Here is a 55,937-nt window from a genome sequence, read left to right as displayed (position 1 = left end):
TGAGCGTGATCTTGTCGGTGAACATCCGTACGAGCTGGTACAGGAGCTTGCCGACGCCGGATTCGGCAAGCTGCGGGTGCCCCGTGAATACGGCGGATTCGACGTTGACCTACCCACCTTGTTCGCCTTGCTCGCGGAGGCAGGCCAAGCCGATTCCAACGTGCCGCAGATCTGGCGCGGGCATTTCACCACTACGGAGATCCTGCGGTCGGAAACCGATTCCGATGTGCGTCGGCAGTGGTTGGCCGCCGTCGCCGGCGGCGCGGTATTCGGCAACGCACAGTCGGAGCCGGCCGATCGTGTGGCAGGTCTGGATACAGGCTCGGGTTGGGGCACGATCACCACGCGGGTCAGGAAGAGTGACGCTGGCGAGCGAGTAGTCTCCGGCACCAAGTTCTACTCGACCGGCTCTCGCTTCGCCGATTACATTCGGGCCGCGGTTGTCGACGGCGACGGACACCGGGAGTTCGTGGTGCTGCCCGCCCGGCACCCGGGCGTGGACCACGTTGACGACTGGGACGGCGTTGGGCAACGTCAGACTGGCAGTGGTACAACCGTTTTCACCGATGTTCCGGTGGAGTCCCACGGTGAGATCGGCCGCCACACCGAATCTCTGCGCGGACTGGACTCGTTCGTTCAGATCGTGCATCTGGCGAATCTGGTCGGGATTGCGCGCAGTGTGCTTGCCGAGACCGTCGACATCGTCCGGAATCGAACCCGCACCAGCCGACATGCGCTGACTCAGGACGCGGCAACCGATCCGGACGTGCTCGGTGTTGTCGGAACGCTCTACTCCCGCACGCTCACCGCCGAGACCTTGCTGGCTCACGCCGCGCGGCGACTCGAAGACGCGCATGGCACTGGCGACGAGGCCGACTACGCCGATGCCTATATCCAGTCCTCTGCAGCGCAGGTGGCGGTCATCGACGCCGTCCTTGCCAGTGCCACTGATGCCTTCAATGCCGGTGGTTCGTCAACGGCTCGCGCGCGAGTGCATCTCGATCGGCACTGGCGGAACGCGCGGACTCTCGCGTCGCACAACCCGGTCATCTACAAGCCGAGGGTCATCGGCGACTACTACGTCAACGGAAACGCGCCGGTGTCAGGCTATTACGCGGATCGACCGTCCGCCGCCGATGCCGACGGGGACATCGAAAGGGCTCAGTCGTGAGCAGGCAACTGCACCTGAACGTCAACATCCTCAATGCCGGTGTGTTCGGAGGTTCCTGGCGGTTCCCGGATACCGACGCACTGGCGAGTTACACGATCGACCACTACACCTCGATCGCCAAGAAGGCCGAGGCTGCCAAGCTCGACGCGGTCTTCCTCGCCGACGGTCCATCGCTGGACCCGAGTATCAGGCACCGACCCGGCAACAACCTGGAGCCGACAACGGTGTTGGCACGTGTGGCCGCACAGACCGACAAGATCGGATTGATCGGGACATTGTCGAGTTCGTACAACGATCCGGAAGAAATCGCCAGGCGGCTGGGCGACCTCGACTACGTCAGCGGCGGCCGATTCGGGTGGAACGTGGTGACAACGGCAGGTCCGGTCGCAGCACGCAACTTCGGCCACATCGGCGAGCCGGAGCACGGTCTCCGGTATCGCCGTGCCGCGAGTGTCGTCGAGCAGGTAGTGACCAGGTGGGGCGCGCGAACCGAACTCGTATCACCGCAGGGGCGGCCGGTCATAGTGCAGGCGGGAGGTTCCAGTGACGGTAAGCGATTGGCCTCGCAGATAGGCGAGGTGATCTTCTCCGCTGAACAGGACTTGGACAGGGCACGAGCATTTCGCACCGAGATCCGGGAAGGTGCAAGGAAGTTCGGTCGTTCCCCGGACGAGGTAGTTGTTCTGCCGGGGCTGTCGACGGTGTTGGGCAGCACCGAGGCGGAGGCCATCGCGCGGCGGGAACTGCTCGACGAACTGTTGCCCGACGCCTACGCGCGCGATCGTCTGGCCGGACAACTCGGGTTTTCCCTTGACGGGCTCGACGACGATCAGCCCATTCCAGCTGAGCTGCTGGGAAATCCAGACCACGCCGGCGGATCTCAGACGTTCTACCGGGTCGTGCTCGGCATCATCGAGCGTGAGAATCCGACCCTGCGTCAGCTGTTGAAGAAGCTCTCCGGAGGTGGCGGTCACCGCATTGTCGTGGGTACACCCGAACAGATCGCCGACGACATCGAGCGCTGGTACCGGTACGGCGCGGCGGACGGATTCAACGTGATGCCGGATGTGTTGCCTTCCGGGTTCGACGATTTTGCCGATCATCTTGTGCCCGAACTGCGCCGGCGAGGGCTGTTCCGCACCGAATACGAGGGGACAACCCTGCGCGATCATCTCGGGCTCGGCGTTCCGGGCGTTCCCCACAGCACCATCACAGACGAGTACCCGCTCGTGAGCGCGGAATGAGGAGAAACAGATGACTGTGTTCGTGGAGTTGGCGGTGGGTGATTCGGAGGGACAGGTGTCCGTCGCCGCCGCAGATGCAATCGCACGAGTTGCCCAGAGCGTGAACGCGAGTGGGATCAGACTTGTCGACGCCGTCGACGGTCGGCCCACGATCGATCCTTCGATCGTCGGCAGTTACCTCGCCGGTCGGTACGGCCATCTCGGATACCTGATCGATGCGCGGACAACGCACAATGCGCCGTACAACCTGGCGCGGCGAGTGCTCTCGCTCGATCGCGCGACCGACGGCCGTGTGGGTGTTGTCCTTCAACCGGGAGACAGTGACAAGGTCAGCGCTGCGACAACGCCGGATCCGCCGGCGTCGGACCCCAGCGAGCGGTGGGTTGAATATGCGGAGATCGTCTCGCGGCTGTGGGAGTCGTTTCCACGGGAAGCGCTGCTCGGAGACCAGGAGCGTGCCACCTTTGTCGACGACACGTTGATAGCTCCGATCAATCACGAGGGCCGGTTCTATCGCGTGGCCGGACCGTTGGACGGACCGGCGTCGGTGCAAGGCCGGCCCGTGGTCGTCGCCGCAGCCCCTGCCGCTCTGGGATGGTCGCAGGTTGCGGTGGTCGCCGACGTCGTCATCGTCGAGCGCGACAACATCGAGGGCGCGGACGCTGCCCTGTCGGCAGCCCTCGATTCCGCCGGGCGTCGGCGAACAGATGTCGCACTGCTGGCCAGACTGACCGGTGCCGTCGATGCGGTAGAACTCAAGAAGTGGGCGCCGGACAACGGTGTCGACGGTTTCGTTGTCGCAACAACCGGCCGTGACGATGCTGCCGTTCTGGACTTGGTGAGGGACGTGGTTCCTCAACTTGCGGGGCCGATCGGGCGCACGCTGCGTTCGACGCTTGCCTTGCGTGAGAGCGCGGAGGTGTTCGCGTGACGGCCGTGGATGTGTCTCCGGCATCTGCACCGGAACACGCTGGAGAACGTCAGGCGGAAAAGCTGACCGTCGCCGGAATCCGCGCAGCCGCCGCTCCGGTGTTGGCCCGCCTCGGTGCCACTGTCCGGGTTCGTGAAGAGTCACGTGACTATGCGTTCGACGATGTTCGTGAACTTGCGGACCGCGGAATAGCGCTGACCGGTATTGCCACCGTCGACGGCGGCGGCGGTGGCACCGTCCGGGATGTCGTGGAACTTGTCATCGATATCGCGTGCGCCGATTCCAATGTCGCACAGGCGCTTCGGCCGACATTTCTTGCCGCGAACCAGGTTGCCAGTCGTGAGGACGTTCCACTTCGGGAGATCAATCTGGAGCGTCTACGCCAGCGGGCGCTGTTCGTAGGGACCGGTAACGAGCGCAACGGCGGGGCGAGCGGCAGCGTGTCCACCACAGCCCGCCGTGACGGCGACGGTTATGTCGTGAACGGACGAAAGTTCTACTCGACCGGTGGTTTGTACGCGACGTATTTCTCTTCGCAAGCCGTCACCGAGGACGGAACCACCATCCGATTCACCGTGCCGGTTGATCGCGCGGGAGTCGACCGGCGTGATGACTTCGACGCTATCGGCCAGCGGCTGACGCAGAGCGGTTCCACATGGTTCGACGACGTGCGGGTGAGTGATGACGAGGTTGTCGTCGCGGGGGAGTCGCTCCCGGACAATCCGTGGCAGGGCTCTTTTGCGCAGCTCTATCTCGCTGCCGTACAGGCAGGTATCGCGGCGCGCGCACTCGATGATGCGGTGTGGTTCGTTCGGGAGCAGGCTCGCCCGATCAAGCACAGCTCGGCGACACGGAGTGTCGACGATCCGTATGTGCGTGCGACCGTCGGCGAACTCGGCGCGCGGGTACGGGCAGCACGTGCGGTGGTGTTGTCGGCCGCCGAGGAGCTCCAGAATCTGCGAGGGTTGACGGGCGAGGACGCACGGCGGGCCGGTGCGAATGCGGCAGTTGCTGTTGCCGAATCAGGCGTCATAGCCATTGAATCCGCGCTTCGTGCTGCGGAATTGCTCTTCGACGTCGGTGGAGGCTCGATCACCAACCGGGAGTGGGGTTTCGACCGTCACTGGCGCAATGCCCGTACGGCCGCGAACCACAATCCGCGTCAATGGAAAGCGGCGGTTGCCGGTGCCTACCACCTCACGGGCGAAGAGCCCCCGACCACGGGGCTGTTCTGAACACATGCGTGCACAGCACTATCGAAGGAGAAAGGGAACCAATGACCATCGAGGTTGACCGCGTGCTTGGACGAACCGGGGTCCGGATCACTCCACTGACACTCGGGACGATGAACTTCGGACGCTGGCAGGAAGAAGGCGAGAGCCTTCGGATCATCTCGTCCGCTCTGGATTTGGGTGTCTCGGCGATCGATACGGCAGACGTGTATGCCCAGGGCGTGTCGGAGGAGATTGTCGGGAAAGCGATCGAAGGTCGGCGCGACGACGTGTTCCTCGCGACCAAGTTTCACGGCCAGATCGGGACCGACCCTCGCCACGCCGGAAATTCGCGCCGCTGGATCACCCGGGCGGTCGAGGACAGCTTGCGCAGGCTGAGGACAGACTACATCGACCTCTATCAGGCGCATCGCCCAGATCCGGATACGAGCCTGCTCGAGACGTTGCACTCGCTCAACGATCTGATCCGTCAGGGCAAGATCCGCTACTACGGAACGTCCGCTTTTCCGGCGCACCTGCAGGTCGAAGCTCATTGGCTTGCAGAGAAATACGGCCTCGTCGCGCCGCACACCGAGCAGCTTCCCTACTCACTGCTGGTGCGGGGCGCCGAGCGCGAGGTGTTCCCGGTGGTGCGGAAGTACGGAGTTGGCGTCCTTTCGTACGGTCCGCTGGCTGCCGGATGGTTGTCGGGCAAGTATCGCGTGGGTGCGCAGCAACCTGAATCGGCACGAGCCGACCTGATCCCGGGTCGCTTCGACGTGAGCAACCAACGCAACCAGCGCAAGCTCGCGGCGGCTGACGCGCTTGCTCAACTGGCGGAGGACAACGGACTTACGCTTGTCGATCTGTCGATCGGATTTGCCCTCAATCATCCGGCGATCAGCAGCGTCATCATCGGGCCACGAACGCAGGAACATCTCGAAGCGTATGTGAAGGCAGCGACCGTGCAGTTGAGCGATCAGATCCTGGACCAGATCGATGAGATCGTCGATCCGGGTACGCAATTCTCCGAGCGAGACACCGGCCGGGACACTCCTTCGTTGACACCGGCCGAGCTTCGCCGCAATCATCGCTGACTTGTCGAAAACTACCGAAAGACAATAAAACTCATGAGTTATGGCACCTTCGAAACTACCTACACCGCTGACGCCGACCGCTACACCAAGATCCCGTACCGCAGAAGCGGTGCGTCCGGGCTCGATCTTCCGGCGTTCTCTTTCGGATTGTGGCAGAAGTTCGGTACCGATTACGCGTACGAGACGCAGCGGGAGATCATCCTGCACGCTTTTGATCTCGGGATCACCCACTTCGACAATGCGGACCGCTACGGCCCACCGCACCGCGCTGCGCAGAAGAACTTCGGGAGGGTTCTCGCCAAGGACTTGGCGTCCTACCGGGACGAGATCATCCTGTCGACCAAGGCGGGGAACGCGATAGGACCCAGCCCGTACCTCAAGGGCGGCTCTCGCAAGTCCCTTCTGGCCTCGCTCGATCACAGCCTGCGTGACTTCGGCACGGACTACGTGGATATCTTCTACAGCCACAGCCCGGATCTGTCGACTCCCCTCGAAGAGACTGTCGGAGCACTTGTGTCGGCTGTGCAGCAGGGTAAGGCCCTGTACGTGGGACTCTCGAACTATCTCCCCGAACGTGCGCACGAGGCCGCAGTGTTACTGCGCGAGGCTGGTGTTCCACTGCTCATTCACCAGCCGCGGTACTCGATCTTCGATCGGCGCATCGAACAGAACGGATTGCTCGAGCTGGCGCAAGAGGACGGCTTCGGTCTGGTCGTGTATTCGCCGCTGGCTCAAGGCTTGCTCACGAACAAGTACCTGGAGACCATCCCCGCTGATGCCCGGGCAGTCAACAGCACGTTCCTGAGCCCTGATGTCCTCACCGACACCTACCGGCAGCGTGCGTCCGAGCTCAACAAACTGGCTGAATCGCGTGGACAGTCGTTGGCGCAGTTGGCGCTTCAATGGGTTTTGCGGCAGCCCGCGGTCACGTCGGCGCTGGTGGGAGCCAGCTCGACGTGGCAGCTCGACCACAATCTGCAGGCTCTGAGCTTCCCGGACTTGACGGATGAGGAACTCGCAATCATCGAAGAGCACGGTGTCCATGGCACCGGGCTGAACCTCTGAGATGACCGGCGTCGCAGCGCCGATCGGCGCCGGTGTTGCAGCGCCGATCGGCGCGGGCATCGAGGATGGACGACCGTTCCGGCTTAATTTCCTGCTCCACCTGGACCGGGATCTGTCACCAGCGGAGGCCTACCGCGAGGCGATCGAATTGTTCGTTGCCGCTGAGGAATTGGGCTACGACTCCGGGTGGGTGATCCAGCGGCATTTCCGTCAGGGCAATGAACACATCTCGGCCCCGCTGGTGACACTGGCGGCGATCGCCCAGCACACAAGCAGGATTCGTTTGGGCACAGGGGTATTGGTGCTTCCGCTCGAGGATCCGCTGAAGGTTGCCGAAGACGCTGCGACGCTTGATGTGATCAGTAATGGGCGGTTGGAGTTGGGCTTGGGTTCAGGGCCATTCCCGGGGGCATGGGAAGCGTTCGGGAGGGATCTCGCCGGCAAACCGCGGTTGGTTGACGAGTCGATCGACCGACTGCACAGCGTGCTGGAGGGGAAGTCCCTCAACAGCATCGGGGAGGTCCTGTATCCACCCGGCCAGGGTGTGCGGGATCGACTGTGGCAGGCAACGACGAGTGACCCCGAGCGCGCTCATGCGGCGGCCGAAGCCGCGGCTCGGGCCGGCGACGGCTTGCAGTTGTCCAGGGCCAACACCTGGCGGGGCGGAAGTTCACGGGAGGCGCAGGAGCGGCAGGCGACGTGGATCGAGACCTACCGCGCGGCCTGGAACGACCCGGTGCGCTCACCGCGGGTGCAGGTATCGCGTGCGGTGTATCCACACCCGGACCGCGCAGCGGCGGTCCGGCTGGTGGCTCCGGGGGTGCGGCGCTGGCAGAGCTGGAACACGTCGGGCGAACCGACCCGTAGCCAGAGCGTCGAGGACTATCTCGCCGCAGACCGGGCGTTGATCGGACCCAGCGAGACGTTGGCAACCGAACTCGCAGCCGACCCGGCGCTGCGCGACATCACAGACTTGCTGGTGAGCTTTGTGCCCGGCGTACCGGACCGGGATGAACATCTCCGGTTGCTCGAAACCAGTGCCCGGGAGCTGGCCCCGTTGTTGGGCTGGCGACCGGCAGCTGTGCCCGTTCCTTCATAACCTGATTGTGAGATTTTTGCGATGACTGGATTGCACCTGAATTTGTCCCTCATGACGCCCGGACATTTCCGGCACGCGTGGCGGCTACCTCACGCTGATCCGGTGGCCTATCTGGACGTCGATCATTTTGCGCGGCTTGCTCGGATCTCTGAAGCGGCCAAGATCGACGCCGTTTTTCTCGGTGACGGTCCGGCGTTGCGGGGAGAGATCGAGGAAGCACCAGGCACCGGAATTGACCCGCTGGTGCTGCTGGGTCACCTGGCAGCGATCACCGAGAACCTTGGCGTGGTGATCACCAGTTCGACGACATATAACTCGCCGTACAACCTGGCCCGCCGATTTCAAGCACTCGACCATGTCACCAAGGGCCGAGCCGCCGTCAACATCGTGACCACCGGGACGCCGGCTGCAGCCGCGAACTTCGGATTGTCCGAGCACCCGGACAAAGCGACTCGCTATCGTAGGGCCTGGGAGTTTCTCGAGGTCGTGACCAGCCTGTGGGACAGCTGGAAACCGGATTGGCTTGTCGCGGACAAGAAGTCGGGGCACTACGCAGATGTCTCCAAAATTCGCGCCAGCGATCATGTCGGGGAGTTCTTTTCGGTAGCCGGTCCGCTTCCGGTCCCACCTGGGCCACAGGGGCGTCCGGTGTTGGTGCAAGCCGGCGGATCAGAGGGTGGGTTGAAGCTGGCCGGAGATTTTGCCGATGTCGTGTTCACGGTGGCACAGACGAAGTCGAAAGCGGTGGAGTTTCGCGATGACATCCGCCGTCGGGCCGCCCTTGCCGGTCGTCGCGAAGACGACGTGAAGATCTCACTCGGAGTGGTTGTGCTGGTTTCGGCAACGGAGGCGCAGGCGCGGGCACGAGAGAAGGAACTGTATGCGACATTGCCGATCGAACGACTGACTGCGGTGCTGCTTGCCAATCTGGGCTTACCCGAGGGCTCGTTCGGCCCCGATGACGTGATCTCCGAAGCCGATCTGCCGGAAGAGATTCCGACCGGCGCATTCTCGACCGGATTCAGTGTGTCGACGCGCGCCCTGATTCACGAGCGTCCACTCACCCCGCGTGAACTGGTCGCGCGCGGGGCGGGCGGATCGGGGCATCGCCTCGTGGTGGGTTCGGCGGAGCAAGTTGCCGACGATCTTCAGGCCTGGTTCGAGGCTGGAACAGCCGATGGTTTCACCATCATGCCTGCGGATACCGCCGTCGACCTCGAGAACTTCGCAACCCTGGTCGTGCCCATTCTGCAATCGCGTGGTCTGTTCCAGCGTGACTACACAGCACCAACGCTGCGAGAGAGATTGGGCCTGTCCTTCGGGACTCGTGAAAGCCCCGGCCCTCAGCGGTCTAGTGCAGAGTTTTCCGATGGATCGACTCGAGTCGCGGCACCGCTCCCGGTGTAAACCTCGATTCAGGGTGAAAACTGTTGTGGAGGTGCCGGACTACCGGGCGGCTACCGCGGCGTGCTCCGAACGCGTCAACACGAGTGGAGCACTGTCGGTGACGGCGATGGTGTGCTCACTGTGGGCGGTACGAGATCCGTCGGCGGAGCGGATGGTCCACCCGTCATCGTCGTAGATGATCTTGTCGGTGCTGGTGGCGAACCAGGGTTCGAGTGCAAGAGTCAATCCAGGCATCAACTCGAGGCCGCGTCCGGCACGTCCCCTGTTGGAGACGTGTGGGTCTTCGTGCATGGTGCGACCGATTCCGTGGCCACCGAACTCGGTGTTGACCAAGTATCCGTATTCGGCGGCCACGGCGCCGATCGCCGCGGAGATATCGCCCAAGCGGTTGCCAGGCAGCGCAGCGGCGATCCCTGCTGCCAACGCACGTTCGGTGGCTTCGATGAGGCGCACGTCCTGCGCTCGGGGGACGCCGACGATGACACTCCGAGCCGAATCGGCGGCCCAACCGTCAATCGACACTGCGATATCCATGGTCAGCAGGTCCGCATCGCGCAGTGCATAATCATGTGGCATCCCGTGCAGCACTGCGTCGTTGACTGCCAAGCAGGTGACGTTGCGGAACGGACCTCGCCCGAACGACGGTGCGTAGTCCCAGTAACACGACTGAGCGCCGCGCTTGTCGATCAGATGGCGGGCACGATGTTCCAGGTCGAGTAGGTTCACCCCCGGCTTGGCCCTGCCGGCGAGGTCGTCGAGCAACTCGGCAATGAAAGTGCCGGTGACGCGCATTGCCTCGATCTCTCGGGGTGTCTTCAGTTCCAGCACAGAGGTTTCCTCTCCAACCGACCCCGGTGGCCGGTATTAAAATACCACCGTAGTTGATTGGCCGGTATTTTCATACCGGTGTCGGCCGTATTGGTGAGATGGTGCGCCCGTGATCCGGCGACACCTCGATGCGAGTCAGGCCGATGAAGGCGGAACCGCAGTCGTGGAGAGGAGAGCGGATGGCAGGATTCGAACCCACGTGGACGGTTTTGCAGACCGCTGCCTCGCCTCTCGGCCACACCCGCAGTGGTAACCAATTATGTTTGCAAAAACCAACATTCACCAGGTTTGCAATCATGATGAGTTGAATGAGTCGAGCAATCGGCAACGAGCGGTGGGAGGTCGCTGCCGCATCTCGGACTACTTGTCACTTCTCGATATCGGGCCGCGCTTCGATAAGAGTACCGATCATCGGGAATTGTGCATGTGAACTTCGATCGACGACCCGCATCGTCTCTGTGTCAGCCATCACAACGATGTGTTCGAATGACTACGAGGTGAATCATGCGTCACGAAGGAAGTACCACCGAGCAGCTCGCACTACCGGCCAGGACGGTCCGGAAAGTCATGCTCCGTTTCATGCCGGTCATCGGATTGGCCTACATCGTCCTGTATCTCGATAGATTGAATATCGGTGTCGCAGCATTGACGATGAACAAGGAACTCGGCATATCTGCATCGATGTTCGGGTTCGCTGCCGGGATCTATTTCTGGAGCTACACGATCTGCGAACCGCCGAGCAACTACATTCTCACGAAGGTCGGCGCGCGCCGCTGGATCACCAGAATCATGATCACGTGGGGGATCGTCACCATCGGAACGGCATTCGTGCAAGGGGCTTCGGGCCTGGTCGCGGCACGATTCCTGCTCGGTATCGCCGAGGCCGGATTCTCGCCCGGAATGCTGTTCTTTGTATCGAAGTGGTTCCCTAATCGTGACCGGGGCAAGGCGATGGCCTGGATCGTCACGTTCATCTGTTTCTCTGGGCTGGGTACGCCGATCACTACGCATCTGATGGCTATCGACGGATTTCTCGGGCTTTCGGGTTGGCGGTGGGTCTTCATTCTCACGGGCATCCCGGCCGTCGTGATGGCCTTCGTGATCTACAAGGTCCTGCGTGACAAGCCTTCCGAGGCCGAGTTTCTCACCGAAGAAGAGCGTGGTTGGCTCACCGACACTCTCGAAGCCGAGGCGCAGGAGCGTGAAGCGGTAGTCGGTAAGCACAGTTTCCTGCAGGGCCTGGTGCATCCTCGTGTCCTTGTTCTGATCGCCGTCTTCATCTGTTTCACATTCAGTCTCAACGGGTTCCAGATCTGGATGCCGCAGATCTATGCGCAGTTCGGGATGACCACCACGCAGATCGGCTGGGTTGCCGCGTTGCCTGCTCTGATCGCGATCGGGCCGATGATCTGGTGGACACGGCATTCGGACCGCGCCGGTGAACGTCCCGTGCACTTTGCCATAGCGGCGTCGGTGGCCGCGCTCGGATTTGCCATTGCCGCACTGTTTTTCACCACTCCCGTCGTCGCGATCTTTGGCTTCTGCGTCGCTGGTATCGGTCTCTACAGTTCGATGAGCATTTTCATCACCATGCCGTCCAGCTTCCTTACCGGCGCCGCGCTTGCTGCCGGATTCGGAGTGATCAACGGAATGGGTAACCTCGGTGGCTATTTCGGACCTCAGGTGACCGGCTGGATCAAGGATGCGACCAACAGTTTCACGCCGGCCATCGGTGTGTACTCCGCGGTGCTCGCCACGGCGGCACTGATCGTGCTGATCCTCAAGCTACTCACACGGAAATCCGACAAGGCGAATGCTCAACTGACGCTGGACTACCGGTCTGAACGGGACGCAGGCACTCTCGTCACACCCGAGCAGGGTTGAGCGCACACGTTCGAGCAGCAATAAGTCCCGATCAACGGGAATTATGCATTCTCCGAGCGCTCTGTCGCGGGACATCATCAGTGCATCCGGATCACGGCCGCCGGCGGCCAACGACAAACGAGGACCTTCGTGAGTAAATATTTTGGGCCATTGCGCCAATTGGGCTACGTCGTGCGCGACATCGACAGTGCGCTGAAATACTGGATCGACGTAGTTGGCGTCGGACCGTTCTTCTTCGTGGAGGACCAACCCTTGAACGACTTCCTCTTTCGCGGCGAACCGAGTGCACCGCGATTCAGTGTTGCGCTCGCGCACAGCGGTAGCGCGCAGATCGAACTGATTCAGCAGCACAACAACGAACCGTCGGCATTCCGCGAGTTCACCGATCGTGGTCTCGAAGGACTTCAGCATGTCGCCTACTGGACTACGGATTTCGATCGCCATCTGACGGAATCCAAGCAGCGCGGACTCGTCGAACTGCAGAGCGGCCGCTCCGGTAGTGGTGCTCCCGACGAACGCTTCGTCTACTTCGAGGAAAGTGCGTACCCGGGAACCGTCGTCGAACTCTCCGAGGTCAGTGGGCGCAAGGGGAATCTGTTTCGCGCCATCGAGGCGGCATCGCAGGGATGGGATGGGTCTGACCCCATTCGCGACATGCGGAAGGTGCTGTAGCCGTGAGCCGAAAGGTAGCAATCGTGACGGGCGGCGCTTCCGGGATCGGGCTGGCCACATGCAGGCGCTTTGTCGCCCAAGGCTGGAACGTCGTGTCCGCAGATCTGTCGCACGCACCTGGCGACAGTGTTGCGTCAGCGGACAATCTGTCGATCGACATTCGGACGGACGTCACCGATGAGGGTGATCTCCGCCGACTGCGTGACGTCGCCGAAGGAGCGTTCGGCCGCGTCGACGCCGTCGTGACCTCCGCCGGAACTGCGGACAACGCTCCGGTTCGCCAGACGACACCCGAACGATTCAGACGAACACTCGAACTGAATCTGGTCTCCACGTTCGCCGTTGTACGTGAGTTCGTGGACCTACTCGCTGCCGACGGCGGCGGGTCGGTAGTCACGATCGCCTCGGTATCGGGTCTGCGCGGCAGTGTCGACCGGGCGTCGTATTCGGCGTCGAAGGGCGGAGTGATCGCCCTGACCACTCAGCTTGCGATAGAGCTGGCAGGTGAGGGCATCCGCGTGAATTGTGTGGCTCCCGGATCCACACTGACACCATTGGCGCGGCGAGCGCAGAGTCCTGACATGCAGCGCGCGATCCTGGAATCCATTCCGCTGCACCGCTATGCCGACCCGAACGAGATCGCCGAAGTCGTGACGTTTGTCGCCGGTCCTGCTGCCGGTTTCGTGACCGGTCAGACCTGGACAGTCGACGGTGGTCAGTCGATGGGGGCCGGCTGGAATCTACCGAAGGATCGTCATGACAACTGATCAATGGACCGCGACGACTGACAAACCGGTGGTGATCGGTGTTCACGTCAACGAGAACACCATGCGCGAACCAAATCCCCACATACCGTGGACGCCCGACGAACTTGCACAGACCGCGCGAGCGTGCGAGGACGCGGGAGCGTCGGTGATGCACTTTCACGGGCGAACGGTGGACGGCGGCGCCGATCACTCGGCGGCGACATACGGTGCGATCGTGGAGCGAGTTCGCGCGGTGTCGAATCTTCTGCTCGCACCGTCCATGGCAAACGTCCCCGGGCGCACAGTCGACGAGCGACTGGCGAATCTTGCTCCGAATCAAGCGAATCCGAATACACGTTCCGACTTCTTGGTCATCGACATGGGTTGCGCGGCGATGGACCTCATCGACTCGAAGACCGGTCACTACGTCACCGACGTCGCTGTCCTCGTCAACGACACCCGAACTCAGATCGAACTTCTCGCCCGTGCGGCCGAACTGGGAATGGCGCCGTACCTGACGTCGTTCAACGTCAGTTGGACGCGCGCCATCGTTGCACATGCCAGATCGCAGAGTCTGGCATTGCCGTTGGTCGTTGCGTTCATCCTCGGCGGCGACGAGTTTCCGGCGGCGCATCCCGCTACTGTCGCCGGGTTGCGTGCACAATTGGACCTACTGCCACCAGATCTGCCGATGGAGTGGATCGTGTCCGCCTATCGCGGCAATGTCCTTGCAGCAGCGGAGGAATCGATCAGGCGCGGCGGCCATGTGGCGATCGGTGCGGGTGACTATCACTACGTGGAACTGGGATATCCGTCGACACCTGACTTGGTGAAGGAAGTTGTGGCTATCGCTCGCCGGTACGGACGCGAACCCGCAACTCCGGAACAGGCGCGTCGGATTCTAGGGGTGAATGTTCATGCGAGTCGTTGAAACAGAAGGCGCCGAACCCACTTTGGTGCTCACCGCGAACGGGCAGCGTGTGTGGATCATGGACTCCATAGCGTTCGCGTCGCGTGCGCAGGGTGGTGACGTGATCGTGACCGGTTCACACGGCGGAACGAGTGCCGGGGAATACGCAGTGGAGTACGGCGTGCGCGTAGTGGTGTGCAACGACGCGGGCGTCGGAAAGAACCGAGCGGGTATCGCAGGCTTGGCGGCGGTCGACGCACAAGACATTGCGGGTATTGCAGTCGGACACAACAGTTCGCGCATCGGCGACGGCAAGGACGTGTGGGAAAGCGGCATCGTCACTTACGTCAATCCGACTGCTGCTCGAGCAGGAGTGCGTCTGGGAGCGCGCCTGTCGGAAGAAATTCTGGCGCTGGTCCAGAGAGGAGTCGGTTGATGTTTCGGGGCATAGTCGGTGAGGAGAACGGCAGAGTGATCGTTGTCATGGACAGCATGTCGCAGATCGAACAGGGGGATCGGGACCGCATTGTTGTCGCGGCCTCCAACGGTGGCCAGGAATCCGGACGGATGGCGATTGCAACCGGTTGTGCATTGGCCGTCATGAACGACGCGGGCGTTGGCAAGGATCAGGCAGGGATCATCGGAATTATTCACATGGGGGAGGCAGGTCTTGCCGGCGTCGCGGTCAGTCACGACTCCGCCGAGATCAGCAATGGAATGGATATGTGGCACAACGGAACAATCTCGTACGTCAACGGCCCCGCTGCCTCCGCGGGGATGAGGGTGGGCGACAACGTCCGTACGAGCGTGGCCGGATTTGCTCTGCGCTTTCCCCTCGGCACCACCATCGGATCCGAGAGTCCGTCATGAGCAGCCACGTTGTCAACCGGCCCGAAAATGTTGTGCGAGAAGCACTTGAAGGTCTTCAGATTCTCTATCCGACCACGATCTCGTATCACCGAGACCCGACTTTCGTGACGCGGGCGCAGGGCAGTCGAGGCAAAGTTGCCCTCGTGTCCGGGGGGGGTGCCGGACACGAACCGCTGCATTCGGGATTTGTGGGGCTGGGCATGCTCGACGCGGCCGTTCCCGGAGCGGTCTTTGCAAGTCCCACGGCATTCCAGATTCGCGCAGCGGTCGAGGCCGTCGAGAACGGCCAAGGCGCATTGCTGATCGTGAAGAACTACACCGGCGACAAGCTGAATTTCTCGATCGCTGCAGAGCTCCTGGGCACCGAACGGCAACTGGAGATCGTGGTGGTCGACGACGACCTCGCGACGGCGTCGACAGACAACGACGGTCCTGGAAGGCGAGGCACTGCGGCAGTGATTGCCGTGGAGAAGATATGCGGCGCTGCAGCGGAGCGAGGGTTCGCGCTTGCCGAGGTAGCCGAACTGGGTCGTCGGGTGGTGTCGGCCTCGGCGACGCTCAGTGCTGCCTTCCGCTCATGTACACCTCCGGGACGGACCCGCCCTTCGTTCGAACTGGCACCAGGCGAGATGGAATTCGGAGTCGGTATCCACGGCGAGCGTGGCCGAGAGACTCGGCCGGCTGTTACCGCGGCGGAACTGGTGGAACAACTGGCAGCCCCGATCGTCGAGGCGATCAGCGCCGAGCGCGGCGGCGGAGTCATTGCGATAGTCAATGGTCTGGGAGCCACCCACGATCTCGAATTAGCCATCGCCACTGCCGAATTGAAATCGTTTCTGGACGGGGCCGGTATTGCTCTGGACCGCGTCATTGCCGGGTCGTTTGTCACGGCCCTGGATATGCAAGGACTCTCGATCACTCTGGTTCGTTCGACCGGCGAGTTTCTGGATCTGTGGGATGCGCCGGTTCGGACTGCCGCGCTGTCCTGGTAATTCACATCTGCACTACCGAAAAGAGCTTCATGATGACAACGCTGAACGTCGGCGACACGCATGCTTGGATCAATCGATTTGCCGCCCAGGCCGAAGACCAGTTCGATGCCCTCACCGACCTGGACCGGCTCGTCGGTGACGGGGACTTCGGTATGAATCTGCGCTCCGGTCTCCGCGGCGCGGTGCGCCGGATCGACCTGGATCCGCCGTCTGACCCCGGTGGGATATTCGCTCGCGTGTCCGACGCTTTTCTCGACACCGGCGGCACTAGCGGACCACTGCTCGGGCTGTGGTTCGGCAGGATCGGAGCGATAACCGGAGATAGCGTCACCGCAGCAGATTTTGCGTCTGCCCTGACCGCGGCGACCTCGGCGGTTCAGCGCTTGGGCAATGCGCAGGTGGGTCACAAGACAATGGTCGACGCCATGGTTCCAGCCGCTGACGCGTTGTCGGATGCCGCAGCCTCCGGATCGACCGTCTTTGCTGCGCTGGACGCTGCCGCCGGTGCGGCGCAGCGCGGGGCACAGTCGACGCGCTCGATGCTCGCGCGGCGTGGACGCGCTACGTATGTGGGTGAACATGCCCGTGGTGTCGAAGATCCGGGTGCAGCGGCGATCGCGATGTTCTTTTCTGCGGCGCAGCGGGAAGGTGATCCGGCGTGAACGATCTCAGGGACAAGGTGATTGTGACGGTTGCCCCCACAGGCGGCTTTCTCACAGCGGCGGACAACCCGTATATCCCGACACAGCCCCAGCAGATTGCCGCGGACGTTGCGAGATGTCACAGCGCCGGCGCGAGTGTGGCGGCGCTGCACGCACGCAGACCGGACGATCAAGCGACGTGCGACGCTGCCATCTATCGCCACATGAACACGCTGGTCCGTGAACGCTGCGACATCGTGCTGAACAACTCGACCGGTGGTGGCGTCAACGGTGACATGGTGCGTACCCGCAGCGACGGAAGCCGCGTCGTCGACTGGGACGCGAGGCTGCAGGGCCTGTACGGCGGCGCCGACACCTGCACGCTGGATGCGATCACCGCGTATGTGACCTCACCGGTTGGTGAGGTGCTGATGGATACGCCGCCGAGTCGCGCAGCCGAACTTGCGTCCGCCATGCGCGCGCTGGGAATCACCCCGGAGTGGGAAGCGTTCAGCCCCACCCATCTGCTGCAGGAAATCCGTGACCTCACTGCCGGATATCCGGGGCCCCACCTCGTCAACCTGGTTCTCGGTCTCGATCACACTTTTCAGAATGCGATGCCGTACTCCCCGAAGAACCTGCAGGAGATGGTGGAGTACTTGCCGGAGAATTCCGTCTTCTCGGTGAGCATCAGTGGTAGCGATCAGATACGTGGACTCACCCATGCGCTCGTGCTCGGCGGACACGTACGGGTAGGGATCGAGGACTATCCATTTCTCGAGACCGGCGAGCCGGCCGAGAACGTCCGGTTGGTGGAAAACATAGTCGGGATCGTCGAGAGTCTCGGATTGCAACCGGCGACGCCGGACGAAGCCAGGGCCATACTCGGATTGGACCGCACTGATGGATAGAACACTACGATCACAGGATTGGTTCGGCGGCAACGATCTCAATGCCTTCATCCACAGGTCGTGGATGAAGAACCAGGGTATCCCCGACCGAATGTTCGACGGACGTCCGGTTATCGGAATCTGCAACACCTATTCAGAACTCACTCCGTGTAACGCCCATTTCCGGGACTTGGCGGAGCAGGTTCGCCTGGGAATCATCGAAGCTGGAGGATTCCCCGTCGAATTTCCGGTGATGTCGCTGGGAGAGACAATCATTCGACCGACGACGATGCTGTACCGCAACCTCGTGAGCATGGATGTGGAGGAATCGATTCGGGCAAACCCTATCGACGGCGTCGTATTACTCTGCGGCTGTGACAAGACCACTCCGGCGCTGGTGATGGGCGCCGCGAGTTGCGACCTTCCGACCATTGTCGTCTCCGGCGGGCCCATGCTCAACGGCCGTCATCAGGGTAAGACGGTGGGATCGGGGACGTCGGTATTCGAGATGAGTGAAGCCGTTCGAGCCGGTTGTATGAGCGAATGTGAGTTCAGGGCAGCAGAATCGGCGATGTCGCGGTCGCCGGGCCATTGCAACACGATGGGTACCGCCTCGACGATGGCATCGATCGTGGAGGCGCTGGGTCTGACTCTTCCGGGAAATGCGGCGATTCCCGCGGTGGACTCACGGCGGCGAGTCCTGGCGCGAGACAGCGGGGTTCGGATCGTGGAGATGGTGGCCGAGAATCTTACGATGTCCGCGGTCGTGGACCGACGGTCGCTGGAGAACGCGATCAGAGTCAACACGGCCATCGGCGGTTCCACCAACGCTGTGGTGCACTTACTTGCCATCGCGGGAAGGCTGGAGATACCACTGGAACTCGCTGACTTCGGTGAGCAGGGCCGAGACGTTCCGCTACTGGTCAACCTCATGCCTTCTGGCACATTCCTGATGGAAGACTTCTTCTACGCCGGCGGCATGCCTGCAGTGATCGCCGAACTCGGCGACGCACTTCACCGGGATGCACTGACAGTCACCGGTAAAACGCTGGGCGAGAACAATTCCGGTGAAGTCGTGTGGGACTCTGACGTCATCCGCAGCACGGAAGCTCCGCTGCGTGAGCAGGCGGGAATCGCAGTGTTGACGGGGAATCTCGCACCGAACGGTGCGGTGATCAAGCCGTCCGCCGCGTCACCTGAGTTGCTGAGTCATGTGGGGCGTGCAGTCGTCTTTCACGGAATGGACGACTTCACCGCACGTATCGACTCACCGGATCTCGACATCGAAGCCGATGACGTCATCGTTCTCACAGGTGCGGGACCGAAGGGATTCCCCGGGATGCCCGAGGTGGGCAACCTGCCGCTTCCACGGAAACTGCTGGAGCAGGGAGTACGAGACATGGTGAGGATCTCCGACGCGCGAATGAGCGGAACTGCATTCGGTGCCGTGGTGTTGCACGTTGCGCCGGAGGCGGCCGCGGGTGGACCGCTTGGCGCCGTCCGAGACGGTGACATGATCGAACTGGACGTTCCGCGCGGTGTGCTGCGCCTTCTCGTCGACGACGAGGAGTTGGCGCAACGACTTCTGGCGTTGCCGCTGCCCGCGACGAAGTTCACGAGCGGGTATCAGAGACTGTTCGTCGATCATGTGATGCAGGCTGACAGGGGAGTAGATTTCGACTTCCTCGTGGGGAAACGCGGAACGGAGGTCCATGGTGACAATCACTGAGCGGGCCGCTCGCGTTGTAGCTGAGCGGGCTGGTCGGGTTGTAGTGGTGACGGGTGCGGGATCGGGGCTCGGCCGCGCCATGGCCACGGGCCTACTCGATGCCGGACACCATGTCGTGTTGGTTGGCCGGAACAGTGGGAAGCTCGAAGCGGTAGCCGAAGGGTACGAGCGTGCGAATGTGCACTCCGCGGACGTCTCGTCGGCCGACTCGGTTCGCGAACTTTTCGCTGCGGTGTCGGCAAGATTCGGCAGACTCGATGTGCTGATCAACAATGCGGGGACTTTCGGGCCCTCGGGAAGCGTGGACGAGATCGATCCGGCTGCCTGGAACGAGACCGTCGCCGCCAACCTCACCGGCGTGTTTCTCTGTGCACGGGAGGCAGTTCGGATCATGAAGACTCAAGATCCTCGAGGCGGCCGCATCATCAACAACGGTTCGCTGTCCGCGCACACACCGAGACCGGCGAGCGCTGCTTACACGGCCACCAAACACGGCGTTTCCGGATTGACGAAGTCGATATCCCTCGACGGCCGCGAGTTCGATATCTGTTGCAGCCAAATCGATATCGGTAACGCCGCAACGGATATGACTGCGGGTGTCAGCCACTCGGCCCGGCAGGCTGACGGTACAACGAAGCCCGAACCGACTTTCGATCCGCGTCATGTGGCCGATACCGTTGTGCAGCTGATAGATCTGCCGTTGGATGTCAACATTCCGACGTTGACCATCATGGCCAACCGCATGCCGTACGTCGGACGTGGCTGAGACTTCAGCGTCGCTGCAGCACCGGCCGGACAACGGACTGTGCGTTCGACAGGTCACGTGAGATAGCGATTGCAGTGGTTCGCACGGCCGCATCGATCCGGGTCAGATTGATGCGGCCGGCCATTCCGGAGATGGAGATGGCGCCGAGAACGTCCTCGTCGGGACCGAAGATGGGTGCAGCTGCGCCGACAATTCGAGGAAGGGCTTCTTGGCGGTCGAAGGCAACGCCTCGTTTTCGGACCCGATCCAGTTCGCTGTGGAAGAGTTCGGGATCCGTGATGGTGTTCTCGGTGTGTGCTTTCAGGACACCGGGAATCGCGACGTCGGCTAGGTCGGTGAACGCCAATATTGCTTTGCCGGAACAACTTGCGTGTGCCGGCCATCGACCCCCGATCTGTTGTGGAAGGCGTGGACCGTCGTCGCCGCGGAAGACATCCAGGTACACCACGTCGAAACCGTCCAGGACCGCGAGGCCGACATTGTGCCCGGTTGCTTCACGAAGGGCCGAGAGGTGCCGCCGCGCTGCTTCACGGAGGTTGCGCTGCCGTGGAACGGATTCACCGATCTCGAACAGCAGCAGGCCGAGTCGGTAGTTGGTACCTTGTCGTTCGAGCAACCCGACGCGGACAAGATCGTCGACCATTCGATACACGGTCGTTTTTGCCATGCCGGTGCGACGGACCAGCGCTGCAGCGCTGAGAACGCCTGAGCTGTCACGGAATGTCTTCAAGATCTCGGTGGATCGACCGATCGCTGAAATCTCGCCATCGGTCCGATGAATGGGACTCACTCTGAGTATTCTGTCCGGCTGGCGACGGATTGTCGAGCGGCTGTTGGACAGGCGAAACCATCAGCGAGAGGCGCGCTACCCGAAGACCTTTTCGAAACAGTTCGAAAACGGCATTACTTCGTAAGGAGAGAAGATCGGTATCCGCGAATATCCGCTCTTTTCATACAATCTGACTGCGTCGGGTTGACGGTCCCCGGTCTGGAGAATCAGGCGTGGCCGCCCAGCCTTCCGGGCTGCACACTCGACCGCGTCCAAGAGGAGAGTGGATACTCCGCATCCGCGATGTGAGGGGCTGACGTACATCCGCTTCAATTCCAGATCCGCGCCGTTCCAACGAAGAGTGGCATGACCCACCGCTTGTGGTTCGACGGTTTCGCTGTCACTGGCATACACCACCACAGTCAGGTGAACTGATTGTGGGTCAACCGAATTTGCAGCGGCACGGTCGACGTCGGATACGCGATCGGAGTACCGCGGTCCCACTTCGGCAGCCATTGCGCCGCGTAGTGCCTCGGCATCAGGATCGGACCACGGCACCTCGCGAATATGCAGGGACGAAGTCTCGATGTCTTGTGTCATACGTGGTGTCCATCCGAAAATTTGAGGCAGGTGCGAGTTCGAACATCCTGACGCAGGGGTGTGGAATCAGTTCGACACGAATAGTATCCACAAGTGAAACTCTGCGGCGGCCGGACGCCCGGAGGCTGAGGTCCCGGTGCCTACCCGAGGAAGATGGGACCGGCGAGAATTGACAGCTCGATGACCGATGAATCCTGGAATCGGACCCAAGCGGATTCATTCGGATCCGAACGATTGCAACTCGTCTCGCATGAGCGTGTGCCCGTGTGATGGGGAATAGGTCCGATGATCGGGAATTGATGGTTGGGGCCGCAGTGGTGTGCGGTCAGTATTTTGTACGGTGCGCATTACACTGATGTGCCCGAGTGAGTCGAAGGGCAAGGCGGATGAGTTTCGGCATCGACATCGGATCAGCGCACGTAACACAACTGACAGAATTGGCGTACTGGCCGTTTCCGGCGCGCGATCTGTTTCCGTTGATCAGCGAGGCTGAGATCGACGCTGCATCCGGTCTCTTGGCGGAGCCGTTCGTGGACAGGCGCAGTGGGGATCTCGTGCTCGCGATCCACACCTACGTCGTGGAAATCGGCGGTAAGACGATTGTTGTGGACACCGGAAATGGCAACGACAAGAATCGGCCGAATCTATTGCCGCACCACATGTTCGATACCGATTACCTCACGCGTTTTGCGGCCACCGGAATCGACATCGACACTGTCGATCTTGTCATCAGCACCCATCTGCACCCCGATCACTGCGGTTGGAACACCACACTCGACTCGGGTGTATGGAAACCGACATTCCCAGGTGCCACATACGTTTTCGGGCGCATCGAACTCGAAGGACTCCAGCAGCTCGCCGCATCAGGTGCCGACGAAGGGGTGGTCTCCGACCTGGTGAAGACCTTCGAGGACAGCGTTCGTCCGGTGCTCGACGCGGCGGCATGGGTGTCCGTCGACGACGGCCATATTCTGGTGGAGCACGAAGAGACGACTGTTGTGGTGCGGGTTGCGCCGGGGCATACCGGCGGGCATCTCACGGTGGAGATCCTGACTCCCGATGGCGGCGCGGTCATCTCGGGTGATGTCATTCACCATCCCATCCAGTTTCTGTACCCGGACCTGTGCCAAGCCGGCGACGCTGATCCAGCTGTGTCGTTGCGTACCCGCACCGAGTTGCTCGATCGGTGTGCGCGCGAAGGAATCCTGCTGCTACCAGCGCACTTTCCGCTCGATGAACCGATCGCAGTCGGATTCAACGCAATCGGAGTGCCCGAGGCAGCATCTGTTCTTGCTGTGAGGGAACCTGCAGACGGCGTGTGACGGCAGCGTTGACGTCGGTTTTCCGGTTCGGGCCGGGTACTGCTGCGCCAGCAGCTACGGTGAAGAGACACTGTGCCGAGGTCAGGAGTCCGTCGTGCCCAAGTTGGAGATCAAGCGGAAATCCGAGCTGTCCCGGAAAGAGGTCTCCGAGCGGCTCATTGCGCTCGGACATGCCCTTGCGAGTGGTTCGGAGGTGGAGCTGGGCTCGGAGGGCGACTCTATTGAAATCGTCGTCGCCAATCGGGTCCGGTGGGAGTTCGAGATCGAGGTCGACGGAGACGAGACCGAGATCGAGATCGAGATCAGTTGGCGAGACGATCCGTCCGGTGACGCGAAGGTCGAGGCGCAAACGAAACCGGCGACCCCGCCTCCGGCCAAAACTGCGCGTCGTGGCCGGCCGCGCAAGAACCCCACCACCTGATCGGCATACAGCGCCAGGCGAACCGCTAGCCGACCGAGCTCCGTCAGCGTTTCGACGGAGTCGGGTTCAGCCGGGCGTCCTTTTGGGCCTCGAGAGTTTCCTGGGACACGGGGGCTTGTAGTAGTGCTTCCCAACCGTCGATCAGGGCGCACAGTTGCGCATGGCTGGGGCGCGTGCCTTGTCGGTCGTAGCCCGCCAACACCCGAAGATAGCTTGTGTACACGATCTGGATGCGTTGCGCTCGAACGTCTTCGGAGAATTCGGCCAGGCTGTCATTGAGGCTCTGGTTGACGGCGGATCCACTTGTTGTCACAGTCGGGTCTGCGGTGGTGAAGACGCGACCGAGGATAGCCGTCTCCATCAGTCGATCGAGTAGCGCCACGTAGTGGTTGTCCGGGCCGATGCTGTTGGCCAAGGGTTGTACGATTGCCCACAACGCCTCACGCGTGGTCAGATTCGCACCCTGTGAGCTTGTCCGGAGCATCATTGCTTCCCTGTCCGCATTGATAGCGGGTAGGCGATGAGCGAATATCGCGTGAAGCAAATTTTCCTTCGAGCCGAAGTAGTAGGCGATTACCGATGCATTCTGCTGGCCTGCCGCAGTGCGGATGTCGGAGACGGAGACGCCCTCGTACCCGCTGAGTGCAAAGAGTCGCTCCGCGGTTTCGATGAGTTGTACGCGTGTCTGTTCTCCCGCGCGGTATCGGCCACGTTTTGAGGTCACACTCATCGACCCTACCGGCGACTGTGTTGCTGCCTGACCCGTCAGGGGGACTTCCCGCGGCCATCAGGGTGTCGCCTCGCCGTCAATACTTTTGCGCTGGGGGATCGAATGTGGCGGGACGGCATGAGCATTGGCGAATTCCGGTGCCCGAACATCGGAAGACTCAGTAGCGGCGGTGAAACCGATTGCGCTGCTGGGGTTGTGGGTCGTGTCAGAGGCGAGCGACCTGGCAAGGCTGGTGGGTGCGTGAATATACGGGTCAAGAAACCGTTCGTCAATGCTTAAATCATCGAAATTTTAACGATGCTCAAAATAATAAAAGTTGATTACTTTGAACGCAGTCCAATTTGCACACACCCGCACACGTTTCGAGGAAGATTGATGACCGCAATCGCAGAACCCACGACAACTACAATCGTGCCCCTCGCCGGCAAGATCGGCGCCGAAGTGCGGGGACTCCGGGTGGACTCTCTGACGGACGCCGACGTTCGGCTGATCAAGGACGCGCTGTACCGCTACGGCGTGCTCTTCTTTCAGGAACAGGGCCTCGATCCGGCAATCCACCGGGCGTTCGCGCAGCACTTCGGCGAGGTAGTTCTTCCGCACGAGCACCTGTCGAACCTCGGCGACGACGGCTACCGCGAGATCAGCGTGATCGGCACCGAGAACGGAAGCGCGTACCAGGCCAATCGCTGGCACTGCGACGTTTCGTGGCGTGATGCTCCGTCCAGGTTCAGCATTCTGCACATGCAGGTTCTTCCGGAGTTCGGCGGCGACACCATGTGGTCCAACCAGTCCGAGGCACTCGACGCTCTGTCGGCGCCGTTGCGTGAACTCCTGTACGGCTTGACCGCTAAGCACCGCATCGCACCGAGGGAGAATGTTCCCGAAGCCGATCACCCGTTGGTGATCCGGCATCCCGAGACCGGGCGCGAAGCACTCTTCATCAACGACCTGTTCACCAGCTACATCAACGAACTCGACGCGGACGAGAGTGCTGCGATCCTGGGCGTACTCAAGGCAGTGTCGATCCGGCCGGAATTCACAGTCCGCCGCCAGTGGACCGTTGGCGAAATCGCTATCTGGGACAACCATTTCGTCCAGCACAATGCGATCTACGACTACGCGGATCAGCCGCGCCGTATCCATCGCATCGAGGCTGCTCCCGAAGCTCCCATCCCCGCTCGCTGACGCTGAAGTCGCCGCGCGTCTCTCCCCGCCGCTCGCGAACCATCGTCCGTGAGCAGCATGATCTTTCATCCCGATCACCAGCAGCACTCGCCCTGCCGGGCCCCTCGAAAGGTTTCTCCGTGAACAGCCGCTCCATCCTCAGACGTCCCTCCCTGCGGGGGCTGGTCGCCGTTGCTCTCTTCGGTGCGCTCACCGTGACGGGATGTAGCTCGGCCGTGGATCAGGCCGGCGCGGGAACGGAGGTTGTCGAGGGCGGCATCTTGCGGATCGGCGACAGCGGGGATCTGACCCCGGCCTCGTTCTTCTCGGGCGTTCCGGTGAATGCCGCGCTCTCCGGACTCGTCTACGACACGCTGATTACCTATCCGGCGGGAAGCCTCGACCCGCAGCCTGCGCTTGCCGAATCGTGGCAGGTGTCCGAAGACGGGTTGACGATCACGCTCACGCTGCGGCCCGACGTCACGTTCCACGACGGACGCCCGATGACGTCGGACGATGTGCAGTTCAGCCTCGAAACCTACGCGGACCCAGCCCGTTCCGGCCAGCTCGCACGAACTGCGCAGCTGATCACCAACTACAACAGGCCTGATGATCACACGATTGTGCTCACACTCGCGCATTCGGCCGGCAACTTTTTCGATCTGCTCGATGTCGTGCCCGTCATCGACCGCAACACCATGGCCGACTTCGATTCGGGTAAGGCATACAACGGAACCGGAGCTTTCACCTTCGCGAACTGGCAACCCGGCACCGGAATGACCTTCGAGGCCTACGAGCAGTACTGGGACGGCGCACCTAACCTCGACGGCGTCGAGTACGTCATTGTTCCCGATGCCCAGACGCGGGTGTCGCAACTTCGGTCGGGGCAGCTGGATCTGCTGCTCAACACTGCTCCGCGTGATGCCGATATGCTCGCCGCCGACCCCAACTTCGAGGTCGTCGATCAGACCGGTGTGCTGCGCACGTGGTACATCGGTGCGAATGTGCAGGCCCCGGGTCTGGGTGATGTTCGCGTCCGCCAGGCAATCGCTCAGGCTGTGGATCGCGAACGGCTACTCGACGACGTGAATCAAGGGCATGGCACATCCGACAACCTGCCGTGGCCGGAGTACTCGCCGGCGTTCGATGCAAGCCTGAACTCCACGTACAACCATGACGTCGACAAGGCGAAGGCACTCGTCGCCGAGGTTGGCGACATCCCGGTCATTCCGATCAGCTACACCGCGGGATCGAGCGAGTCGGAATCCATCGCGCAGATCATTCAAGCGGACCTTGCCGCAGTCGGTATCACGACGGTCATCGAACCGATCGATGCTGCGACGTCGGTGAAGAATCTGATCGGCGGAACGTATGGCGGGCTCTGGATCACCTCGCATGTATTCGCGCAATACACGCCCTCGACGCTGCCGACCAGCGCCTATCCGTTCAATGCCTACAAGAACACGTCGAATTTCATCGATGCGGACTACCAGGCTGCCACCGAAGCGGTGTGGCGAATCACCGATCCGAAGAGTCCGGAAGCTCTTGCGGCCTACCAGGTTCTGAACCACGAACTGCTCGACAATGCCGTGGTGATCGGACTGCTCAATGCAGACAATACGCTCGCGATGTCCGCAGCTGTCCACGACGTGGACTGGTCGAAGAGGGCGGAACTCGATCTGAGCAATGCCTATCTGAGCGAGTGATCGGCCATGCTCTCGTATGCACTTCGCCGCCTGCCCTCGGCCTTACTGGTTCTGGCAGTCGGCTCGATAGTGATCTTCACTCTGTTGCGACTGGTGCCTGGTGACCCAGCCAGTGTGTTGGCCGGTCCGGATGCCACTCCGCAGGCTCTGGAAGCACTGCGTGACGAGTTGGGGCTGAACGGTTCCCCACTGGTCCAGTACTTTTCGTGGATCGGCGGAATTCTGACCTTCGACCTCGGTCGGTCGTTGATTCTCGGTGGCGAGATCTCCGCGCTGATGCTCGATGCGCTTGGTAATACCGTGCTCCTCTCGATCACCGCCTTGATTTTCGCGGTTGCTGTTGCCCTCGGTTTGAGTACGGTGTCGGTCATCATCGATCGGCGGTGGCTCAACAGCATCGTGACAGCGTTCGGTACTGTCGCCGTCGCGATCCCGAACTTCGTGACGGGAGCGCTCCTGGTGGTGTTGTTCGGTGTGGTCTGGGCGGTCTTGCCGGCCGGTGGAATTCCCCGCAAAGGTTTTCTGGACGACCCGGGCATCACGGTGCAGTATCTGATCCTTCCCGCGATATGTCTCGGGCTTCCGATTGCGGCGGCGCTGACCCGGTTTCTCACCGAGTCGCTTCGCAGTCAACTCGCCGAGTCGTACGTCACAACGGCTCGAGCCCTGGGTATTACGCGTCGACGGATCATTCTGACTCAAGTGCTGCCCAACGCGCTGCCGTCGACCGTGACGGTATTGGGGATGCAGATCGGTCATCTCCTCGGTGGCGCGGTACTCGTCGAGGCGATCTTTGCCTGGCCAGGCCTCGGAAACCTCATCGAGCGTGCGATCTCGAGCCGGGATTACCCGGTGGTCCAGGTAATGCTGTTGTTCTCCGTGGTTCTTTTTGTTTTCGTTCAGCTCGCCACGGATCTCGTCAACGCGTGGCTCGACCCTCGAATTCGATTGGGGAGTCGGTCATGACCATGTCCCTCGAGAAGTCTGCCGACGGTACCGGCGCCGATCGGGACGACCGCTGGTCTGCGCTGCGAAGCGGTCGCGGACTGATCGGCGCCGCGTTGGTCGGGGCAGTTGTCCTTGCCGGACTGCTCGCGCCGTGGCTCGCTCCGTTCGCACCGGACGAACAGATACGTGGGGCGACTCTGCTCGGCCCGAGCAGTGATCATTGGTTCGGTACGGATTCGGTTGGCCGCGATGTGTTTTCGCGGACGCTGTACGGTATTCGCATCGACCTGCTGGTGATCTTCGTAGCTGTCCCGGTGGGAGCTGTGATCGGCTCGTTCCTCGGTCTGGCCGCATCGCGCGCCGCCTGGCTCGATACCGTGCTTCAACGCTCTTTCGACCTGATTCTCGCATTCCCGACCATCGTTCTCGCTATCGCATTGACGATGGTTATCGGCCCCGGAATCGTGACGATCTCGGTTGTTATCGTGCTCGCCGAAATCCCGGTGTTGGGCAGGCTGATGCGAACGTCGGTGCTGACTGTGCGCGAGCTGCCGTACGTCGAATCGGCCCGGACTTTGGGTGCGGGTGAAGGTTGGATCCTACGACGCCACGTTCTGCCCAATTGCCTTGAACCACTTACCGTTCAACTCGCGCTGGCGATGTCGGTCGGTGTGTTCGTCGAAGGCGCGATGAGCTTCCTCGGGCTCGGTGTCATTCCGCCGATGCCGTCGCTCGGTTCACTCATCAAGGAGGGAACCCAGAATGCCTATCACTCGCCGTTCTTTGTTTTCGGTCCCCTTCTGGTCGTTGTTGTTCTGGTCCTCGGACTGCTCCTGATTTCGCAAGCGCTGGCCGCCAGGTCTCGGCGCCGGTAACTACTCTTCTTCCGAACAAGGACACCCTCGTGCGAACTGCTCTCCTTTCCGTCCGCGACCTGCATATTGCCTTCGGGCAGCAGCCTCCCGCCGTCAACGATGTCACTCTCGAGGTGTGCCGGGGCGAGGTCGTCGCCCTCGTGGGGGAGTCCGGTTCGGGTAAGTCGATGACGGCCCGCGCGATCCTCGGTCTACTCCCTGACGGAGCCGAGGCGCGCGGTTCGATCGACCTGGACGGCACATCCGTACTCGATGCGACCGAGGGCGAATTGAATCAGTTGCGTGGCTCCACAGTCGCGCTGATTTTTCAGGAACCGCAGAGCGCGCTCAATCCCGTCCGTCGTGTCGGATGGCAGATCAAAGAAGCGATTCGCGCGCATCGCACAGTCACATCCCGTGATGCTCGCGCCCGCGCAATCGAGCTTCTCGAGCAGGTGGAGATTCCGGATCCACAGCGCCGCGTCGATTACTTTCCGCATCAACTCTCCGGCGGGCAGAAGCAGCGGGTTGCGATCGCGTTGGCGCTGGCCAACGAGCCCGATCTACTGATCGCCGATGAACCGACCACCGCGCTCGATGTCACCGTGCAAGCCGAGATCCTGGCACTGCTCGACAGGATCCGTCAGCGGACCGGAATGGGAATTCTGCTCATCACTCACAACATGGGAGTTGTTGCGCAACATGCAGATCGAGTGATCGTACTCCGGGATGGTGAAGTTGCCGAGGTGGGGGACACGCACGCACTGTTCGCAGCGCCGACCCACCCGTACACCCGCCGACTGCTGGCTGCAGTGCCGCGCCTTCCCGAGGAGGCGGCTCCGGTTCCGGTTTCGGTTCCGGTGGAGTCGACCGAGGATACTGTGCTCGAATTCTTGAGCGCCACAGTGCAGTTCCCGGCCAGACATGGCAGTCCTGCCTTCCTGGCAGTTGACGACGTGAGCCTTACGGTCCGCCGGGGCGAGGTCCTCGGTCTTGTCGGTGAGTCGGGTTCCGGAAAGACCACGCTCGGCCGCGTTGCTGCCGGCTTGGTGCCGTTGGCGGCTGGACGTGTTCTGTTCGGTGACCACGATCTTGCTGAAACACCGCCCCGGCAGCTGCAGGAACTACGCCGTGATCTCGCATTTGTTCACCAGGACCCCGCCGCCTCCCTCGACCCGAAACTGACGATCGCAGCAACCATCCGTGAGCCGTTCGACGTCCACAAGATAGGTACGGCAGGGGAAAGGCGCAGTCGAGTCCTCGAACTACTCGACGCCGTGCGGTTGCCCAATGCATTGGCAGATCGTTTCCCCCACCAACTCTCCGGTGGTCAGCGGCAGCGAGTTGCCCTTGCTCGCGCACTGGCACTGACGCCCAAGCTGGTGATCGCGGACGAACCGACCAGCGCGCTCGACGTATCGGTGCAAGCCGAAGTGTTGGAATTATTCACCGAGGTGCAGCGTGAGCTCGGGTTTGCGTGTCTGTTCATCAGCCACGACCTTGCCGTTGTCCACCAGGTGGCGGACCGGGTTGCTGTGCTGCGGTCTGGCTCCGTGGTTGAGATCGGTACCGTCGACGCGGTCTTCACCGCACCACGCGATGCCTACACCCGGGCCTTGATCGACGCTGTTCCGGTTCCTGACCCCTCGCATATCCGGGACCGCTCGACTGACTTGGTCTCGCTCGACTAGACGCGTACCGAGACGCTTGCATGAAGGCAACGGAGAAATTCTGTGACAACGACGGAATCTTCACCGGCACGCGTGGCTACCATCAGAGACGTGCTCGGAGCGCCGTCGATGGGCAAGATGACGATGTCAGGGGTCTGCACCCGTGACACCGATGCAGGGAGTATCGATATCCCGACCCCGGCGGACACCAGGCCTACCACTGTTTCGTGATGGATCGCTTCTTGGACAACGTTCAGTTCGACGGTATAGGCGCGCAACATGTCCCACACTTGACCGACGAATCCCGGCATCATCTCGCGTGGAAACAGTACGAGTCTCTCGTGTGCGAGTTGGGCGGGCGCAACCGATCGTAGATTCGCCAGCGAATGCTCCTTGGGAATTACTGCGACCATTTGTTCTGCGAGCAGCGGTTCGATGTTGATGTCGTCCTCGGCTGTGGCTGTCCGGACAAGGCCGACATCGAGGGAATTAGTGCGCAAGGCTTCGAGTTGTTCTCGGGTGGTCAGGGGATCCAGTTTCACCTCCACTGAAGGGCGTTCGTCCCGGAATCGTCGTACGGCACGGGGCAGGATGGTGACGCTGGCAGAGCTGACGAAGCCGACTCGCACGCGGCCTCGTTTCCCGGCGCCGAACTCCGCAGCCTCGATGACGGCGTCCTGGAGTGTCGCGAGCAGCACGGTCACTCGTTCCTGAAATGCCTCTCCGGCCGGCGTCAAACTAACCCGTCGCGTCGATCGATCGAACAATCGTGTACCGATCTCCGACTCGAGCTCGCGAATATGCACGCTGAGCGGAGGTTGTGAGATGTGTAGGCGTGCAGCGGCTTTGCCGAAGTGCAGCGCTTCTGCGACTGCGATGAAGTAGCGCAGATGTCGAAGTTCCATAGAAGCATTATTCCGGATCTGGTATCAATTACCGCTATTTAAGTATTGGACTGCGAACAATTAGTGCGATGTACTGAATCAACGAACGAAGTTCCACTACTCCGACCCTGATACCACTACTCCGGGCACAAAGCTTTCCAATTACGTGACGTTGTCGCTTCTTTCGGCTCCGGCGGTGCGAATGACGCCCTGACCGCTGGTGTACGAACCGTCGTGGACTTGCGATGATTCTGCGCCCAGAGATTGTCGTCGTGAGTGTTGTCCAGGCGCCGTCGTCGCCGAACCCGCATCGAATGTGAACAACATGCACACCTCCATTGCCGCACCGACAGGGTGCGGCCCGACGAAAGAATTCCCTTGTGAATACATCCACTGTCGGCCCCGCCACCGTGGTTGGCCTGATGTCCGACATAGCCGATGTCGGAAACGATCCCACCCGTGGCGGCTACAGCCGGCCCATTTACTCCGCCGCCGACATGGAACTTCGTGAGTGGTTCATTTCCGAGGCGCAACGCCGAGCGCTTGATGTCGAAACCGACCGCAACGGCATCATATGGGCCTGGTGGAACCCCGCAGCCTTGCCTCTGCACGATGCCGTAGCGACCGGTAGCCACCTCGATTCGGTCCCGGGCGGAGGCGCGTACGACGGTCCCCTTGGCGTTGCGACAGCGCTGGTCGCCATCGATCACCTTCGGGAGCGCGGGTTTGTTCCCCAGCGCCCAATCGTGCTGGCGGTGTTCCCGGAAGAGGAAGGTTCCCGCTACGGACTCGCCTGCCTTGGTTCGCAATTGCTCACCGGCGATGTCAATCCTGACCGAGTCCGGGCGCTCGTCGACTCCGACGGTGTCACGTATACCGAACTCGCCATCGCAAACGGGCACGATCCGCGCCACATCGGCCCCGACCCTGAGCGGCTCGCCGGGATCGGGGTATTCGTCGAACTCCACGTCGAGCAGGGGAGAGGCCTGACCGACCTTGGTCGGCCGGTCGCAATTGGCTCGTCGATCATCGGGCACGGCCGCTGGCGTTTGTCGTTCACCGGCCAAGGCAACCACGCCGGAACGACACTGATGACCGACCGACGTGATCCGATGATCGCCGCCGCGCACACGGTCCTTGATGTGCGACGGCTTGCGGGCAATCACCGCGGCGCCCGCGCTACCGTCGGCAAGCTCGATCCCGTCCCCGGCGGCACCAACGTCATCGCTTCGCGCGTAGATGTATGGCTCGATGTTCGCCACGACTCCGATGCCGTCGTCGCCGCGATTGTCGCCGATATTTCCGACGCGGCTCTCCGCTCCGGTGCCGAGGAGGGATGCGATGTCACCCTGACGGAGGCGTCCATTTCTCCTACCGTTTCTTTCGATCCGATACTGCGTGACCGGATCACCCGTGTTCTGCCGGAGGCGCCGATTCTGGCCACCGGTGCCGGGCATGATGCCGGAGTGCTGGCTGCATACCTACCTACCGCGATGCTGTTCGTCCGAAATCCCACCGGAATCTCGCATGCGCCAGAGGAATACGTAGAGGACGTCGATGCCGAAGCCGGTGCGGCCGCTCTCGCCGACGTCTTGCAGGACTTGGCGAACCGCTGATATCTGATGTCAGACAACAGGCTCAGCTTGCCCGTGTGCATCGCGGCCGTTGTCCACGCGGGTGTCCATCTGCATAACACCTACCCATCGAGTAAGAACCTGAGCGAAGGAAGAATCAGATGACCGAGACCACCAATTACCTGATTGTCGGAGGCGGCCTCGAGGGATTGGCAATCGCGTGGTCGCTCGCCGACCGCGGTGAGACCGACATCCTCGTAGTCGAACGTGACACAACCTGTTCCGGCATGACCGGCAAATCAAGTGGTGTCGTCCGAGCTCACTATGGAACCCCGTCGCTGGCTGCCATGTCCTGGTACAGCGTCGACGTCTTTGAACGCGCGACCGAACTGTTCAACGACGACATGGCTTTTCAGCAATGCGGATATGTTGTCGGTGTAGCGGATAACAACATCGAACCGCTTCGCAAAAATGTCGCCATGATGCAAAGCTTGGGAGTCGAAGTCGATCTGATCGACCATGACCAGATGGGTGAACTCTGGCCGAAGCTTCATCTCGACGATTTTGCCGCTTTCGCGTACGAGCCCCGCGGTGGCCGCGGTGAGGCGTACATGGCAGGTATGGCGTTCGGTGCCGCGTCCCGCCGACTCGGCGTCACGATCCGACAGTCCACTGAAGTTGCGGAACTGCTGCGCGGGGATGACGATCGAGTCTACGGTGTACGTCTTGTCAATGGCGACGAGATTCACAGTGGCACAGTGATTCTCGCGACAGGTCCATGGGCGCCTGCGCTCACCGCATCATTGGGCTTCGATCTCGACGTCAAGGCGCAGCGAGCTCAGCTGGTCCTCGTCGATCAGGGTGAACCCACACCTGTGGTGCCGGTGCTGTCCGACCTCGCCGGGCTCTCCTATGTGTGCCGCGAGCCCAATGGTGAATTGCTGGTTGGCAACTCGGATCATCAAGCCCCTCAGTACATCGACCCGGACAACTACATCAATCGCGCGGACGAGAGCACGCTCGAAAAGATTGTCATGAAGATGGGGCATCGACTTCCGGACATGCCGGACCCACGCATTACCAGCTCGTACGTCGGGGCGTACGACGTCACGCCGGACTACAACCCCATCATCGGACCGTCGCCGCTCGACGGCCTGTTCTTGGCCACCGGATTTTCCGGCCACGGATTCAAGATCTCCCCGGCAGTTGGCAAGCTCGTCGCTGATCTGGTGACAGACGGCTCGACTACTCTGCCGAATGTCGACCCCCGGGACTTCCGGTACTCCCGTTTTGCAGAGAATGACCTGCTGGTGAGTCTGAACCCGTACGAGGGCGCCGGCGAAATGCGCTGATCAAATGTAAGAGCTCGATCGGTTGCGCCTGAAACCAGAAAGATCTTCCGGCCACCACCGGCGAGGCGACGACGACGTTGGCGTTCGCTTCTCCGGTGGTGGCCACTCTTGATTCCACACCGGTAGCTTGGCCGCCGGTGTGGAACTGTGACAGAGCATTTCGCTGAATTTTCGTCAGGAAGTGCGACACGAGCTGTCAGTGAAAAGCCGGTCCGCGTCAGTCGGCTCGGGACGGCGGTCGGGGGAGAAGAGCGCGGACGCTGCCGGCAAGATGTACGAGGGGTTCACATTCGGTTTCGACGTCGACCCCGAGGACCCGGAGCAGCACGATGACATGATCTCCTCCAGGCAGCAGGCTTTGAATCTCGCACTCCAGCCACGTTCCGGCGCCCCGCACGAGTACGGCTCCGTCCGGCGTCACGACGGTCTCCAAGCCCGCGAACCGATCCCCCTCCTTCGCGCCCAGGGTGCGACACATCGCCCCCTGATGCGCCGCCAGCACACTGATGCCGAGCCGCGGTGCGTCCTGAAGATGGCGCCAGGTCCGTGAGCCGTTCATCACGCACACCGACACCAGCGGCGGATCCAACGACACTGCGGTGAAGGAACTCGCTGCCATACCGACCAGTTCGCCCTCGATTTCGGCACACACGGCGACGACCCCGGAGGGGAAGTTCGCGTATGCGGTCCGCAGAGGCATCGCGTCGTCGCCGATCGTCATTAATCTCATGGGCGTGCTCCTGTCGTCGTGATGTTCTGAAGGTGGGGGATGGCGCGTGTGAGTGGTTAAGCTTGGGCTGGGGTGAGGCCGCCGTTGCCGTTGACGGAAAACCCTTGTGCGAGTAGCGATGCACCGAGGTTGCGGGTGTAGTTGTCCACCCGGTAGTGCAGCGAGAACGCCCTGGTGTCGCGATAGAAGCGCTCGAGCGGGTAGGTCTTGAACATTGAGCGCGAGCCGCAGATATCGAGGCAGCGCCCTGTGACCTCGAGCGCGACCTGCTTGGCAGTTGTGAGGGCGTGGACTCCGCGGAACTCTCCCTCGGACGGCTGACCCGCGTCCCACACCGATGCGGCGTCGAACAGTGCGGCGCGAGCGGTCGAAAGCTTGGCTGCCAGTTCGCCCAGCTGGAACTGGATCAGCTCGCTGGTGGCCAACTGCGGACGCTCGCGTACCCATTCGAGCGTGAAGTCGAATGCTCCCCGAGCCGCGCCGAGGTGGTTGGCCGCGAACGCGAGTGTGAATGTGCGGGTGTCGTCGGTCTCCCACGCACCCGGCTCACCGAAGATTGCGTCGTCTGGCAGCACGTAGTCGGTGACCTTGACAGCCCAGCTGACGGTCGAGCGCATACCGAGCACGTCCCAGTTGTCGATCAGTTCGACCTCGGGGACATCGCGAGGCACGAGCACGGCAACCGTGCGGTGGTCGTAGCTCTCCGTTCCCGGCAGTGCCAGCCAGATGATGTAGTGCGACGCCCCCGGGCCGAGGGAGGCGAAGTGCTTGGTGCAGTTGAGCACCCACTGACCTTGATCGTTGCGGGCCAGCTGGTTGCTCGACGTTCCGACGTTGTTCTTGCCAGGTGTCGCCTCGCTACCGACCGACGCGACCAGCTCGCCTGCCTTGGCAATGGGGACGACATACTTTTCCATCTGTGCGTCGGTGGCTGCGTGCGACAGCATGCCGATGGCGTGAGAGTGGACCTGGAACAGCTGCGCGGTCGGGGCGTCGATGGCGGCCATTCGCTCGATGAGCTCGTAGTAGTCGGCGAAGCCGCCTTCGCTCCACAGGCCGGGGCCGCCCCACTTTTCGGGGAGTGTCAGTGCGAGGAGGTCTGCCTCGTGTAGTTCGGCGAAGTTTTCCGTCGGGAAGATTGCTTCGTCGTCGTAGTGGCGAGCACGGGCTCGGAAACCTGCGGTGAGGGCGTCGATGGCGGCGAGGCGTTTGGTCTGCTCGGGGGAGGTCATGGTTTCTCTTTCAGTAGTGGAATGTCGGTAGTGGAATGCGGGCAGGGTTCGTGTGTACGGGTACATGGCGATCAGGGTGTGTTGTGGTCCCTCATTTCAGTCCCTCATTTCAACGGGGTAGGTCAGAGGGCACATCGGATCGACGGCCACCAGATCTCGGGTTGCGGCGGGCAGCGGTTCGCCGTCGAAGCTGAACCAGCGCTCGTCGGGGATCGTGGGGAATTTGTTTCGCACCACGGATTCCCAATGCGGGTCGTCGGCGTTTCCGGCCGCTGAACAAAGCCCGCTCTCCACCACACGGCCATCGGCCAGCGTTACAGTGAGAGAGCTGTGTCGGACTGAGGGGAACCCGGCTTCGAGGTCAGGATCGACGACGATCTCGACGACGCGGGCCGTCCGTGCGATCGCCGGATCTCCGAGGTCGCGGGTGATTGCCTCGAGACCGAAGCCGCCCGTGGTCAGGTAGGCGGCCAGTGGCCAGACCAGGTTGAACTGGGCTTCTTCGCTGGTGGAGGGCACCATTCGGGCCAAGTCGGCAGCAGCTTGGAAGGTACGCACCTGGACGTGTGTCACTTCGGCAGGGTCGAGCCGCTCGCGTCCTAGCTGGTGCAGGATCCGCTCGGCGCCGGCCAGCACGGGGTGCACCCAGCGGCAGCAGGGAAACGGTTTGACGTACGTATCCAGCAGCTGCCATTGGCTGCCGAGATCGGCGACTTCGTTGCGCAAGCGGTCGGCGACGAATTCCGAGCGATGGGCAGTGAAGCCGGCTGCAGCGAGTTGGGCGCTGGTGACACCGACGTGCGCTCCCCATCCCATAGCGTCCTTGGCCATGGTGGGCTCGGCTACCGCCCGCATGATCAGATCGACCGGAGCGTGGTACTCAGCCAATCCGATTGCTGCGTCCACTTGCTCCGGCGCCAATTTCAGAAGTCGGGCGCTTGCGGCTGCGGCGCCGACGGCACCCCAGGTGCCGCTGCTGTGAAAGAGCGGCCAACGATTGTGCTGCGCGATCGCTGCTCGGAGGCCGATCTCATATCCGATCACAATCGAGAGGAGGAATTCCTCATGACTGGCACCGGTCGATTCGGCCATCGCGAGCGCGGCCGGGATGATCACCGCTCCGGGATGGCCCTTGGCGAGAGAATGTCCGTCGTCGTAGTCGACCGCGTTCATCAACGTCCCGTTGGCGAGCGCTGAGCCAGGTGCCGAGGCTCGGCGTCCGTTGAGCAGACATGTGGACTCGTCGCCGCTCATGGTCGTCGAGACGTAGTCGGTGACGATGCGCGGCGAGCGTAGACGGGTGCCGGCGCGTGCTGCAACGGAGGCATCGAGGCACAGCATCCCCAGCCGTCGCCGCACCACGGGTGGCACTTGCTGCCAGGTAAGTCCGACGACGAACTCCAGAACATCACTTACATCACCACGAGTTGTTTCATGAGCAACTTGAGTCGTCATATTTGCAACACCGAAAATATGCGTTGCCGGTTCGTGTCTCATGCGTGGTCCTCCTGGTTCGGCAGGTTCTTGGCGAGTTGCGCCGCATGGCCTATGAGCGCTGCGAGCAGGGCCGTGCGCGGAACAACTGAATCGCGCACCACTGTCTCGGCGCGACTGCACTGGTCGAACGCCGTCGGGCCCAGTCCATCCAGTGCGAGGGGTGCCCACTGCGCGATGAGGCTGGCGTCCGAACCGCCCATCTCGTCGATTCGGCGCAGTGCCAGTCCAGCCGCGGACGCGAGGTTCTCTGCGAGTGCGTAGACGGGGGCGGTGGTGGCAGGGGACAGCGCGGGTCTCGTGATGCCTCCCGAGATTTCGACGGTGATGCCCTCACCGGCGCATGACTCGGCAAGGCTGCGAACGTCGGCGACCAGTGCTCGGCCCGCTGCGTCGTCTGGAGCCCGCAGGTCCAGATGGAGTTCTGCATGATCGGGTACGACCTGCCGCGCTGTGCCGCTGCGCAGGATGCCGACGCTGCAGATTGTGCGACGGTCACGGTTCGTGAGCGATTCGAGTCTTTCGACGAGGGGCGCCAACGCACGGAGTGCACTCTCTCCGGTGACGTCGGTGGAGTGTGCTGTACGACCGTGGGCGGTAATGATCATGGCCCCGACCGCGCCGCGGGAGACGATTACGCCACCGTCGCTCAGGCCGGCCTCGAGCGCGAGGCATACGTCCGTGCGCCGCCCGAGGTCCGCCAACCAGCTTCGGCTATCGACACTGCCGAGTTCCTCGTCAGGTACGAGCGCGTAGGTGATCGTGGCGATGCCCGGCGCCGACGTTTCCAGGGCCGCTTCGATCGCATGGACGGCCATCGCGAGGGCACACTTCATGTCGCCGAGTCCGGGCCCGGACATGATCGGAGCGTCCGTCACGATTGGCCAATCGTTTGTTGTCGCAGCGGGCCAGACCGTGTCTGCATGGCCAAGTACGAGGAGTCGCAGCCCTGGTCGGCCGAGCTCGAGGGTGGCCTCGAATGCCTTGCCTCGATCGGGTGCAATCGTGTGCCAACGCGTGGTGAAACCCAGTGCCACAAGCTGTTCCGCGACGATTTCGCTCACCGTGTCGACTCCAGCAGGCAGGAATGATCCGCTCTCAACCGCTGTGAGCCGCTGGGCGAGATCGAGAATGTCGGGCAGTCGCGGCTCGAGCAACACGGTGAACTCGGCGACTGACGCGGGAACCGCCGAAGGCGCGAACGGCATGACTTCAGACATCGGCACCCTCCGCGCCGGGGGCTACGCCACGCGCAGCTTCTGGGTCGAGAGCTCGGCTGACGTACTCGCTCGCCGCCGGTCCGTACAGCTGCCACAGGCGGCGGAGCTCGCGCAGGGGCTTCGGGTGTTCGTCCACTCGTAGGTCGACGAGGGGAAACGTTTCGCAGCCGTGCACACGCAGGCACGCGGATCGAAGCGGGTCCGGCTCTCCGCCGGCCACGAGTCCTGCCTCGAGCGCACTGACCAGGCGCTCGCCCAGATCCAAAGCCGGATTGGCTTGGAAGGCCGCACTCGCAGCCTGTCCGACCGCGTCACCGACCAGAATGTTTCCGACGACCACATGGTCGGCGGCGGGCACGACGGAGACTCCGGTCGGGTCGACATGTGCACCGGTCCAGCCGACACCGGGCCCGGTGGTGCCTATGGCTGCGAGTTGGCGCCAGTCGGCGTGGATGCTCGAGTGACGAACCCCGTCGACAGCTTCTGCAGCGCTCGCTCCGAGCGTCATCAGGTCGAGCATCCGCGGTCCGAGGCGGGGATCGGTGCGGTGTTGGGTGACGACGGCGCCGACTCCGCTGCGCAGCCACGGCACCCGAGCGCCGACGGCGACATCGGAGGTGCTGGTGGCCACACCGAGTTGACCGGTTCGCTCACACCGCGCAACGATGGAATAGGTCATCGGGTCACCGCCCACATGTTGACGCTTCGCCACGAAACTCGGCAGGGAGCTCCAACCATGACGCTGGCGGGCAGGGTGCGGCTGGCCAGGTCTGCGGTGATCACTTGGCGGTTGGCCAGTTCGACGCGCACGGAGGTACGCGCTCCGAGAAAAGCGATGTCCCGCGCGATGCCTTCGGCGCGGAAATCGGCGTCGTCATCGGACTGGAGACCGACCATTTCGGGGCGAAGGATCAGCGTTACATTCTTGTCGGCCGGGACCTCGCCGACGCCGGCGACGCGCCCTTCACCCACGCCAGGGATGATCACGTCGTACGAGCCCAGTCCGCTACCGGTGACGACGGCATCCAGGCTGTTCGACGCGCCCACGAATCCGGCAGCGAATCGAGTGGTGGGTTGGTGATAGACATCGGTAGGTGTGGCGACCTGCACGAGGTCGCCGTTGTGCATGAGGCCGACCCGGTCGGACATCGCGAACGCTTCCTCCTGATCGTGGGTGACGTAGACGAAGGTGATTCCCAATTCGTGCTGCACGGACTTGAGCAGCACCTGCATCTGGCGGCGCATGCGCAGATCCAGTGCGCCCAGCGGTTCGTCGAGCAGAAGCACCCGCGGTCCCAGGACGAGGGATCGCGCCAGCGCGACACGCTGCTGCATCCCGCCGCTGAGTTGGCGTGGGCGGTGATCCTCCTTGCCTCCCAGCTCGACCAGATCGAGGAACCGGGTGACCTTCTCCTTGATGGACTGCTTGCTCTCCTTGCGTTCGCGAAGTCCGAAGGCAACATTCTCGAAAACGCTCAAGTGCGGGAAGAGCGCGTAATTCTGGAAGACGGTGTGCACCGGTCGCTTGTGTGGTGCCACTCCCTGGATCTCCGCGTCGTCAACGAGGATGCGCCCGGCAGTGGACTGCTCGAGACCGGCGATCATTCGCAGCGTCGTGGTCTTGCCACAGCCGCTAGGTCCGAGTAGCGAGAAGAACTCACCTCCTTTGATATCGAGGTTGATGCCTTTGACGACTTGATGGTCGCCGAAGGCACAGGTGAGGTCCTCGAGCCTGAGTGAGGCGGGGCTGTGGTCCCGGTCGGCGGTGGTTGTCATGAGATTTCTTCTTCCGAGGTGACGCGACGTGTCTGCTTGGTCGGCCAGAACGAGGCCAACGCGACCAGAGACATCAGTACGAGCGAGACGAACATGAAGGCGACGGCTATCGCGTTGACTTCCGGCGACGTTCCGTGACGGGAGAGGCTGAGAATGAGCACCGGCAGAGTCTCGGTCTCCGGTCCGGCCAGGAAGACCGTGCTGACCACGTCGTCGAACGAAAACGTGAAGGAGAGCAGCGACGCTATGACAACGGCGGGCATCATCATTGGCCACAGCACTCGTAGGAATACCCGGTACGGTGGCGCGCCCAGGTCGGCGGCGGCCTCGTCGTATGTTCCGGTCAACGTCGCGAAACGAGACTGGAGCACCAGCGTCGCGTAGGCCGAGCAGAACACGATGTGTCCGGCGACGACCGACCAGGTGCCGGTGGTCAGTCCCAAGCGTTGGATAACGACGAGGATGCCTGCGGCGATGACAACTTCCGGAATCATCAACCGTGCGTAGGTGAGAGTCTGCAACACCGCACCGGTTCGCTTGGGCAGGCGGGATACAGCCATGACGGCAGCCAGCGACAGAGTCACAGCGACGACCGTGGAGAGCAGTGCAATCAGACAACTCGTCAGAAAGTCTTGGCGGACCCGTTCGTCGGCGAATGCCCCGGTGATCCACCGGAGAGTCCCTCCACCCCAACCAATGAGGTTTTCGTTTGCGTTGAACGCGTTGACGATCACCATCCCGATAGGCAGATAGAGGAACGCGAGGACGAGACCGGTGACGATCGCTGCCGGGCTGATCCGACGCTTCATGTGATGTCTCCCAGACGGTCGAGTCGCTTGCGCGAGGCGAAGAGCACGGCGAGCATGACGACCATCAATGTGGTTGCGATTGCTGCGCCGAACGGATAATTGCCGGTAGAGAGGAATTGGTCGGCTTCGACGTTGCCGATCATGAGGGTCTTCGAGCCGCCTAGGATTGCGGGGATCGTGTACTCCCCGGTTGCCGGGATGCCGACCAGGAGTACACCAGCGATGCTGCCGGGCATCGCGAGTTTCACGGTGATCTTCCAGAAGGTCCGTCGTCGGCTCAACCCCATGTCGGCGGCTGCCTCCGCCAAGCCCGGATCGATGCGATCCAGTGCCATGAACATCGGCAGGATCATCAGTGGTAGGTACCCGGCGACCATGCCGATACCGATTGCGAGCGGCGAGTATCCGAGCTGAGTTCCATCCGGGACGATCCCTAGAAGCGCGGCGAGTTTCGAGACGGCGCCGCTAGGTGAGAGCAATTCGAGCCACGCGTAGGTGCGTACAACGAAGCTGATCCAGTACGGCACGATCACAGCGACGAGGAGCAGTGCCTTGAGCTTACCCTTGGCGCGCGAGATCGTAAGCGCGACAGGGAATCCGAGAAGAACGCAGACTGTGGTCATAAGGATCGTCATGCCCAGTGAGCGCACCACTGCCCCGGCGTATGTGCTACTGAACAGCTCGCTGTAGTTCTGGAGCGTGAAGCCCGGCTGCACCTCGAATGTGAGCAGGTCGAACTTGGAGACGCTGTAGACCACGAGAACTACCAGCGGGACGACGAAAAAGACCATGACGTAGACCGTCATCGGTGTCGCGAGCAGGATTCCGGACCAGCTGCGAGCTCGCCGCAGTGCGTTGCTCCGACGATGAAGCCGCGACGTGGCTGGGGTGCCCTCGGCCGGGTCTGTCGATTCGCCAGGCGGGGCGACGAGTTGATCCTGGGTCATCAGTTTGCCTTGATCCGGTTCCACATCTTGGCCCGCACTTCGGTGTTCTCAGCGGAAAGGAACTTTTCTGCCACGAATGGCGAGTTCGGGTTCGGTTGGAGCGCAGGGTTTTCCAGGATTCCTGGCTTGATGTACTGCTCGGCTGCCGGCATGAGATATGAGGCGCCGGTGTTGTTGATGAACCCGCCGTACGTCTGCGGCTCGAGGCGGAAATTGAGGAATTCGAGAGCTTCGTCGAGGTGCTTGCTTCCGGGTAAGAGAGCTACGCCTTCGATGTAGCCCGGAGTGCCTTCCGTTGGCGAAACCCAGCCCAACGAATCGTTGTCGGCACCCGCGTACGCGTAGTCAGGGGCGACGGCGATGAGCGCCGAGCCGTCGATGATTGCCTTCGCCTGTCCCTTTTGCTGGAATGCGAGAAGATGCGGCTTGATTACCTTGATTTTCTCTTCGGCTTCGGCGAGCTGACCGCTGTCGGTGGTGTTGATGTCGTAGCCGAGCGCCAGGAGGGCGATGGACACAACGTCGAGGTCGTAATCCGGAAGCACGATCTTGCCCGTCCACTGCTCGGCGTTGTCGAAGAGTTCCTTCCATGACGTCGGAGGATTAGGCACCTTCGCCTTGTCGAAGATGATTCCTGCTTTGCCGAGATCCGTAGGAATTCCCCACGGAAATTGGTCGCGGTACTCCTGCGGTATGTTCGCCAGGTTCGGGACCGTCGCGGGATCGAAGTCGGCCAGCAGATTTCCGGCCTCCAGGCGAGCCGCCGTGGCGTTGCCGACCGCGACTAGATCGTAGGCACCTTTGTCCTTGGCCAGTTGTGCCGCCAGCGCTGACGAGCCGCCGTCTGGCAGTGCAAACTGCTCGATTTTGATCCCTGGATGAGCATTCTCGAAGTCCGCGATCTCCGTCTCGCCGACCCAGTCTCCGTAGTTGAGGAACTTCAAGGACACTGTGTCGGTGTCCGCTGTCCCTTCGCCGCATGCCGTGAGCGCGACCCCGAGCGCCACACATGCGGTGGCCGCAGAAAGTATTCGCCAGGTCTTCCGACGCATGAGCCCTCTTCTCAAATTGGCTATATGGCAACTCCAGTTGCCGTATGGACACGTTGAATACTTTCGTGACGATATGCCTGGCCCGTGTCGCGGTCGTTACAACTCTGTTTCCAATGTTGCCAAATGGGCATCTGCTGTTGCGTTATATGCAACTGATAGCGGAAGCTTGCGTCATGCCACCCACACGCGACACCAGTATTCGGCGAGGCCTGGAGGTCCTGCTCGTCCTTCAAACCAGCCGCGCCCGCGAGAAAGGGGGGCTGGGCGTGACAGAGATTGCCGAGATTCTCGACATGGACAAGAGTCAGATCTCACGCAGTCTGAAGGTTCTCACCGAGTACGGCATGGTCGATCGGGATCCCAAGACACGCGCCTTCCGGTTGGGTTGGCGCATCTTCAACATGGCGCAGGTGAGTGGAGACCAGCGTCTATTGGAATGTGCGGGAGAGGTTCTCGACGATTTGGTTGTTCGACTGGACGAGTCTGTGTACCTTTCCGTGCTCTCGGGATTCGAGGCTCTCTCCGTGGCCGAACGGACTGCCAACCACTCGATTCAGGCGATGCCCGCACAGTGGTCGCTGTACTCGACGTCGGTTGGCCGCGTGCTGCTCACCGACAGAACTTCCGCCGAGATCCGCGCGATGTACGACGGACAGACACTGCGCACCGCGCGCGAAGGCGGCGTCAGGACTATCGACGATCTCGTCGAGACCGTGTCCCGAGTTCGTGACGAGGGGCACGCAATCGTCGTGGACGAGTTCGAGGTCGGATTAGCGGCGGTTGGCGTACCGGTGCGTGACTACCGGGGGGTGCTCATCGCCTCTCTGGGAGTCTCGGGGCCGACGTTCAGGCTTGAGCCGAAGATCGACCAGGCCGTGACCGACCTGAAGCACGCCGCGCAGCAACTCGAGGACCTCCTGGCCCTCCGCAACGGCGAGCGCTTCCCCCTTCGGTGGGACGCATGACGGCGCCGGCGCACGTAGCGGTCGTGCAGGTGGCACCTCGATTGCTCGATCTTGACGCCAATGTCAAGCTCACCGTCAGCGCGGTCGAGACTGCACGCGAGCGAGGGGCCGACATCATCGTCCTTCCCGAACTGTCCCTCAGTGGCTATATGTTCGAGACCATCGACGAGGTTCGCTCGTGCGCCGTCACTGCGACGCATCCGGTGTTTGCGAGATGGGCGCAAGCGCTCGCGGGCTCACCGGGTTTGGTTGTGGGCGGCTTCGTAGAGAGATCGGGTGCCGACCTACATATCAGTGCGGCCCTGGTCAGTGCGGCGGGAGTTCAGGCCGTTTACCGGAAGACCCATCTGTGGAACCGGGAGAAGCGATTCTTCACCGCAGGTGTCGACGCACCTCCGATCGTCGACACCTGTTTCGGTCGAGTGGGCGTGTTGATTTGCTACGACCTGGAGTTCCCGGAGATGGCCAGGAGCCTTGCGATACGAGGTGCCGATTTGATTGCAGTGCCAACCAACTGGGCGCTGGACGCTCGCCCATACGGTGACGAACCACCACAGGTAATGCTGGCTCGCGCGGCCGCGCGGACCAACCACGTCTATGTCGCTTGCGCCGACCGATCCGGCCGGGAGCGAGGACAGGAATTCACCGGAGGCTCTGCCGTCATCGACACGGCTGGGTGGGTACTCGAAAGGCCTGATGCCCAGGGGTTCGCGATCGCTCCGCTGTCGTTGTCGACGGCGCGAGAGAGGCAGATCTCGAGGGTGAACCACGTCTTCGACGATCGCCGTCCGGAGTTGTACACCGGGGTATTCGAGGCTCTCGGCACAGTGTGAGTTCCGGGCCGGAATGCACACAAGCCTCCGTCGGGCGGCTGATCCGGCCGCGCAAGGGAGACTTGTGTGCACTTTTACCCGTCTGAGCGACCCAGAGGTCTACTTCGCGGGATGTAGCACCAGCGAAATCGAGTTGATGCAGTACCGCTGATCCGTTGGCGTGGGGTAGCCCTCGCCTTCGAAGACGTGGCCGAGGTGGCTGTGGCACTTCTTGCAGATAACCTCGACGCGGCGCATTCCGAGGCTCACGTCTTCCTTCAGGATGACGGCGTCGGAGTTTGCGGGATCGAAGAACGACGGCCACCCGCAATGCGATTCGAACTTCTCCGTGCTGCGGAAAAGTTCGGCGCCGCACGCGCGGCAGGAGTACACACCTTCGGTGGTGGTGTCGGTGTATTCGCCCACGCCGGGGCGTTCGGTGCCGGCTTGACGCAGGACCGCGTACTCGGCCGGAGTCAGTTTTTCGCGCCACTGCTCGTCGGTGAAGGTGACTTCGGGGGTGTTCTCTGTAGAACTCATGCGTACACGCTAATCCTTTACTGCAGGTTCGGCTTTGTGTGCAGGTGGAGCGGCATCCACAGGCGGATCGAGCAGATAGACGGGATCGATTCCGCGGTCGAGACGGCCTTCGCGTCGGGCAACGAGATACCGGTATCCGAGCACACAGAAGATCACGATCAGCAGCAGGCTCCACCCGAGAGTGCTCTTCATGTACTCCGCTGCTCGGCCGAAGGCGGGCCAGCGGAATGACCACCAGTCGTCGAATGTCATGCAGCCGTACACGGCAAGCCAGGCCGGCCAGTTCCGCATGACGGAGTTCTTGAGAATCACCGACATCAAGAGCGGGAACAGCATCATCGAGTAGTACATCTGGCCGAGCGACGGCAGCAGGAATGACGCGGTCATGATGACACCGGTTGTAGTGGTGAGGAAGAACAGATCGTCGTTGCGGTAGTACCGGTAGAGCAGCCACAGAGAGACCAGAACCATGACGGCGAACACCGCGCGCAGGGCGAAGACCAACCACTCGGGAAGCCCGAAGTAGGCGCCGTTGCCGACTATCGAGCTGTTGAAATAGTCGCGCGATTCCAGCAGATACGGCACGGTGCGTTCGACAAATGCCATCGGGTCCGCGGACAGCGGTACCGCGACAACGGTGAGGATGAACGGAATACCGAGTGCCGTGACAAAGACCTTCCACTGACCACGAACCAAGGGAAGCAGCAGCAGCGGAGCAAGAGTGGGTTTGACGGCGAGGGTGATGCCGATCGACGCGCCTGCCCACAGATCCTTGCGGCGCATCAGGAGGAGCAGGAACGCCATCTCGCTGAGTAGCACGATGCCGTTGATGTTGGTGAACACCAGAGTGTTGGTGACGGTCTCCGACGAGAACGCGGCCAGCACGAGAATTGGCGCGGCGATGGAGCTGATTGTCAGGTCGAACAGACGCAGCAGCAGATAGAGCGCGACCAGGATTGCAATCGCGTTGGCGCCGATGAACAGCCAGCGCGAGCGCTCGGGGTCGAGGATGGCCAGCGGTGCCATCAGCAAGGATCCCGATGGGGGATACAGGTAGTGCGGATCTACGGAGTTGAAGTCCGCGGTGTAGACCTCGCGGCCGTTCCAGAATGCCAGCGCGGCGTTGTAGACCGGCCGGAAATCATCGGTGATCGACCCGTTGACGGCTTTGACGACAACGCGATTGATCACGGTCATCACGGCGATCGGCCACAAAACGTAGTTGACGACTTGTTGGGTTGTCCGCCCGGTGCGAGGCTCGATTTGTCTAAGGAACACTTCGGAACGGTACACCGAGACACGAACAGATCTGGGGATGCACCCTGGATTGGCGGGTGAGCACCGTCATATTCGGCTAGGCAGGGCACACATTGCCGTTGGCGGGCAGGCTCTGATTGCCCAGGTAGGACACCGCGGCCTGTTGGACGCAGGCAGATTGCATCGCAGGGTGTCCGGCGCCTTGCCAATCGAGGCTGGCAAATCGGGCGCCGGCGTTGGTGACAACTCCGGTGACGGTGGCCAGTCCGCTGTTGCCGACGGCAGGGTCGGCCTGACCGCTGAGCACGAGAACAGTCGGTTTCAACGCGGTGGGCAGGGGCGTCGGGGTAGTAGTCGGCCAACTCGCACACGCCGACAATCCGAGCGCGGCTTCGTTCCCGAACACGGGGTAGGACTTACTCCACGTTTCTTGGAGTTCGCGGATGCGGCCCACTCCCGGCCACTGAACGCCGTCGGTGCAGCGTCCGACGAACTGACCGTCACTGGTGATGGTCTTCTCCGCGGCTGCGGCACGCTCGCGCATGGGCACGGGGTTTCCGGTTCCGAGCGCACTGAGGGCGTCGGCAAGGGACGTTGTGTCCAATTGACGATTCTGGCTCGCGATGGCGAGACTTGCCGAGATTGCGCGGGCGATCGATGCCGCGGACAGGGGGCGGAACTCACCGGCTCGCGCCCGTTCCATCAGTGCAACGACGGCGGCGTGAGGGTCGGGGCCGAGCGAGCAGGACAGCGCTGCACAGCGAGTGGCAAACGCCGTCAATGCGGCTTCCTGGCCCTGGACTCGGCTTTCTTCCTCGGTGGTGGCGTCAGTCGCGATCGGTGCCGGCGAGTCGAGGATCAACCGAGCCAGATTGTCGGGATATGTTGCGGCGTAACTCAATCCGATGTCAGAGCCGGAGCCGGCAGCCCACAGTGCGATCGTGTCGACGCCCCATCGCGTGCGGAGCGCGTTGATGTCGTCGGCTGCAGCGTCGGCTCCGAATTCGAGTTCTTGTGGATCGAGGTAGTCCGTGCAGGAGATCGTCGCGTCGTGCCCGAGTGCGGCGACGGCGTCGGCTGCGTCTCCGCTGGAACTCGGTTCGAACTGGCCGAGATCAGCGAGTCCACGCCGAGTATCGGGCTCCATGCATTCGATGGGAGTCGAGCGGTCGATACCGCGGCGGTCGAGAGCCACAACGGGGTGCGCTGCGAGGACGGCGGTCAGTCCGGTTGCGGACAGCGTCGCCAGGGTGCTTCCCGACGAGCGATCGGTCCCGGAGGTGAAGACGATCGGGTAGGCGTCAGCGGGAGTCGACGAGGTTCGGGCCCTGGTCGCCGCGGCGGTGAATGTTCCGTCGATGCGGCCGCTGGTGTCGATGGGTGCGCTGAATTCGGCGCATTCGATGATGACGCCCGTGCTGGTTGCAGCCAAAGCGGCGTCGGCAAGCGATGTCCCGCTGCAGTCGCGCCACGGGAGGTCACTGGTCGGGACGGCCGGAGCGGGAACCGGGGGAGTCGTCGTCGCTGATGTGTCGGAACTCCCGGGGGTTCCACCGCTATGACCTTCGACGGCGACGTCCGGGCGGATGGAGGGCCCTGCGCCACAGGCACAACACGTCGCCAGGACAAGTGCAATCAAAGCCGCTCTGCGCATGCCGACCAGAGTGCCAGGTTCAGTGCCGGGGACGTTGACGAACCCACCGGGACAGCACTGTGCCGTCGGAGTCCGTGAGGATATGTGCAGGCGTCATCGGGGTGGGAAGGGACTGCGCGGAGAGGGAAATCCGTCCCGCATTGCCGCCGACCAGTTGCGGAGACGTGGTGACGCACAGTTCGTCGACGGCGCCATCCGTGATCAATTGGCCGAAAAGTGATGGTCCGCCCTCACACAGGATCCGGCACAACTTCAGCTCGGCAACGGTGTTCTCGATATCCACGCTGCGCACTGCCGCACCGACGCTGCGGTGAACGTCGGCGCCGGCAGCGCTCAACTTCGAGACGGCAGCGGCGTCGGCGTCGGCGCCGACCAGCAGAATCGGTGGGACTTCGGCGTCCCGGAACAATCGGCTTTCGGGGTCGATCGACGCGCGCGACGAGACAACCAAGATCGGGGGCACCGGCGCGAGCCCCGACGCGACCCGGCGCGCCCGAGCGTCGTCGTTCATCACCGCGCCGCCGTAGTTCTCGGCCCGAGCTGTTCCGGCTCCGACGACAACCACGTCGCACAGCTCGCGCAGCGTGTCGAACACGGTCTTGTCCGCCGGGGTGCCCAGGCCGCCGCTGAGTCCGCTGACGGAGACGGCACCGTCGATGCTGGACACGAAGTTCACCCGTATCCAGGGATGCTGCACGTTTTCCGGATATGGATAGAGCTCGCGGAGCCGCTGCGGCTGATCCGGTGTGAAGTAGGTCGCAAAATCCAGATGGTGCATATGAGTGATCACACCACGTAGATACCCTTGATGGATGCCTCAACGTCTTGTCGATCGCAGCCCGGTGGTACCCGCCGATCAATTGGTCGCTCAAATGGTTCCACCCGCAATGTTCGACGACGTGAGCTTTGCGTCCTACATCCCGGATCCCAACGAGCCGAGTCAGGCAGCTGCTGTTGCCAAGACCGAGGAATTCTCGAAGCGCGTAGCCAAGATCCGGGCCGGCGGTCGTCGTGGATTGTTCGGCAAGAAGACTCAGGCCACTGGCGCTGGTCTGTACCTCGACGGCGGTTTCGGTGTCGGTAAGACCCACCTTCTGGCGTCGATTTTCCACAGCGTTCCCTCGCCCAAGGCCTTCGGCACGTTCGTCGAATTGACGCACGTCGTCGGCGCACTCGGCTTCAACAAGGCCGTCGAGGCATTTTCGGAGCACAGCGTTCTGTGCATCGACGAATTCGAGCTCGATGATCCGGGCGACACCATGCTTGTGTCTCGTCTGTTGTCCGAGCTGTCGACGCGCGGTGTGTCCATCGTCGCGACGTCCAACACACTTCCGGGCCAGCTCGGTGAGGGCCGCTTTGCTGCGCAGGACTTCATGCGCGAGATCAAGAAGCTCGGTTCGATCTTCGAGACCATTCGCGTCGACGGTCCCGACTACCGTCACCGCGATCTGCCGCCGGCTCCCGAGCCGATTTCTTCGGAAGAGCTGATTGCTCGCGCCGAGTCCGTCGACGGCGCAACGCTCGACAACTTCGACGAGCTGTGCAAGCACCTCAGCACGCTGCACCCGTCGCGTTACAACAAGCTGGTCGAGGGTGTTCGTGCTGTGTACATCGACGGCGTCCACCCCGCGACGGACCAGTCTGTTGCGCTTCGGTTCGTGGTTCTCGCCGACCGCCTGTACGACGCGAGCATTCCGGTGACGGTGTCCGGCGCTCGCCTGGACGAGATCTTCACCCCCGAGATGCTGGCCGGCGGTTACAAGAAGAAGTACCTCCGTGCTATGTCGCGTCTGCTTGCGTTGTCTCGCTTCGAGGTTGCCGCAAGCTAGTCGGCGCGATCAGCTGACCGGTCGCTCCATCACAAAATCGTGATGGAGCTGGGTGCCCACGACAAAGGTCTTGGTCCCGACTCGCGTGAAGCCGTGCTTTGCATAGAACTTCTGAGCTCGCGCGTTTTCCTGGTTCACACCAAGCCAGATTCCCGTGCTGCCACTTTCTCGGGCGTGAGCGACCACTGCGGTCATCAAGGATGCTGCGGCGCCGCTGCCGTGGTTTCCGGGAAGCACGTACAGCTTGCTCAACTCTGTCGTCGGGCGGAGTGTGAGTGCCGCCCGCACGTCGGGATCGGACGGTTCGGCGTCGATGAGCATCGCGTAACCGACTATGGCGTCGCCGGAGATCACTTTGAGAACCGTGCGCGTCGGGTCGGTCAGGTATTCGGAGAACTTGTCGACCGAGAGCACGTTGTCGATGAAGGCATCGATGTCGTCGGCGGAAGCGTCGGGCGGGCAGGCGAGTGGAAACGTCACCGCTGCCACGTCGGCGATTGCCTCGGAATCCCAGATTCCGGCCCGATCAACGGTGATACTCACGTAACTTCGTCCTTCCTTGCACGTGCAATGGTCGCTCAAGTACACCACTTGCTGTGCTCGCGGCGGCTATCCGGTTTTCTCGGCTGCCACGCTTTCGGCGCGTTTCGGGGCGAAAGCCGGTGCGAGCGCGATCAGAATCACGCAGAACGCCAGCGGTATAAGGAACCCGACCCGCAGGTCGCTGAATGCAGCGACAGCTCCGACTATTCCGCCGCCGACCACGGTACCGACGTAGTTGAAGAGGTTGATGCGAGCGATGACGGAATCGATCTGATCGGGCGGAGCCATCCGTCCGGCGGCGCTGAAGCAGATCGGGGCGATCACCGGTAGGCCAAGTCCGACGATGAGGAATCCGGCGATGGCAATCGAGGGAGACTGCGCCGTCACGACGACGGTCATGCCGATCACACCGATCAGTGATCCGGCGCGGACGACCATGGTTTCACCGAACTTGCCGACCCAGTAGTCGCCGGTCAACCGCGCGACCAATGCCGCGATCTGGTAGGCGGCCATCGAGAGCGCAGCAGTGCTCGCATCAGCCAGAAGTACGTCTTCGAGGTACAGCGTCGACCAGTTGCCGATGCTGAAATCGACCGCATAGAACAGTGCCATCGCGACTCCGAGCAGGACAAACGCTCGCATCGGGACGCTGAGCGTGACTGCACCACCGACGTTGGTATCGACGGCCGTCGTTGCGCTGCGATCGAGCAGCGACGGACCGAACGCCAGAAGCAGAAGGGCCACAATCACTCCCGCACACACCTGGGTTACCCGCACCGAGATGTCGAGGCCCGCGGTGGCGGAGATGAAGAGTGCGCCGGCAATTGCCCCGACGCTCCAGGCCGCGTGGAACGAGCTGAGAATGAATCGTCCCTTGGCGTGTTGGATCGAGACGGCTTGCATATTCGCTGCCGCATCCACAATGCCGAGGCCGACCCCGTAGAGCGCGAGGCAGACAAAAAAGAGCGCAGAGTTAGGGGCCAGGCCGGTGGCACCGCCAAAGATTGCGATGACTGCCAGTCCGGTGCGCAGGGTGGTTTTGCTCGAGGTGCGGACAGCGAGCCGTTCAGCGAGAACGCTGCCCAATCCGGCAATGACCGATATCGACACAACCGCGACCACCAGCAGTGACTCGCTGAGCGCAAACATGTCTCGATACGACGGCAGCTGCGTCAGGATCGACGCGAGGAGGAAACCTTGGAGTCCGAAGGCCACGGAGGTGGCGATCCGTGCCCTGCTCAGGGTGCGGGTGTGATCCGTCATCGAATGTGGCCTTTGTCTTGGTTTGGCTGCTTTGCCGAACGGTACTGGATCTCGATACTGGTCGAGTGTCCAACAAACTCGCGTGTCGCGCAGCATTCTTTGGTTAACTGACCATCATGAGTGGACATCCAGCAGCAGCCTTCCCGCCCGAGTTTGTGTGGGGGACCGCGACGGCGGCGTACCAAATCGAGGGCGCAGTCACCGAAGGCGGTCGTGGACCGTCGATTTGGGACGACTTCTGTGCCCAGCCCGGTGCCATTGTCCGTGGTGAAACCGGCGCGGTCACCGCCGATCACTATCACCGCTGGGAATCCGACGTCGACTTGATGTCGCAGCTCGGGCTCGACGCGTACCGCCTGTCGCTGTCGTGGTCGCGGATCCTTCCCACCGGATCGGGCGCGGTGAACCAGGAGGGTCTCGATTTCTACGACCGCCTGATAGACCGGCTGTGTGCGGCCGCAATCACGCCCGCTGTCACGCTCTTTCACTGGGATCTGCCCTCAGCTCTGCAAGAGCAGGGCGGATGGATGAACCGCGACACAGCATTTCGGCTGGGGGAGTTCGCCCAGATTGTGGGCGATCGATTCGCAGATCGCGTCGGCATGTGGATGCCACTCAACGAACCTGTTGTTCACACCCTCTACGGCCACGCGCTAGGGGTGCATGCGCCGGGGCTCGCTCTGGGATTCGCGGCCTTCCAAGCCGCGCATCACCAACTACTCGGACACGGTGTGGCTGTCGACGCGTTGCGGTCGGCGGGATGTTCGGGCATCGGTATCGCGTCGAACCACGCGCCGGTGCGGGCCGCATCGGATTCGCCGGAAGACGTGATGGCCGCAGACATCTACGACCACGTCGTCAATTGGATGTTCGCCGACCCGATACTGCTCGGAAAGTATCCGGCCGACGAATTCGCGCAGTTGCTCACCGGGCCGATCGACGAGGATCTGACGATCATCAGTGCGCCCCTCGACTGGTACGGCATCAACTACTACGAGCCGACGATGATCGCCGCCCCCGTCGATGGGCAGGGCACCGACGGGGTTCTCGAGATCGACCTGCCGCCGGGACTTCCTTTTGCGCCGGTGGCGATAACGGGTTATCCGACAACAGATTTCGGATGGCCGATCGTTCCCGAAGGGCTCGGGGAGATCCTGCGGACGTTCCACTCGCGGTTCGGTGTGTCCCTGCCGCCGATCTACATCACCGAGAGCGGATGTTCGTTCCACGACGCACCGGACAGTGCGGGCGAGGTGAGCGACACTGCCCGGATCGAGTATCACGACGCTCATTTGCGGGCTTTGCGATCGGCCATGGACGACGGCGTCGACGTACGCGGCTATTTTGTGTGGTCGCTACTCGACAATTTCGAGTGGGCAGCCGGTTATCAGGAACGATTCGGGCTCGTCCACGTCGATTTCGACACGCAACAACGGACGCCCAAGGCGTCGTTCGAGTGGTACCGCAGCTTGATCGCGGCGCACAAGGCAGTGCGGGTTTGACGGCCAGGTTTGCATTCTGGCACCTGGCCGCCTAGCCTCACTCACATGAAGCGCATTCTCGTAGTACACCGCCGTAGCGGGGTCTGAATCGGACCGACCCCTCGCTGCGGGTCGTCGTGCTACCAGTTGGTCCTCCACTTCATTCCAGGAAGACCACGACAATGACTTACAACTTCGCCTTCGCTTCTGATTCTGCTTCTTCCTTTGCCGGCGATCCTTTTGCCGCGCGGCATGGAAAATCGCTGCCTGCCGGCCTGCGTTCCGAATGTGCTGAGATGTCGTGGAACGAATTCGAATCCACGTATGCGGCAATGAGTGGTCCGATTCGTCTGGGTGCATGGTCGAGCGAGAAGATTGCCCCCGGTCGCTGGGCGTACGAGGCGACTCTCGGTCTCGGGGAGCGCATCGCGACGGCATCCGCCACCGCGACCGGAGCAATTTCTGCGATGACATCGATGCTGCACGACGCAGGAATCGCGCTGGAGATTCTCTCGTTCCACCAGTACGAAATCGGTCACCGCACGGCAACCTTCATTTTCACGGAGTGCGACGGTCGTCGGAACTGGGCCATGGGAATCGGCGAGTCGGCAACCGAGTCGTCACTGCGCGCGATGACGTCGGCAGCCAACCGCTTCTCGAACTGAAGAGTCGATTTCACGATCCGCACGCGCTGATCCGGAATCTGACAGGGTTCCGGATCAGCATGTGCTGATGCATCGACAATTCCGCGTACAACGAAAGAAAGCCGGAACCCCGTAAGGGATTCCGGCTTTCTTCATATTTCCTTGGTGCGCGATACTGGGATTGAACCAGTGACCTCTTCCGTGTCAGGGAAGCGCTCTCCCGCTGAGCTAATCGCGCGGGTCTGGAGATAAAAATGGAGCGGACGACGGGATTCGAACCCGCGACCCCAACCTTGGCAAGGTTGTGCGCTACCAGCTGCGCCACGTCCGCATGTGTATTGAACTCCGTTACCGGCGCTCAGTACTTGTCTAACCTATCAGACCCGCAAGCGGATCTTGACCATCAGGCCCGAGGGCCTGACGTGGTGCGCGATACTGGGATTGAACCAGTGACCTCTTCCGTGTCAGGGAAGCGCTCTCCCGCTGAGCTAATCGCGCGAGGTGGAGACGGGAATCGAACCCGTGTGCACGGCTTTGCAGGCCGTTGCCTCACCACTCGGCCACTCCACCGTAAAAGGTTGAGTTACACCTCTCGAGCGGACGACGGGATTCGAACCCGCGACCCCAACCTTGGCAAGGTTGTGCGCTACCAGCTGCGCCACGTCCGCATTGCACCGTGTTGCTTGGGGAGTTGGTTGCTCTCCTCGGTGCGTTGAAAACATTAGCCGACGGTGTCGGATTCATACAAATCACCAGCTCAGTCGGTGTTTTGGTGGTGGGATCGCTCAAATTTGCGATGTTTTCGGTCGGTTGAGCGCGGATGTCAGGCTCTGCAATGGGTGAAATCGGGCGTTCAGCGAGGAGAATGAATGCCAACCTGGTGATTCGTATTCAGGGCGCGAGCGTGTTAATGTTCCAACTCGTTCGAGCGCATGCGTTCGAACGAGATTTGAGGTCCCGTGGCTCAGTGGGAGAGCGTCCGCTTCACACGCGGAAGGTCGCTGGTTCGATCCCAGCCGGGACCACAAGTACACCCTGAAGGCGTTCCCGAGAAATCGGGGACGCCTTCAGTCGTTTCCGGACCAGACGAGACAATCCGGGCGCACCCAAGATTTCGGTAGCCTGGGGCGCAAGACGTGCTCTATCTACGGAAACAGGTGAGGGAAGCTGACTACCAAAAAGGTCGACCCTCCCGTCGACGATTCCGACCTGACTCTCTTCCGCGAAGCCGAGTCTCGTATCCACGAGGCAGAGTCCCGCTGGACTAAGTGGCGCGCACGTATCGCCAGCAGTCCGAGTCTCAATCTTGCGTATCGAATCGCTGTCGGTTTTGTCGGGCTCGTCGTACTGGCGGCCGGCGTTCTTGCCATTCCTTATCCCGGGCCGGGTTGGCTCATCGTCTTTGCCGGCCTCGGAATCCTGGCGTCGGAGTTCGCGTGGGCTCATCGACTACTGCATTTCGCCAAGGCGCGGTACGACCGTTTCATGACGTGGTTCGGCAAGCAGTCACTGGTTGTGAAGGGAATCGGCGTTCTGTTCACC

The 55,937-nt window shown here is 62.0% G+C and carries 54 protein-coding genes and 7 tRNA genes (2 of these 61 only partly in view); 35 read left to right on the top strand and 26 right to left on the bottom strand.

What is annotated here, in order from left to right:
- The 8 genes in view from ACFRFQ_RS19300 to ACFRFQ_RS19265 are tightly spaced (at most 41 nt apart) and all read left to right on the top strand, a layout consistent with a single transcriptional unit that may run on beyond the window.
- Positions 1–1,171 carry the 3' portion of an acyl-CoA dehydrogenase family protein gene (locus tag ACFRFQ_RS19300; protein ID WP_378660921.1) on the top strand. It extends 80 nt beyond the left edge of the window, so the window shows 1,171 of its 1,251 coding nt (coding positions 81–1,251); its start codon lies beyond the left edge, outside the window; the stop codon is at positions 1,169–1,171.
- Entirely contained in the window at positions 1,168–2,415 is a 1,248-nt protein-coding gene (locus tag ACFRFQ_RS19295) for an LLM class flavin-dependent oxidoreductase (RefSeq protein ID WP_378660918.1), read from the top strand. The genes ACFRFQ_RS19300 and ACFRFQ_RS19295 overlap by 4 nt, the downstream gene beginning before the upstream one ends.
- A gap of 10 nt (positions 2,416–2,425) precedes the next feature.
- On the top strand, positions 2,426–3,346 hold the full coding sequence (locus ACFRFQ_RS19290) for an LLM class flavin-dependent oxidoreductase (RefSeq protein WP_378660916.1): 921 nt from the start codon (positions 2,426–2,428) through the stop codon (positions 3,344–3,346).
- Complete coding sequence (locus ACFRFQ_RS19285) at positions 3,343–4,581, top strand: acyl-CoA dehydrogenase family protein (protein WP_378660913.1); 1,239 nt, start codon at positions 3,343–3,345, stop codon at positions 4,579–4,581. The genes ACFRFQ_RS19290 and ACFRFQ_RS19285 overlap by 4 nt, the downstream gene beginning before the upstream one ends.
- Before the next feature lie 41 nt (positions 4,582–4,622).
- Positions 4,623–5,654 carry an aldo/keto reductase gene (locus ACFRFQ_RS19280; RefSeq protein ID WP_378660910.1) on the top strand — a complete coding sequence of 344 codons (1,032 nt, stop codon included), beginning with the start codon at positions 4,623–4,625 and terminating at the stop codon, positions 5,652–5,654.
- 33 nt (positions 5,655–5,687) lie between these two features.
- Entirely contained in the window at positions 5,688–6,719 is a 1,032-nt protein-coding gene (locus tag ACFRFQ_RS19275; RefSeq protein WP_138868244.1) for an aldo/keto reductase, read from the top strand.
- A 1-nt stretch (position 6,720) separates the two neighbouring features.
- Positions 6,721–7,818 carry an LLM class flavin-dependent oxidoreductase gene (locus ACFRFQ_RS19270; protein WP_378660907.1) on the top strand — a complete coding sequence of 366 codons (1,098 nt, stop codon included), beginning with the start codon at positions 6,721–6,723 and terminating at the stop codon, positions 7,816–7,818.
- A gap of 21 nt (positions 7,819–7,839) precedes the next feature.
- Positions 7,840–9,225 carry an NtaA/DmoA family FMN-dependent monooxygenase gene (locus ACFRFQ_RS19265; RefSeq protein WP_378660904.1) on the top strand — a complete coding sequence of 462 codons (1,386 nt, stop codon included), beginning with the start codon at positions 7,840–7,842 and terminating at the stop codon, positions 9,223–9,225.
- 39 nt (positions 9,226–9,264) lie between these two features.
- On the opposite strand, the gene map is transcribed toward ACFRFQ_RS19265, so the two are convergent.
- Together map and ACFRFQ_RS19255 are read right to left on the bottom strand one after the other, a co-directional pair.
- Positions 9,265–10,053 (bottom strand): type I methionyl aminopeptidase, encoded by a 789-nt coding sequence (map, locus tag ACFRFQ_RS19260; RefSeq protein WP_378660901.1) that lies wholly within the window; start codon positions 10,051–10,053, stop codon positions 9,265–9,267.
- A 174-nt stretch (positions 10,054–10,227) separates the two neighbouring features.
- Positions 10,228–10,298, bottom strand: a tRNA-Cys gene (locus tag ACFRFQ_RS19255).
- Between the two features lie 259 nt (positions 10,299–10,557).
- Here ACFRFQ_RS19255 and ACFRFQ_RS19250 point away from each other — a divergent pair.
- The 11 genes from ACFRFQ_RS19250 (at position 10,558) to ACFRFQ_RS19200 (ending at position 20,153) form a co-directional block, all read left to right on the top strand.
- A complete protein-coding gene (locus ACFRFQ_RS19250; RefSeq protein ID WP_378660898.1) occupies positions 10,558–11,937 on the top strand; it encodes an MFS transporter in 1,380 nt (459 codons plus the stop codon).
- A 129-nt stretch (positions 11,938–12,066) separates the two neighbouring features.
- Complete coding sequence (locus ACFRFQ_RS19245; protein WP_378660895.1) at positions 12,067–12,609, top strand: VOC family protein; 543 nt, start codon at positions 12,067–12,069, stop codon at positions 12,607–12,609.
- A gap of 2 nt (positions 12,610–12,611) precedes the next feature.
- On the top strand, positions 12,612–13,376 hold the full coding sequence (locus tag ACFRFQ_RS19240) for an SDR family NAD(P)-dependent oxidoreductase (RefSeq protein ID WP_378660892.1): 765 nt from the start codon (positions 12,612–12,614) through the stop codon (positions 13,374–13,376).
- Entirely contained in the window at positions 13,366–14,286 is a 921-nt protein-coding gene (locus ACFRFQ_RS19235) for a 3-keto-5-aminohexanoate cleavage protein (RefSeq protein ID WP_378660889.1), read from the top strand. Before ACFRFQ_RS19240 ends, ACFRFQ_RS19235 begins: the two co-directional genes overlap by 11 nt.
- Positions 14,273–14,701 carry a hypothetical protein gene (locus tag ACFRFQ_RS19230; RefSeq protein WP_378660886.1) on the top strand — a complete coding sequence of 143 codons (429 nt, stop codon included), beginning with the start codon at positions 14,273–14,275 and terminating at the stop codon, positions 14,699–14,701. Before ACFRFQ_RS19235 ends, ACFRFQ_RS19230 begins: the two co-directional genes overlap by 14 nt.
- Complete coding sequence (locus ACFRFQ_RS19225) at positions 14,701–15,135, top strand: hypothetical protein (RefSeq protein WP_378660884.1); 435 nt, start codon at positions 14,701–14,703, stop codon at positions 15,133–15,135. Before ACFRFQ_RS19230 ends, ACFRFQ_RS19225 begins: the two co-directional genes overlap by 1 nt.
- Positions 15,132–16,127, top strand: a complete 996-nt coding sequence (locus ACFRFQ_RS19220) for a dihydroxyacetone kinase subunit DhaK (RefSeq protein WP_378660882.1) — start codon at positions 15,132–15,134, stop codon at positions 16,125–16,127. The genes ACFRFQ_RS19225 and ACFRFQ_RS19220 overlap by 4 nt, the downstream gene beginning before the upstream one ends.
- Before the next feature lie 32 nt (positions 16,128–16,159).
- Positions 16,160–16,789 (top strand): dihydroxyacetone kinase subunit DhaL, encoded by a 630-nt coding sequence (dhaL, locus tag ACFRFQ_RS19215; RefSeq protein ID WP_378660879.1) that lies wholly within the window; start codon positions 16,160–16,162, stop codon positions 16,787–16,789.
- On the top strand, positions 16,786–17,679 hold the full coding sequence (locus ACFRFQ_RS19210) for a 3-keto-5-aminohexanoate cleavage protein (protein WP_378660878.1): 894 nt from the start codon (positions 16,786–16,788) through the stop codon (positions 17,677–17,679). The genes dhaL and ACFRFQ_RS19210 overlap by 4 nt, the downstream gene beginning before the upstream one ends.
- Positions 17,672–19,387: an IlvD/Edd family dehydratase gene (locus ACFRFQ_RS19205; RefSeq protein ID WP_378660876.1), complete on the top strand. Its 1,716-nt coding sequence runs from the start codon at positions 17,672–17,674 to the stop codon at positions 19,385–19,387. Before ACFRFQ_RS19210 ends, ACFRFQ_RS19205 begins: the two co-directional genes overlap by 8 nt.
- Entirely contained in the window at positions 19,371–20,153 is a 783-nt protein-coding gene (locus ACFRFQ_RS19200; protein WP_378660873.1) for an SDR family oxidoreductase, read from the top strand. The genes ACFRFQ_RS19205 and ACFRFQ_RS19200 overlap by 17 nt, the downstream gene beginning before the upstream one ends.
- Positions 20,154–20,157: 4 nt before the next feature.
- Here ACFRFQ_RS19200 and ACFRFQ_RS19195 read toward each other — a convergent pair whose 3' ends face one another.
- Both ACFRFQ_RS19195 and ACFRFQ_RS19190 read right to left on the bottom strand, forming a co-directional pair.
- Complete coding sequence (locus tag ACFRFQ_RS19195; RefSeq protein WP_378660870.1) at positions 20,158–20,943, bottom strand: IclR family transcriptional regulator; 786 nt, start codon at positions 20,941–20,943, stop codon at positions 20,158–20,160.
- A 75-nt stretch (positions 20,944–21,018) separates the two neighbouring features.
- Positions 21,019–21,522, bottom strand: coding sequence for a GNAT family N-acetyltransferase (locus ACFRFQ_RS19190; RefSeq protein WP_378660867.1), 504 nt, complete (start codon positions 21,520–21,522; stop codon positions 21,019–21,021).
- 386 nt (positions 21,523–21,908) lie between these two features.
- Here ACFRFQ_RS19190 and ACFRFQ_RS19185 point away from each other — a divergent pair, with 386 nt between their 5' ends.
- Entirely contained in the window at positions 21,909–22,844 is a 936-nt protein-coding gene (locus ACFRFQ_RS19185; RefSeq protein WP_378660864.1) for an MBL fold metallo-hydrolase, read from the top strand.
- Between the two features lie 94 nt (positions 22,845–22,938).
- Positions 22,939–23,265, top strand: coding sequence for an amphi-Trp domain-containing protein (locus tag ACFRFQ_RS19180; RefSeq protein WP_378660861.1), 327 nt, complete (start codon positions 22,939–22,941; stop codon positions 23,263–23,265).
- A gap of 43 nt (positions 23,266–23,308) precedes the next feature.
- On the opposite strand, the gene ACFRFQ_RS19175 is transcribed toward ACFRFQ_RS19180, so the two are convergent.
- Complete coding sequence (locus tag ACFRFQ_RS19175) at positions 23,309–23,989, bottom strand: TetR/AcrR family transcriptional regulator (protein WP_378660859.1); 681 nt, start codon at positions 23,987–23,989, stop codon at positions 23,309–23,311.
- A gap of 381 nt (positions 23,990–24,370) precedes the next feature.
- Here ACFRFQ_RS19175 and ACFRFQ_RS19170 point away from each other — a divergent pair, with 381 nt between their 5' ends.
- The 5 genes from ACFRFQ_RS19170 (at position 24,371) to ACFRFQ_RS19150 (ending at position 30,358) form a co-directional block, all read left to right on the top strand.
- Complete coding sequence (locus ACFRFQ_RS19170) at positions 24,371–25,180, top strand: TauD/TfdA dioxygenase family protein (RefSeq protein ID WP_378660857.1); 810 nt, start codon at positions 24,371–24,373, stop codon at positions 25,178–25,180.
- Positions 25,181–25,299: 119 nt separating this feature from the next.
- Positions 25,300–26,865 carry an ABC transporter substrate-binding protein gene (locus ACFRFQ_RS19165; protein ID WP_378660854.1) on the top strand — a complete coding sequence of 522 codons (1,566 nt, stop codon included), beginning with the start codon at positions 25,300–25,302 and terminating at the stop codon, positions 26,863–26,865.
- A 6-nt stretch (positions 26,866–26,871) separates the two neighbouring features.
- Positions 26,872–27,831 carry an ABC transporter permease gene (locus ACFRFQ_RS19160; RefSeq protein WP_378660851.1) on the top strand — a complete coding sequence of 320 codons (960 nt, stop codon included), beginning with the start codon at positions 26,872–26,874 and terminating at the stop codon, positions 27,829–27,831.
- 2 nt (positions 27,832–27,833) lie between these two features.
- On the top strand, positions 27,834–28,688 hold the full coding sequence (locus ACFRFQ_RS19155) for an ABC transporter permease (RefSeq protein WP_378661576.1): 855 nt from the start codon (positions 27,834–27,836) through the stop codon (positions 28,686–28,688).
- Between the two features lie 29 nt (positions 28,689–28,717).
- Positions 28,718–30,358 (top strand): ABC transporter ATP-binding protein, encoded by a 1,641-nt coding sequence (locus ACFRFQ_RS19150; RefSeq protein WP_378660848.1) that lies wholly within the window; start codon positions 28,718–28,720, stop codon positions 30,356–30,358.
- On the opposite strand, the gene ACFRFQ_RS19145 is transcribed toward ACFRFQ_RS19150, so the two are convergent.
- Positions 30,355–31,242, bottom strand: coding sequence for a LysR substrate-binding domain-containing protein (locus tag ACFRFQ_RS19145; RefSeq protein ID WP_378660845.1), 888 nt, complete (start codon positions 31,240–31,242; stop codon positions 30,355–30,357). The two genes, ACFRFQ_RS19150 and ACFRFQ_RS19145, sit on opposite strands and share 4 nt — an antisense overlap.
- Before the next feature lie 359 nt (positions 31,243–31,601).
- On the opposite strand from ACFRFQ_RS19145, the gene ACFRFQ_RS19140 reads away from it, so the two are divergent.
- Both ACFRFQ_RS19140 and ACFRFQ_RS19135 read left to right on the top strand, forming a co-directional pair.
- Positions 31,602–32,837, top strand: coding sequence for an allantoate amidohydrolase (locus ACFRFQ_RS19140; RefSeq protein WP_378660842.1), 1,236 nt, complete (start codon positions 31,602–31,604; stop codon positions 32,835–32,837).
- A gap of 119 nt (positions 32,838–32,956) precedes the next feature.
- Complete coding sequence (locus tag ACFRFQ_RS19135; protein ID WP_378660840.1) at positions 32,957–34,147, top strand: NAD(P)/FAD-dependent oxidoreductase; 1,191 nt, start codon at positions 32,957–32,959, stop codon at positions 34,145–34,147.
- Positions 34,148–34,364: 217 nt separating this feature from the next.
- Here the strand turns inward: ACFRFQ_RS19135 and ACFRFQ_RS19130 are convergent, their stop codons facing one another.
- From ACFRFQ_RS19130 to ACFRFQ_RS19090, 9 genes are all read right to left on the bottom strand, one after another.
- The gene (locus tag ACFRFQ_RS19130; protein WP_378660837.1) at positions 34,365–34,877 is read right to left on the bottom strand and encodes a flavin reductase family protein; all 513 of its coding nucleotides are present in this window, start codon (positions 34,875–34,877) and stop codon (positions 34,365–34,367) included.
- A 56-nt stretch (positions 34,878–34,933) separates the two neighbouring features.
- Positions 34,934–36,109 (bottom strand): acyl-CoA dehydrogenase family protein, encoded by a 1,176-nt coding sequence (locus ACFRFQ_RS19125; RefSeq protein WP_378660834.1) that lies wholly within the window; start codon positions 36,107–36,109, stop codon positions 34,934–34,936.
- A gap of 96 nt (positions 36,110–36,205) precedes the next feature.
- On the bottom strand, positions 36,206–37,606 hold the full coding sequence (locus tag ACFRFQ_RS19120; RefSeq protein ID WP_378660832.1) for an MmgE/PrpD family protein: 1,401 nt from the start codon (positions 37,604–37,606) through the stop codon (positions 36,206–36,208).
- A complete protein-coding gene (locus tag ACFRFQ_RS19115) occupies positions 37,603–38,823 on the bottom strand; it encodes a M20/M25/M40 family metallo-hydrolase (RefSeq protein WP_378660829.1) in 1,221 nt (406 codons plus the stop codon). Before ACFRFQ_RS19115 ends, ACFRFQ_RS19120 begins: the two co-directional genes overlap by 4 nt.
- Positions 38,816–39,502 (bottom strand): DUF1028 domain-containing protein, encoded by a 687-nt coding sequence (locus ACFRFQ_RS19110; RefSeq protein WP_378660826.1) that lies wholly within the window; start codon positions 39,500–39,502, stop codon positions 38,816–38,818. Before ACFRFQ_RS19110 ends, ACFRFQ_RS19115 begins: the two co-directional genes overlap by 8 nt.
- Positions 39,499–40,599 (bottom strand): ABC transporter ATP-binding protein, encoded by a 1,101-nt coding sequence (locus ACFRFQ_RS19105; protein WP_378660824.1) that lies wholly within the window; start codon positions 40,597–40,599, stop codon positions 39,499–39,501. The genes ACFRFQ_RS19110 and ACFRFQ_RS19105 overlap by 4 nt, the downstream gene beginning before the upstream one ends.
- Positions 40,596–41,408 carry an ABC transporter permease gene (locus ACFRFQ_RS19100; protein ID WP_378660821.1) on the bottom strand — a complete coding sequence of 271 codons (813 nt, stop codon included), beginning with the start codon at positions 41,406–41,408 and terminating at the stop codon, positions 40,596–40,598. Before ACFRFQ_RS19100 ends, ACFRFQ_RS19105 begins: the two co-directional genes overlap by 4 nt.
- Entirely contained in the window at positions 41,405–42,355 is a 951-nt protein-coding gene (locus tag ACFRFQ_RS19095) for an ABC transporter permease (RefSeq protein ID WP_378660818.1), read from the bottom strand. The genes ACFRFQ_RS19100 and ACFRFQ_RS19095 overlap by 4 nt, the downstream gene beginning before the upstream one ends.
- Positions 42,355–43,407: a PotD/PotF family extracellular solute-binding protein gene (locus tag ACFRFQ_RS19090; protein ID WP_378660815.1), complete on the bottom strand. Its 1,053-nt coding sequence runs from the start codon at positions 43,405–43,407 to the stop codon at positions 42,355–42,357. Before ACFRFQ_RS19090 ends, ACFRFQ_RS19095 begins: the two co-directional genes overlap by 1 nt.
- A 173-nt stretch (positions 43,408–43,580) precedes the next feature.
- Between ACFRFQ_RS19090 and ACFRFQ_RS19085 the strand changes: the two genes are divergently transcribed.
- On the top strand, positions 43,581–44,372 hold the full coding sequence (locus ACFRFQ_RS19085) for an IclR family transcriptional regulator (protein ID WP_378660812.1): 792 nt from the start codon (positions 43,581–43,583) through the stop codon (positions 44,370–44,372).
- Positions 44,369–45,205, top strand: coding sequence for a nitrilase-related carbon-nitrogen hydrolase (locus tag ACFRFQ_RS19080; protein WP_378660809.1), 837 nt, complete (start codon positions 44,369–44,371; stop codon positions 45,203–45,205). The genes ACFRFQ_RS19085 and ACFRFQ_RS19080 overlap by 4 nt, the downstream gene beginning before the upstream one ends.
- A gap of 99 nt (positions 45,206–45,304) precedes the next feature.
- On the opposite strand, the gene msrB is transcribed toward ACFRFQ_RS19080, so the two are convergent.
- The 4 genes from msrB to ACFRFQ_RS19060 form a co-directional block, all read right to left on the bottom strand.
- Complete coding sequence (gene msrB / locus ACFRFQ_RS19075; RefSeq protein WP_378660807.1) at positions 45,305–45,724, bottom strand: peptide-methionine (R)-S-oxide reductase MsrB; 420 nt, start codon at positions 45,722–45,724, stop codon at positions 45,305–45,307.
- 9 nt (positions 45,725–45,733) lie between these two features.
- Positions 45,734–47,017 carry a glycosyltransferase family 87 protein gene (locus ACFRFQ_RS19070; protein WP_378660804.1) on the bottom strand — a complete coding sequence of 428 codons (1,284 nt, stop codon included), beginning with the start codon at positions 47,015–47,017 and terminating at the stop codon, positions 45,734–45,736.
- 61 nt (positions 47,018–47,078) lie between these two features.
- Complete coding sequence (locus tag ACFRFQ_RS19065) at positions 47,079–48,635, bottom strand: alpha/beta fold hydrolase (protein WP_378660801.1); 1,557 nt, start codon at positions 48,633–48,635, stop codon at positions 47,079–47,081.
- Between the two features lie 19 nt (positions 48,636–48,654).
- The gene (locus ACFRFQ_RS19060; protein WP_378661574.1) at positions 48,655–49,413 is read right to left on the bottom strand and encodes a pyrimidine reductase family protein; all 759 of its coding nucleotides are present in this window, start codon (positions 49,411–49,413) and stop codon (positions 48,655–48,657) included.
- 34 nt (positions 49,414–49,447) lie between these two features.
- Here ACFRFQ_RS19060 and zapE point away from each other — a divergent pair, with 34 nt between their 5' ends.
- A complete protein-coding gene (zapE, locus tag ACFRFQ_RS19055; RefSeq protein ID WP_138868283.1) occupies positions 49,448–50,464 on the top strand; it encodes a cell division protein ZapE in 1,017 nt (338 codons plus the stop codon).
- Between the two features lie 9 nt (positions 50,465–50,473).
- Here the strand turns inward: zapE and ACFRFQ_RS19050 are convergent, their stop codons facing one another.
- A complete protein-coding gene (locus ACFRFQ_RS19050; protein ID WP_378660799.1) occupies positions 50,474–51,007 on the bottom strand; it encodes a GNAT family N-acetyltransferase in 534 nt (177 codons plus the stop codon).
- Positions 51,008–51,073: 66 nt separating this feature from the next.
- A complete protein-coding gene (locus tag ACFRFQ_RS19045) occupies positions 51,074–52,366 on the bottom strand; it encodes an MFS transporter (protein WP_378660797.1) in 1,293 nt (430 codons plus the stop codon).
- Positions 52,367–52,386: 20 nt separating this feature from the next.
- Here ACFRFQ_RS19045 and ACFRFQ_RS19040 point away from each other — a divergent pair, with 20 nt between their 5' ends.
- Both ACFRFQ_RS19040 and ACFRFQ_RS19035 read left to right on the top strand, forming a co-directional pair.
- The gene (locus tag ACFRFQ_RS19040) at positions 52,387–53,772 is read left to right on the top strand and encodes a GH1 family beta-glucosidase (RefSeq protein WP_378660794.1); all 1,386 of its coding nucleotides are present in this window, start codon (positions 52,387–52,389) and stop codon (positions 53,770–53,772) included.
- A gap of 161 nt (positions 53,773–53,933) precedes the next feature.
- Positions 53,934–54,416 (top strand): 2-isopropylmalate synthase, encoded by a 483-nt coding sequence (locus ACFRFQ_RS19035; RefSeq protein ID WP_378660791.1) that lies wholly within the window; start codon positions 53,934–53,936, stop codon positions 54,414–54,416.
- A gap of 142 nt (positions 54,417–54,558) precedes the next feature.
- Here ACFRFQ_RS19035 and ACFRFQ_RS19030 read toward each other — a convergent pair.
- From ACFRFQ_RS19030 to ACFRFQ_RS19010, 5 genes are all read right to left on the bottom strand, one after another.
- Positions 54,559–54,633, bottom strand: a tRNA-Val gene (locus tag ACFRFQ_RS19030).
- A gap of 17 nt (positions 54,634–54,650) precedes the next feature.
- Positions 54,651–54,726: transfer RNA gene (locus ACFRFQ_RS19025), tRNA-Gly, on the bottom strand.
- A 92-nt stretch (positions 54,727–54,818) separates the two neighbouring features.
- Positions 54,819–54,893 (bottom strand) — tRNA-Val (locus ACFRFQ_RS19020).
- 1 nt (position 54,894) lies between these two features.
- A tRNA-Cys gene (locus ACFRFQ_RS19015) sits at positions 54,895–54,965 on the bottom strand.
- A 25-nt stretch (positions 54,966–54,990) separates the two neighbouring features.
- Positions 54,991–55,063 (bottom strand) — tRNA-Gly (locus ACFRFQ_RS19010).
- 285 nt (positions 55,064–55,348) lie between these two features.
- Here ACFRFQ_RS19010 and ACFRFQ_RS19005 point away from each other — a divergent pair.
- Positions 55,349–55,420: transfer RNA gene (locus ACFRFQ_RS19005), tRNA-Val, on the top strand.
- Between the two features lie 214 nt (positions 55,421–55,634).
- Positions 55,635–55,937: the 5' portion of a TIGR02611 family protein gene (locus ACFRFQ_RS19000; protein ID WP_378661572.1), read on the top strand. Its footprint extends 99 nt past the window's final position; 303 of the gene's 402 nt are visible here — the first part of the coding sequence; it begins with the start codon at positions 55,635–55,637; the stop codon falls past the right edge of the window.

It is taken from the genome of Rhodococcus sp. NPDC056743, from assembly GCF_042790355.1.
In the GTDB taxonomy this organism is placed as follows: domain Bacteria; phylum Actinomycetota; class Actinomycetes; order Mycobacteriales; family Mycobacteriaceae; genus Rhodococcus_F.
Note: the sequence above shows the minus strand (reverse complement) of the source record. Positions and strands in the feature narration are given on the sequence as shown.

What these genes read in the sequence shown, in the direction of transcription:
- ACFRFQ_RS19045 (WP_378660797.1), bottom strand. Translation starts at nt 52,366, where the DNA reads ATGCTGCGCGACACGCGAGTTTGTTGGACACTCGACCAGTATCGAGAT.
- ACFRFQ_RS19225 (WP_378660884.1), top strand. Translation starts at nt 14,701, where the DNA reads ATGTTTCGGGGCATAGTCGGTGAGGAGAACGGCAGAGTGATCGTTGTC.
- ACFRFQ_RS19170 (WP_378660857.1), top strand. Translation starts at nt 24,371, where the DNA reads ATGACCGCAATCGCAGAACCCACGACAACTACAATCGTGCCCCTCGCC.
- ACFRFQ_RS19230 (WP_378660886.1), top strand. Translation starts at nt 14,273, where the DNA reads ATGCGAGTCGTTGAAACAGAAGGCGCCGAACCCACTTTGGTGCTCACC.
- ACFRFQ_RS19095 (WP_378660818.1), bottom strand. Translation starts at nt 42,355, where the DNA reads ATGACCCAGGATCAACTCGTCGCCCCGCCTGGCGAATCGACAGACCCG.
- ACFRFQ_RS19205 (WP_378660876.1), top strand. Translation starts at nt 17,672, where the DNA reads ATGGATAGAACACTACGATCACAGGATTGGTTCGGCGGCAACGATCTC.
- dhaL (WP_378660879.1), top strand. Translation starts at nt 16,160, where the DNA reads ATGACAACGCTGAACGTCGGCGACACGCATGCTTGGATCAATCGATTT.
- ACFRFQ_RS19280 (WP_378660910.1), top strand. Translation starts at nt 4,623, where the DNA reads ATGACCATCGAGGTTGACCGCGTGCTTGGACGAACCGGGGTCCGGATC.
- ACFRFQ_RS19220 (WP_378660882.1), top strand. Translation starts at nt 15,132, where the DNA reads ATGAGCAGCCACGTTGTCAACCGGCCCGAAAATGTTGTGCGAGAAGCA.
- ACFRFQ_RS19250 (WP_378660898.1), top strand. Translation starts at nt 10,558, where the DNA reads ATGCGTCACGAAGGAAGTACCACCGAGCAGCTCGCACTACCGGCCAGG.
- zapE (WP_138868283.1), top strand. Translation starts at nt 49,448, where the DNA reads ATGCCTCAACGTCTTGTCGATCGCAGCCCGGTGGTACCCGCCGATCAA.
- ACFRFQ_RS19145 (WP_378660845.1), bottom strand. Translation starts at nt 31,242, where the DNA reads ATGGAACTTCGACATCTGCGCTACTTCATCGCAGTCGCAGAAGCGCTG.
- ACFRFQ_RS19035 (WP_378660791.1), top strand. Translation starts at nt 53,934, where the DNA reads ATGACTTACAACTTCGCCTTCGCTTCTGATTCTGCTTCTTCCTTTGCC.
- ACFRFQ_RS19120 (WP_378660832.1), bottom strand. Translation starts at nt 37,606, where the DNA reads ATGAGACACGAACCGGCAACGCATATTTTCGGTGTTGCAAATATGACG.
- ACFRFQ_RS19115 (WP_378660829.1), bottom strand. Translation starts at nt 38,823, where the DNA reads ATGTCTGAAGTCATGCCGTTCGCGCCTTCGGCGGTTCCCGCGTCAGTC.
- ACFRFQ_RS19085 (WP_378660812.1), top strand. Translation starts at nt 43,581, where the DNA reads ATGCCACCCACACGCGACACCAGTATTCGGCGAGGCCTGGAGGTCCTG.
- ACFRFQ_RS19160 (WP_378660851.1), top strand. Translation starts at nt 26,872, where the DNA reads ATGCTCTCGTATGCACTTCGCCGCCTGCCCTCGGCCTTACTGGTTCTG.
- ACFRFQ_RS19110 (WP_378660826.1), bottom strand. Translation starts at nt 39,502, where the DNA reads ATGACCTATTCCATCGTTGCGCGGTGTGAGCGAACCGGTCAACTCGGT.
- ACFRFQ_RS19040 (WP_378660794.1), top strand. Translation starts at nt 52,387, where the DNA reads ATGAGTGGACATCCAGCAGCAGCCTTCCCGCCCGAGTTTGTGTGGGGG.
- ACFRFQ_RS19135 (WP_378660840.1), top strand. Translation starts at nt 32,957, where the DNA reads ATGACCGAGACCACCAATTACCTGATTGTCGGAGGCGGCCTCGAGGGA.
- ACFRFQ_RS19200 (WP_378660873.1), top strand. Translation starts at nt 19,371, where the DNA reads ATGGTGACAATCACTGAGCGGGCCGCTCGCGTTGTAGCTGAGCGGGCT.
- ACFRFQ_RS19235 (WP_378660889.1), top strand. Translation starts at nt 13,366, where the DNA reads ATGACAACTGATCAATGGACCGCGACGACTGACAAACCGGTGGTGATC.
- ACFRFQ_RS19105 (WP_378660824.1), bottom strand. Translation starts at nt 40,599, where the DNA reads ATGACAACCACCGCCGACCGGGACCACAGCCCCGCCTCACTCAGGCTC.
- ACFRFQ_RS19065 (WP_378660801.1), bottom strand. Translation starts at nt 48,635, where the DNA reads ATGCGCAGAGCGGCTTTGATTGCACTTGTCCTGGCGACGTGTTGTGCC.
- ACFRFQ_RS19130 (WP_378660837.1), bottom strand. Translation starts at nt 34,877, where the DNA reads ATGAGATTAATGACGATCGGCGACGACGCGATGCCTCTGCGGACCGCA.
- msrB (WP_378660807.1), bottom strand. Translation starts at nt 45,724, where the DNA reads ATGAGTTCTACAGAGAACACCCCCGAAGTCACCTTCACCGACGAGCAG.
- ACFRFQ_RS19190 (WP_378660867.1), bottom strand. Translation starts at nt 21,522, where the DNA reads ATGACACAAGACATCGAGACTTCGTCCCTGCATATTCGCGAGGTGCCG.
- ACFRFQ_RS19125 (WP_378660834.1), bottom strand. Translation starts at nt 36,109, where the DNA reads ATGACCTCCCCCGAGCAGACCAAACGCCTCGCCGCCATCGACGCCCTC.
- ACFRFQ_RS19080 (WP_378660809.1), top strand. Translation starts at nt 44,369, where the DNA reads ATGACGGCGCCGGCGCACGTAGCGGTCGTGCAGGTGGCACCTCGATTG.
- ACFRFQ_RS19275 (WP_138868244.1), top strand. Translation starts at nt 5,688, where the DNA reads ATGAGTTATGGCACCTTCGAAACTACCTACACCGCTGACGCCGACCGC.
- ACFRFQ_RS19155 (WP_378661576.1), top strand. Translation starts at nt 27,834, where the DNA reads ATGTCCCTCGAGAAGTCTGCCGACGGTACCGGCGCCGATCGGGACGAC.
- ACFRFQ_RS19290 (WP_378660916.1), top strand. Translation starts at nt 2,426, where the DNA reads ATGACTGTGTTCGTGGAGTTGGCGGTGGGTGATTCGGAGGGACAGGTG.
- ACFRFQ_RS19060 (WP_378661574.1), bottom strand. Translation starts at nt 49,413, where the DNA reads ATGCACCATCTGGATTTTGCGACCTACTTCACACCGGATCAGCCGCAG.
- ACFRFQ_RS19270 (WP_378660907.1), top strand. Translation starts at nt 6,721, where the DNA reads ATGACCGGCGTCGCAGCGCCGATCGGCGCCGGTGTTGCAGCGCCGATC.
- ACFRFQ_RS19100 (WP_378660821.1), bottom strand. Translation starts at nt 41,408, where the DNA reads ATGAAGCGTCGGATCAGCCCGGCAGCGATCGTCACCGGTCTCGTCCTC.
- ACFRFQ_RS19090 (WP_378660815.1), bottom strand. Translation starts at nt 43,407, where the DNA reads ATGCGTCGGAAGACCTGGCGAATACTTTCTGCGGCCACCGCATGTGTG.
- ACFRFQ_RS19265 (WP_378660904.1), top strand. Translation starts at nt 7,840, where the DNA reads ATGACTGGATTGCACCTGAATTTGTCCCTCATGACGCCCGGACATTTC.
- ACFRFQ_RS19185 (WP_378660864.1), top strand. Translation starts at nt 21,909, where the DNA reads ATGAGTTTCGGCATCGACATCGGATCAGCGCACGTAACACAACTGACA.